The following is a 57,671-nucleotide window of genomic DNA, read 5'->3' as shown; positions in this document are numbered from 1 at the left end:
TTAAGGTGACAATGCGCTATTCTCACTTCGCACCAGATCACCTTTTTGAAGCGGTAAATCTCAATCCTCTTGAACGCTTATCAGGGGAAAAAATTGGCAGCAAAGTGGCAGCAGAGGATGTCACTACTTGATAACATATGTCACTATCTGCCACATGCAATATGATAAAAATCAGTAAGTTACTGTTTTATTTAAAATCATTTTCGGACTCATAATCGCTTGGTCGCTGGTTCAAACCCAGCAGGGGCCACCAAATTTAGACATGAAAATCATGCACTTAAACCGCTCTCTGAGGCGGTTTTTTATTGGTCACTTTCAGAGTGGCGATGAAATGGCGATGGGTTTTCACCGCCACATCTTCCAGCCTGACGATCGATAACAGGCAACCTCTGATTTATAAGGATTCTAAATGAAGCGTTTAAATCTAGTTTTGCTCAGTGCAGTCCAGCCTTAGTAGTTTCCTCTTCACCTGCAGCCAGTCTAACTTTCAGTGAATTAGTAAATCTCGATATAACGCCTGAATCAGTATTAGCAATAAAGTAAATGCTATCACCACTGTCCAGAATTGCCGGAACATGGAGAAGCATTGAGAATAATGCCGTCTTTTAACAGGGCATCATCATCTTCCATAAACAGCAGTAAATGAGCGCTATTTGCATGTTACGAATATAATCCACCTTCTTCGGAGATCTAACGTTCTGCCTTACTGCCGGATACTTAGTGAAGTTCTTCGGATACGTGCACCTCCCAAATCTTAACAATTTTCGTTCAACAAAGCTGGTATTACACTCCACGACTGGTTCAAACAAAAAGCTGGATGCGCTCATAGCCGAAACCGTTAAACGGATTAAAGCCAATAATATTGGTCCTTTTAACGGAAAAAAAGAGAACAAAGAGACATCAGGATAGGTACACAGCCAACGCTTTCTGGAGGCACAGCAAAAGTGGAAAGCCTACCGGGACCAGTTTTGTCTCTCGGTTGCTACTGAACTGGATGAGGATTCATATGATTATCAGTCATACATTGACCAGTGCACAATAAATCTAAATAATAATCATGCCAGTGAAATTAAGCATATAACTTATTATAATTATGTCCTTGCCAATATTCACATAGTGATAATTTTCCGATTTCATAATTTATATCAAAAATTCTAAAATTCCGAGTTTTGTTCTTTCCAGTACAATCGCATCAGACTGACACACCTGCCTGCAAACCAATCATCAAATTTATGATCCACCTCACATTCTTAATAACTGTACCAAGGTATAGTAAAATCATTGATTTCCTTGGTGTTGGCCTGATTTGGCATCCCCTCGTCCGAGGGGATTTTTTTAATTTCACACATCCTGAAAAGCAGATGCTTCAACCATATTCGCCCCTCTCTGCATATTTTTACCCAATTCAATTACCAATTCCGGCGTAAACCAGCCACTCTTTCCGATTTAATCCGAAAGTAATTTCCGATATAAACCGTTAATTTTTTACCGACAGTCGGAATCAGTGATTACAGCCATGGTAATGAGTGGTAACAATCAGAGCTTTATTGATGCTTTTGCTCATCTGCATGCATGCTTTGAAATTCTGCATCGCATAAAAACAAAAGGTGAATATGTTCTGGTTTTCATCGACCACCGGAAAATTCAGTTCTGGTTTATGAAACTAGCTCGTCAGAAATTTGGACTTGAACATATTGATCATATTAACAGTGATACATCTATCCAAAAACGGCAGGTTATTGTACGCCGATCCAGTGACGCCTTGAGCAAGATGTTGGCTTCCTGACCTGAAGGCGGCAGGCACAAGACTGAACACTAACTTCTGGCGTAATTATAGTACGAGTAAGAAAATAGCCCGGCATTATTCCAAAACAAACTAAAGTCTAGTAGACTAACTTTTATGCTGTTCATTTGGAACGTCATGGGTATAATGTTTAATTAGAGATATACACGATGAATACGCTCAGCACGCCTCACCCATCCCCGACTTCTGGTGCAATCACGCTAGTTCAAGTGTGTCACTGGAACCTTTGTTTCGGTCCCCCTCAACCTGATAATGACTATGATCTGATTGAAAAGTGAAACGCACTCGTTTTATTGAAAATACCTTCAGGTTATAAAAATTTATCTGTGTATGCACAGGTTTTCCGGAACATCATGTATAATATTTCGTATATACTGTAATATTTATTTTGTTCAGGGAAGTTATCATTCTGTAGCATTGAATTTAGAGATAATTTACCATGAAAAATTATTTTTCAGACACTGAGAAAAATAGTTATATAAAGCAGAGCTTAGAAAAACGGATAGGTGAATACCATAAGATTAACCACGCCTATGCTGTAATGGATAAAAGAAACACAGATAACATATTAATTGTTACTGATTTAACAGATGATTTCGCCAGTACATATCTTGAAAATAAATATCAAAATATTGATCCAGTCGTTGTCACTGGACTGAATCGTTTCACACCTTTTGTCTGGGATGATAATATTAAATTAAACTCACATTGGCCAATGGATAAGGTTTTCATTTTAAAAACTTATAGTTTTTTATGCGGGCATACTTTTGTTTTACATGATAACCACAATAACCTGGCAATGTTAACATTGTATTATGATAAATTCCTCATGGCTGATATTGGTAAAATTATAATAAAGCATAAAAATGATTTTCAGGGAATTCTACTTGATACTCATGAAATGCTTATTCAGATCTACAAACAATCGGAAGAAAAGAACGCAACTAATTCGGTCCTCTCTACCCGTGAGGCTGAAGTCCTCTACTGGAGCAGTATCGGTAAAACCTATGCTGAAGTGGCTGAGATCCTGCATCTCACCGTTAGCACGGTTAAATTCCACATGGGAAATACTGTCAGAAAGCTTGGTGTAAAGAATGCAAAACATGCTATTAGCTTAGCAAATGAACTCAACCTTATACCCCGACCCGGTAAATGATTCTGAGAGCTTGCATTTGTATTAAAGGTTAATGGTCAGACGGTAACCAATATATAAAACTACTGACCTCCAACCATCAATTTTGGATCAGCTCACTCAACGTACTTATTGATTATAACTCAGAAAATGCAACGGTTTGCTGTGGTTCACGCCAGACCGGATAGAATTCAGGGAAACCCTCTACCTTCCTGGAAGGTGCAGCAGCACGAAAACCCCATCGTCTGGTTATGATTTGTCCACCACGCCTTGTGCACTCGGAATAGCATGGAAAACCATTTTTATCAAGTATGGCACTCAGTTCTCCGAACAAAGTTGCCATTACTCTTGCCCCACCATGACCGCGATGTTCATGCTCTACAGCAGTGAGAAATAAATAATAATGAGGCTGAGTTCGGGGATGATAGTTGTCACATCCCCTCATCCACGCTGCAACAGCCGCATAGTCTGAGTCACATGCCCGGCGCAGTCGGTTATCGATATCAAGCTGTTCGTTGCTTATCGCCATAAATTCTGGTCGAAAATAGACCTGAACTCCCGCATAGTTTTCAATAAAGTGTATGCCGCCATATTCTCTGGCAAAATCAACGTAGACACGAAAAAAGCGCCACATTCGGTCAAACCGACCCACCCGATTGATAAATACAAATTTATATATCGGATCGTCAAAAAATTCGGCTGTCAGCAGATCGCAAATATTATCCAGATCTGAACCCCTGGCTTGCATACATTGCATTTTTATCTCCTTATTTTATACCTTTATTGAATAGCAGATAATCATGCTATTTCGCTAAAATATATTCATTCAACCTGACCTTTTTTAGCCAGTGAGTTGCGAAAATTTAATCTGAAATAGGGGATGCCCCTTTGCAGCGAAAAAATTAACCAGTAGAGCGAAAAGTTCAGGTTCGGCAGCCCCATGCTTATTCACTGGTCCCTACAACCAGTGGCTATCCGCTGTAAGGGGATATTGACCTGGATAATACTTATTCATACGTGCGCATTTTTATCCATAAAACACCCCTGACTTTAAGTGCAGTAAAGTACCATAAGGTATTGATAATTTTGCTGCATAAGTTCACACTTTCGGAAGAAATTATGAAAGAATGGTTGTGGTCATCAGATTTCAACCCAAATAAATAATAATATATTGATTTGTAATTTATTTTATGTCCGTATAATGAGAATTGTATTAAAAGAGGCTTTTTATTCAGATGCTGTAAACGCCGTTTTCTGTAACTGCACACAGCACTGCTATGCGTACTGCATTCGGGTTAATTTACTGATTTGCGTGTAGTGTGAAGGGTGAAGGGTGAGGATCAACCTGTATAAGCAGTTAGCATGCCTGATTATCTGTCATCCGTGATGGCAGCTATAATATCGCCCGAAGTGATGTCATGAGGTTATCCTCAATTAAAAATAATTTAATTTTTTGTTAAAAAAATAACTTTAGCCTGTATCTTACCATCCACACTACGGAAGACCGAAAAATAGATTGATTTGTAGAGTTAAATTATTGTAGCGTTCATTTCCAGTATTGTGGCTGAACGTATTACTACCCTTAATTAACTTGACTAAGGTGGCATATGTACACTTGTCTTACTGAATCACTATTTCAAACTAGCTTTCTTGCAAAAAAACTCAATAATCATAACCTGAGATGGATCGTAAGAAACTCTCGTGAACTCGATTGTGAAGAATTGAATGAAATGCATTCAATTCTTAGCAAAAAAGAATTCATAGGCAAAAAAGACTTAAACATTATCGAAAGATCTTATCGCGGACTGAGTGAAGCAGAAGAGTATTTAGCTTTAACATATGGAGTACCTAAATTACATCCATTAAAACTGGCTAACATTGTCACAACTATCGACTTTAATGATGATTTTCTATCTCATTGTACGAATGGTGTGAATGCGATTGATAATTCAGGTGCCATTGTATTTCTTAACGTCATCCTTAAAAATAAATGGATTGATTTTTTTGAGCAAAGAATAGTTAATGCTCATCCCGCTGTTTTACCTTACGCAAGAGGAATGTTCGCCATTGAGCAATTTCTCGTTTCTAACAATCAGTGTCAATTTGAACAAGCTGCTGGAGCAACAATCCATTATATCGATATGGGAATTGACACCGGGGCTATCATTGAGACGGCTCAATTGGAAAAAATATGGGATCTTGAATCAATCTGGGCCGTTAAAGGAGAATCTTACCTCTTAGCTTTCGAATTAATGAAATGTTATTTAACGCGTGAAAAAACATTTACTTTAACCGATTGTTATAGGGCCGACAAAACTGTACCAAGCCCTTTGTATTTTAGGCGTAACTTTTCACCAGAAATAAAAAAAACATCCGAAACCAAATTCATTACATTAAAAGGCAATAATACCTGATGTCAATTTCGGGTTATTTAAAATTACCAGCCAGTAATGTTAATCAGGGAGCAAGCATACTTTGTTAGTGGTTGCTGTTGTTTTCTGTTTATCAATTAAAAAATAAAAAACATCAGGTTATTTATCCTGTTAACCATTTTAATCTACATCCATATCGCAGAAAAGTTTAAATAATGATGGTGGTCAGATATAATCTTAAAACAAGCTTCCGAAAAAACTTAAAGATATTAAGTCCCTGGGCTACCCCCAATGGTGAGTGGGAAGTAAGGAAAAAAATGTAATAATCGCTAAATTCAAAACCAGTCAAGATATCAGGATTAATTACCGGGACACTTTTTCCAGTCTGCCGTCACTCATATTCAAAGCACGCATCATTTAGGAAATGCAATAACAATCTGTACTCTTAATATGAACACCAGGCGTATTGAAGAAATCAGCCTCATCAATCCAGAGATTACCGCCTGAACTTATGAAGTAGAAGGCCTCTATCCCCTTTACATTACCGTCTCTCTCCCTGGCAATCCCTAAACTTCACGATGCAAAAAACCTCACCTTTCTCAAATTTATGATCCACCTCACATTCCAATAAACTATACCAAGGTATAGTTTATTCAAGTATTTCCCTGGTGTTGGCCTTATTTGGCATCCCCTCGTCCGAGGGGATTTTTTTAACCTCTCCCTACTAAAGCCTGCAGCTACCCGCTATACCTGCGCCCCCCACCCCGTGTTATCTTACCCATTCGCTTTACCGCAATCGGACAAAAAACAATGGCAAAACAGTGCGTGGGAATCATTTTTGGTGGAAAGTCGGCCGAACATGAAGTGTCATTACAATCAGCAAAAAACATTCTTGAGTCTATCGATAAAAGCAAATTTGAGGTGGTGTTGCTGGGTATCGATAAGCAGGGTGAATGGCATCTGAACGATGCTTCCGGCTTTCTGCTTAACGCGGAGAATCCCGCACTGATAGCGCTTAACCGCTCCGGTGAGAATGTCGCGCTGGTGCCAGGTCAGGCATCGCAGCAGCTGATCACCCGTCACAACGCCCATCCCCTGTCGCAGGTTGATGTCATTTTCCCGATTGTGCATGGCACGCTGGGCGAAGATGGTTCGCTACAGGGTCTGCTGCGCATGGCGAACCTGCCATTTGTCGGTTCCGGTGTGCTGGGTTCTGCCGTCAGTATGGATAAAGATTTCACCAAACGTCTGCTGCGTGATGCCGGGCTGAATGTTGCCCCGTGGGTCAGCGTCACCCAGGCACAACGCGCCCAGCTTGATGTGCAGGCAGTGGTGGAGCGTTTTGGTCTGCCGCTGTTTATCAAACCAGCGAACCAGGGGTCCTCGGTTGGTGTCAGCAAAGTCAGCCATATTGAGGAATTAGCGGCTGCACTTGACCTTGCCTTTACCTTTGACCGCAAGGTACTGATTGAGCAAGGTATTAAAGGCCGCGAGATCGAATGCGCCGTGCTGGGCAATGACGACCCCGTCGCCAGTCCCTGTGGCGAAGTGGTGGTGCACGATGAGTTTTACTCGTATGACACCAAATACATCAGCGAGAACGGTGCTCAGGTCGTGGTGCCAGCCGCGATCGATGCTGAAGATAGCGAAGCGATCCGTGCCGTGGCGCTGAAAGCATTTCAGGCGCTGGAGTGCAGTGGTATGGCGCGTGTGGATGTGTTTCTCACGGAAGGCGGAGAGATCATCGTTAATGAAGTCAATACGTTGCCTGGCTTCACTAACATCAGCATGTATCCCAAGCTATGGCAGGCCGCAGGTCTGGATTACCGCGCGCTGATTACCCGTCTGATCGAGCTGGCGCTGGAACGCCATCAGCAAAGCAGCGCACTGAAAAGTAGCGTGTAACTATCAGGCAACGTCATTTACCATCGGGCGAGGCTCAACGGCTGGCGAAGTTTGATTGCGGCCGTTGCGCTTCGACAGATAAAGATTCTTATCTGCCGCCGAAATCAGGCGGTTAATCACACCCTGCCACTCACGCTCGTTTACCGCACTGCCATGTGCCAGCCCAAGGCTGCCGGTTACCGTCACGGTATTGCCCTGCAACCAGAACTTATCTTTAACCATCGACTGGCGAATCGCTTCGGCCAGTTGATACAACTGGATGTAGCTATAGTCAAAAACCACCACGACAAATTCTTCGCCACCAAAGCGGCAAACCAGCCCGCGATTATTCACCACATCCTGAATACGCCGGGCAATTTCTTCCAGCACGCCATCACCGGCATCATGACCAAAGTTGTCGTTAATAGCCTTGAAGTAGTCAACATCCAGCATCACCACCCCGGCGACACGGTGCAGAGAGAAAGGCTCCTGGCGCAGATTTTCATACAAACCCGAACGCGACAGCAGCTGGGTGAGGAAATCAAAATTGGCGCGCAACGATAGCCGCTGATTCAGCTGACGGATGGCGTCCATGCTGACGGCCACCAGCAACGGGCTGATGGTGATGGTCGCGACGCCAAGGCGTACTGAGGTGAGATGGCTGATCGGCAACAAAGCATCATCGCCCTGAATATTCATCACCCCGTGGGAAACCAGAATGATTTCGGTGATCCCGGTGAGCAACAGTACCAGGCTGGTGATGGGGATCGGCAACACAATCGCACACCAGATCAATGCCGGAACCGGGAAAGTCAGGCTACCCGCCCCGCCAATCATCGCGCCGATAGTCAGCGACAATACGACACCAACCAGCGGCAGCAACTTGCTGGCATGTAATAATGAACGCCAGGCGACCGAGCGCAGCGGGCGCGCCAGCAGTACTGGCAGCAGCATCAGCGATGTAGAAAATTGCTCACTGAACCAATCGCCCCAGGCGGTGACAAAACGCGCACTGAAGCCAACCTCCTGCACCCAGGCCCCCCAGGTCGCGCACGACATCGCTGCCAGCAGGCAAGCGGGGAAAATACGCATGGCGTTAATCACCCGGCTATTTGCCGATGGGGGCAACAGATGCTTAATCAGCATGCTGACCGCCACCAGGATAAACAGGATATTGGCCACGTTGAGGGTCACGGCGAGCATGGCCCAGCCGGAGAACACCGTATCGTTAAAGACCATCGCCACAAAACATACGACATAACTGGAGATACGATGCAGAAAAGGATTACGCACCATCAACCCGCTAATCAGCGCGTTGACCGGCCAGAACAGCGACAGCTCCTGCGGCACACGCAGATGGCTGCCAATAAAGCAGAAGAACAGCGTGATGAGGAACAGCGAGAGAGCATTCTTTTTAAAATTATTCTCTGCAAACAGCTTAACGCGCATACGTCGAACCCTGTAACCTGGAAAGTCGCTGCCATATGCCGGGGGCATCAGCAGGCATTAAACCTGAAAAAAGGACATTCTGATTCGTTAATTAAGCCCGTGTTCATCATTCAACTCTGCGCCTGGGGGCCTGAGAGAAGCCAGGCAATGATGGAGAAAAGCGCGACAATTATGCCCTGTAAATAAAAAAATCGGATATCCGAGATATCCGATTTTTAAGTAATAACACAAATTTCAGCTGCAGACGGATTGCTATTTTACCGCGACTGGCCACTGACTGAGGCGAATGCCGCGTTTATCCGCATTTTCGCCAAAATCCTGTAGCACCGCTTTGACATCCGGGTCGAGATACTCGGCATTATCGTGGTCCACAATCACCACGCTGTTTTCCGGGATCTCTGCCAGCAGGCCCTGCAATTTGGGGTTATGCATAAAGGTCAGATTCTGCTGGAAGCGCAGCACGTAATGGTCGTCATAACGGGTCAGTTGCAACGCATTGCGGTGGCTCTGATACAGGCTGAAAAGTATCTGAGTGGCGATACCGATACCAATTCCGGCCAGCATACCAAATACGATAATGCCGCCGATGGTGGCAAGGAAGGGCACATATTGCTGCGCCCCCATGCGCATTTGCTCAACGAGCAGACGTGGCGTTGCCAGCTTATACCCGGTGTACAGCAACACGGCCGCGAGACTGGCGAGCGGGATCGCATTCAACAACTCGCTAAACCACAGCCCGCAAATCAGCAACAACACGCCATGCAGCAGAATCGATACCTTACTTTGCGCCCCGACGCTGACGTTCACCGAACTGCGCACAATCACTGCGGTGATCGGCATCGCTCCCAGCAACCCGGCGGTGAGGTTCCCCACCCCCTGGGCAAACATCTCTTTGTTTGGCGAGGGAGCCGGATGCTGTGGACGCAGTTTTTTCAGCGCCTCCTGGCTGAGCAACGTTTCCAGGCTCGCCACCAGCGCCAGCGTCAGCGCCACCACCCATACCGCAGGGTTTTGCCATGCCAGCCAGTCCGGGGTTTCCAGCTCGGCTGCCAATGCCGCCATGCTGTCAAAGGCAGGCAGAGTGATGCGCGGCAAACCCGCCACCCCCGACACCGTCGCCAGACACCCCACCAGCACTGCCACCAACGGGCCGGGGATCCAGCTTAGCGCTTTGATCGATTTGATAAATGGCGTGGTCCAGAACCACAAAATCAGCAGCCCGACACCGGCCACCAGCATCGCCGAGGCCGAGAACGCGAATTCGCCATTTAACAGCGACATCAGCTCCGCATAGCCCGCCGCACCCAGCGCGACCGGAATCTGCTGGATAATCAGCAAAATACCGATCGCCGCCAACATCCCCTTGATGACACTCCCCGGAACCAGGGCAATAAAGCGTCCGGCACGCAGCACACCAAACAGGCACTGCAACAAACCGGCGAGCATCAAGGCGGTGAGAAAAGCGGAGAAGCTGCCCAGTGTCTCAATCGACGCCACCACGATGGTGACCAGGCCCGCCGCCGGTCCGCTCACGGCAAAGCGCGACGGACTGAGCGCCGTGACCAGCAATCCGCCAATCACGCCGGTGAGCAGACCGGCAAACGGTGGCAGACCGCTGGCCTGGGCAATCCCGAGACAAAGTGGCAGCGCCACCAGAAAAACCACCAGACCGGCCGGAATATCCTGGCGCAGGGTATTCAGATTCATGGTATCGATTCCTCTGCAGATTGCTGAATTAACTCTTTCAGATGGCCAGACTGCAGGTCATACACGCAGCCAAACACATCCAGTTGTTGTCCGGCCTGCCACGCCAGCCGTACCGGTTCGGTTACCACTAACTGCGAAAACTGGGTAATCACGTTGGCTTCCACCAGACGATTAAGCTTGCTGCCCTCTTCTTCCTGTACGCTGGCCGCACGATATTCCACCAACCCCTGCGCTAAACCGCTGCGCAGTGCGGCAATACGCCGCGCCAGCGCCGAATCTTCCTTTGCCAGCGGGCTTTCTGGCAGACCCAGCGCAGCCTGCACCCCGCCACAGCCGTAATGGCCGCACAACACCACACGCTCAACACCGAGATAGAAAATCGCGTACTGCAACACGCTCATCAGATTGTCGTCATCAGGCACCACCATGTTGGCGATGTTGCGATGGACAAACAGTTCGCCCGGATGTGCACCGGTCAATACCTCGGCCGGCACACGACTATCAGAACAGCCAATCCAGAGTGAATGCGGTTTTTGCTGATGAAGATATTTTTCGAAATAGTGCGGATTACGCTGGCGGCGCTGTAATGCCCAACTGCGATTTTTCGCTAATAAGGGTTTGAGTGTCGTCACAATTATCTTCTCTTAATGTCCGGGAATACCGTATCCAGGCGAATTACGCCGTGAATAAGACAGGGCTCAGGGGAAAAAGCAGAGCTTCCTCACAAAAAATGGTTATAGACGCTTAAGAGTAGTAATGCACCATGGTTATTTCCAGACCCTTCAATTTAAGGCTAAATGTAAATTTAGATTCAGTTTATGTCGGAAGAAAGTAAGGTTTTGCAAGGCAGCGGGGAAATGTTACGGAGGATGATACTCATTAATATCATACCGTTAAGTTAAAAATTAAATAATGCATACTCAATGCGATGACAAAAAAATACACGCAGTGATGTTGAGGTTAATTTTATTTAAACGATGCGGGCCATTTAATACCAGGAAATTTCTTAATTACAAAATTTATGATTGGATGATTTCACTACCCGTCTATTAAAAGCACCGAATATTACGCTATTTATAGCGCCCGGTTACGGTAAGAGATCACGAAAATAATGAGAAGAATAATAGTTGCGATGAAAAGTAAATATTTCCGGACCTGAAAGGGCTAAATAGCGCCCGACACAGCAGGCGCTTTTTTCCTGACGAATTATTTACCGTCCCACGCTCTCAGACGCGCTGCACGTACCTGCAACTGCTGTTCTGGCGTCAGCTTGTTGTAGTTTTCCGCCATCCCGCTTTCCCAGTCACCGTACAGCGGGTTGGGCAGCACGATAAATTGCGTACCAAAGCGTTGATGATTGCCGCTGACAAATGCCTGGCGCTGCGCATTGCCCTGGTGCCATGTCGCACCCCCGAAATCATTCAGGTTGTCACCCGCGTACAGCACCACGTTATAGCCTTCGGCCTTGATCGCATCGAAACGCGCCTGTTTGTTGGAGCTACCGGTGCTGAGTCGTACCGTTTTATCATTAACCCCGCTGAAACCCAGCTTCTTCAGGTTATCCACCGTCGCGGCGTAATCCTTTTGGTCGCGGTTGGAGACGTAAAACATAGTGCCGCCGTGGCTGTTAACGTAGTTGGCAAATTCCACCGCACCTGGCACCGCCAGAGCCTGACGCGCCTGTGTCCAGGCTGACCAGGTTTTACCGCTAAAAGGCTGACCATTTTTTGCCTGCCACGCACTGTAGGCGCTGTTATCGATCATGGTTTCATCGAGGTCAACAATCACGGCTTTGGGTTTACCGGCCAGCGAAGGTGCCTGATCAAACGCCATACGCGCGGTGTTGAACGCCTGCCAGCTCAGCGCCTGATACTCGCCCGATTGCTGGAACCAGTTTACCGCCAGTACCGACTGCTGGCCGAGCTGCGCCTGTGCCTGCTGTTTCGAAGGCTGCGCACAGCCGGTGAGCGCCAGCGCCATCAGGCCGATTGTTGCCAGCCAGGTGGTTTTTTTCATCATTTCATCCTTAAGTGATTACGGTCAGTTTGTGTAAAGCTGTCAAAATGTAGCAGTTAACGTAAGCTGTTGGCAGCAGAAAGCGATCGGCTCGATAAAGGAGATACTTATGGCTCACCCTGAACATCCGGCACCACGCTCAGCATTGCTCGATACGCTGGGCTGGCTGGAATATGCTTTTCAGCCAGCGGGCGTACCGGCACCCCTTGACGCCGCCTATGGACACCAGCGTCACAGTGCCAACGTGGTGATGGCGGGTGACAACCTGCCGCCCAAAAGCTGCGAATCCGATGGGGTGATTGGTGAGGATAACCGGCCGGTCGCGGTCTACACGGCCGACTGTCTGCCGGTGCTGTTCGCCGATACCCATAACCATCAGGTTGCCGCAGTACATGCCGGGCTGAAAGGAACCTTGTCCGGCGTGCTGAATAGCGCTATTGACCGCCTGCTGGCGTTAGGTGCTCAGCCCGCTACCCTGCATGTCGCCATCGGTCCGGCAATTGGGCCGTGCTGCTATGAACTGGGCGAGGATTTAGTGACGCAAATGCAGGCGCAGCCCGGTTTACCTACACTGAACTGGTCGGCCATCCAGCCGGAAAATCCGCAGGCCATCCGGCCTCAGGCACGCGCCCAGCAGCAGGGGATTTGGTTTGATCTGCCGCATCTGGCACGGGGATTATTACAGCAACGCGGCATTCCGGCAGAACAGATTGAAGTGGTGCCGCTATGCACCTATTGCATGGCCGAAGCCGGTTCCAGTTACCGCTACAACACCCATTTTGCCAGCGGCTATCAATCCCGCTTCTCATGGATTCGTTGTCGCGACTGAATGGTTTCGCCCATAAAGATCTGATAGTTGAGATCGATGCTGTCAGCATTGAAGGTCGGATCGGCAATTTTCTTCAGCAGCAGCTCCGCCGCCTGGACGCCAATGGCGTAGCGCGGCGTGATCACACTGGCGAGGCTGGGATACATCTCCCGGCTGATATCAAGGCCGTGAAAACCGGTAATGGCGATCTCATCCGGCACCGCTATCCCCTGGCGCTGGCACCAGAGCAGCGCACCCAGCGAAATATCGTCATTGGTACAAAAGACCGCGTCCAGCTCCGGATGCAGCCGTAACGCCTGCTCCAGCATGGTTGCCCCGAGCCGCTGGGAAGAAAGGGTGCGCGGATTCATCCGTGCCGCACGCAGCCCCCTTTCCTGCATCGCTTTGCGGAATCCCTGGAAGCGAAACTCATCCCGGCGATCATCCAGCGAACCGAGATAAACAATGCAGCGTCGCCCCTGCTCCAGCAGCGTGCGCGTCATATCATAACCCGCATTGAAGTTGTTAAAACCCACCTGCATATCGAGGCACGGCCCCTGGGTATCCATCACTTCAACGATGGGGATCTTTGCCGCTCGCAGGTGCTTTACCGTTCGCAGCGTATGCTGTTTTTCACACAGAATGATGCCGTCAATATTCCACGCCAGCAGATTGAGCACCTGCTCCTCTTCGCTGCGTGCATCGTAGTTGTAGTTGGCAATCAGGGTCTGGTAGCGACCGGCGCGCGTGGCATATTCAATGCCGCTCAGCAGATCGGCAAAGATCTGGTTTTTAAACGAAGGGATCAGTACGCCCAGCGTGTCGCTTTTCGTGGGTGACTGCACCCCGGCCACAGGCTGAGGCACATAGTTCAGTTCTTTGATGACCCGCGCAATACGTTCGCCGGTATGGCTGGCTACCTTATCCGGCGTACGCAGGTAGCGGCTGACGGTCATTTTGGTCACGCCCGCCAGCTCGGCAATGTCCTGAAGAGAGATTCGATGCTCAGTCATGATGGCTCACCTCCCTGTGCAGCCACATCGGTTAGTGGATCAGCGTATTAAGGATTAACACGCCAGCCAGACCCAGCACCGAGATCAGCGTTTCCATCACAGTCCAGGTTTTCAGCGTCTCCACCACGCTGAGGTTGAAATACCCTTTGAACAGCCAGAAGCCCGGATCGTTCACGTGCGAGGCGATCACGCTGCCCGATCCCACAGCCAGCACCATCAGCGCCGGATCGGCGTGGGTCGCCGCGATAATCGGCGTCACAATGCCGGCCGTAGTGATGGCGGCGACTGTCGCCGATCCCAGCGCAACACGCAACATCGCAGCCACGGTCCAGCACATCAGCAGCGGGGACAACGAAGATCCTTTCATCATATCGGCGATATAGTTGCCGACGCCGCTATCCACCAGCACCTGTTTGAAGGCACCACCACCAGCGATGATAAAGACGATCATGGCGATAGCGGCGATGGACTCTCCGCACATGTCCATCACTTCACCCATCTTACGACCGTTACGCAGGCCCAGCGTCAACACCGCAATCACCACGGCGATAAACAACGCCACCGCCGGGTTACCGATAAATTCAAAGAACTGGCGCAGCGGATTCTCTTTCGGTGTGGTCAGCTCAAACACCGCAGCAATCGCCATCAGCACCACCGGGATGACGGCGGCGAAGATACTGATACCAAAGCCCGGCATCTCTTCTTCGGTGAAGATTTTCGGGTTATACAGCCCTTCCGGCGGTGATTTTTCAAAGCTTTTGAGGAATTTTGAGAAGATCGGGCCTGCGACAATGACGGTTGGAATGGTGATGATCATGCCGTACAGCAGCGTGGTGCCAAGGTTCGCACCGAAGATGGTGGCGATAGCCGTTGGCCCCGGATGCGGCGGCAGAAAGCAGTGAGTCACCGACAGCGCAGCCACCATCGGCACACCGACATACAGCAGCGGTAAACCAGCAGCCGCCACGATGGTGAACACCAGCGGCAGCAGCAGCACAAATCCCACTTCATAGAACATCGCCAGGCCAACAATCAGGCCGGTGACCACCAGCGCCCATTGCAGCCGTTCCTTACCGAAGGCGGCAATCAGCGTAGTGGCAACACGTTGCGCGGCCCCGGTGTCAGACACCAGCCGCCCGAGCATGGCACCAAAGCCGAGGATCATTGCCAGTCCGCCCAGCGTCGAACCGATCCCTTTCTGGATCGACGCCATCACATTCAGCGGCGTCATCCCTTCGGCGATACCCACCACTGCGGAGACAAACACCAACGCGATAAAGCCGTTGACCTTAAAAACAATCATTAAAACCAGCAGGAGAACCACGCCCAGAACGATTATGGTTATTGGCATTTTTATTATCCATACAGATACAAAGAGGTGATTTAGGTTTAGGCGCACCCTGGTGAATGCGCCACTTTCATCAAACCGCTACGCGCATACCACCATCAACAAACAGCAGGTGACCATTAACAAAATCCGACGCTTTAGAGGACAGGAACACGGCTGCGCCGATCAGCTCCTCGGGTTTGCCCCAGCGCGCTGCCGGGGTGCGTTTGGTGAGCCAGCCGGTAAAGGCGGGATCGTCTGCCAGCGCCTGGGTCATTTCGGTCACGAAGTAGCCCGGTGCAATGGCGTTGACCTGGATATTGTGACGCGCCAGTTCTACGCACATACCACGCGTCAGCATGGTCACTGCCCCTTTGGATGCGGCGTAAGGCGTGATGGTGTCGCGCCCTAATTCGCTTTGCATCGAACCGATGTTGATGATTTTGCCCTGCTGACGATCCACCATCTTCTTCGCCACCGTTTGTGAGACGAGGAATACTGCGGTCTGGTTAACGGCGATAACGTCATTCCAGTCCTGCTCCGGGAATTCGAGGAACGGGCGACGGCGCTGAATCCCGGCGTTGTTCACCAGCACATCAATCGCACCCCACTCGGCTTCAATCTCGTCCACAGCCTGCTGTACCTGAGCTGACTGCGTCACATCAAACGCCTTCGCCTGGGCGCGCAGCCCCAAATCGCGCAGTTTGGCGGCTGCCTGTTCCGCACCCGCCGGGGTGGTGGCGTTAACAATCACTTCCGCACCGGCCTCGGCCAGGCCGCGTGCCAGCAAGAAACCAATGCCGCGTGCCGAACCGGTGATCAGAACACGTTTACCTTCGAGGGAAAAAAGCTGACTCATAACCATCTCCTTAAAATGTTAACTGGACTTTTGCGGCACGGGTTTTGTCACCCGCAAACTGCAGCGCAGCATCAATGTCCTGCCAGCCATACTCACCGCTGAACAACGGCAATGGGTTGACAATGCCCTGAGCCAGCCACTCGACGGCAGTGTTGAATTCGTGGGTAAAACGGAAGGAACCGACCAGGTTAATCTCTTTGGCAATCAACTGCATAATCGGGAACGAAGGGATGGCACCGCCCATGCCCACCTGCACCAGCGTGCCTTTGGCGCAGACCACATCCAGGCAACGTTGCAGCGATGACGGATGCCCGGAAGCTTCAAACGCCACGTCAAAATAGCCCTTATCAGCCAGATACGGCGTGAAGTCGCCAGTGGCGGCATGAATCACGTCAGTTGCCCCCATCTGCTGTGCCATTGCCAGCGAACGCTCGCTGATATCGCTGCACACCACCGACGCCGCACCGCGTGCTTTAGCCGCGGCGGCAATCAGGCAACCGATCGGGCCAACCCCGGAGATAAATACATGCTTGCCGGTGAGATCGCCAGCCTGATGGGTGGCGTGAATGCACACCGCCAGCGGCTCGGCAAATACCATCACACTTTCATCAGCATCCTGGGGAAAGGGGACGCACTGCGCGCTATCCACCACTTTGTACTGGGTGAAACCGCCGTCAACGTGCGGTACATACATGGCGCTGCCGAAGAAACGCATGGAGACGCATTGGTTCTCCTGCTCGCGCTGGCAATATTTGCACTCTCCGCAGGGCTTAGAAGGGTTAACCGCCACTTTCTGATCGGGCTTCAGTCGCGGGTCGTCGCTTTCAACCACATAGCCAATCACTTCATGGCCGAGAATCATTGGCATTTTGACTTCAAAGCTGCCGACTTTGCCTTCCTGATAATAATGCAGATCCGAACCGCAAATGCCGCCGCGCGTAATGCGCACCAGCGTCCCTTTGCCGTTCCACTCCACCTGCTGCTGTGCCACGCTGACTTGTTGTTTTCCGGTGATCACGCAGGATTGCGTTTCGATATTCATAACTTCCCCATTCAGTGGTGTTGCAATGGGGGCCATAAAACCGGGTTAGCGGGGTTAAAACTGTGACGAAGATCACTCAAAAACATGTTACGAAAAAGCTGTTACGCATAACGTGATACACGATCGTCCTACCCGAAACTCAGTGAGAGAAATTTCCTGGTTATCGCCAGACCGGTCCTGGTTACCTCCCATCCCGAACCTGTGAAGATACGCCCATCCTCAATGGGGATAGCTGGATTGAGTCTCAGTAATTAATAACTAAAGAGCTAAGTCGTTAGCCATGACCTTAATGCCATTTCAGGGTGAGTAAGTTCTTTCCCGTGCCTGGGTAAAAGATGTCCGATTCTTGCGCCCGTACTTACCACCCTGCTTTTTTTGATGTGACTCACAGGCTGAATACGTCCCACTTCCTTCCTGATAAATACTCATTAAAGTCAACTCATCCGACCACTTTATTAGTGAGTGATTATGACTGAGTACCCTGCGCTGTTCGCCCCACTGGATCTGGGTTTTACCCAACTTAAAAACCGTTTTCTGATGGGTTCCATGCACACCGGTCTGGAAGAACATCGCGATGGCGCTGAACGGCTGGCCGCCTTTTATGCCGAACGGGCGCGTGAAGGCGTGGCGCTGATTGTCACCGGTGGCATCGCCCCCAATCCACAAGGCGTGGTGGCACAGGGTGGCGCGATTCTCCATCAGGAAAGTCAGTGCGGCTGGCACCGTAACATCACCGATGCGGTCCATGCTGCGGGGGGGAAAATTGCCCTGCAAATACTGCACGCGGGGCGCTACAGCTATCAACGCAATCTGGTGGCCCCTTCGCCGTTACAGGCACCGATCAATCCCTTTATGCCGCATGCGCTGAGCGAAGCGGATATCCTGCAAACCATTGCCGACTTCGCCCATTGTGCCCGGCTGGCGCAGCAGGCGGGCTATGATGGCGTGGAGATCATGGGTTCGGAAGGTTATCTGATTAACCAATTTCTGGTGGCGCACACCAACCAGCGCGGGGATGACTGGGGCGGCGATATCGCGCGACGTCAGCGTTTTGCGCTGGCGGTCACGCGGGCAGTGCGCGCTGCGGTGGGCAACGACTTCATCATTATCTTCCGTATTTCCATGCTGGATCTGGTGCATAACGGCAGCACGCTGGCCGAAACGCTACAACTGGCGTCAGGGCTGGAGCAGTGCGGCGTCACCTTGTTTAACAGCGGCATCGGCTGGCATGAAGCGCGAATTCCCACCATCGCCACCTGCGTGCCACGCGCCGGATTTGCCTGGGTAACGAAGCACCTGCGTGACCATGTTTCCGTACCGGTGATTGCCACCAACCGCATCAATCACCCGGCGGTGGCCGACGAAATAGTGCGTGACGGCATCGCCGATATGGTGTCGATGGCGCGCCCTTTCCTCGCTGATGCCGCATTTGTCAGCAAAGCCCAGGCCGGTAATGCCGATGCCATTAACACCTGTATCGCCTGTAATCAGGCTTGTCTCGATCAGATTTTTGTCGGCAAGGTGACGTCCTGCCTGGTCAATCCCCGCGCCTGCCATGAAACGCTGATGCCCGTGACCGCTGCCGCAACACCAAAACGGCTGGCGGTGGTTGGCGCAGGCCCGGCGGGAATGGCGTTTGCGTTACAGGCGGCGCAGCGCGGCCATCAGGTCACGCTGTATGAAGCCGGGGCGCAGATCGGAGGGCAATTCAACATTGCCCGGCAAATTCCCGGCAAAGAGGAATTCAGCGAAACGCTGCGCTACTTCCGCCATCAGCTTGCGGCCGCTGGTGTGGCCCTCCATACCCAATGCCGCGTCACGGCTGCGCAACTGGATGACGCCGATGAAGTGATCGTCGCCACCGGCATTGCCCCACGCCAGCTCACGCTACCCGGCATCGATCATCCCAGCGTTTTAAGCTATCTCGACGTGCTGCGCGATAAAAAGCCGGTGGGGCAACGCGTAGCGATTATTGGCGCGGGCGGCATTGGTTTCGATACCGCAGAATTTCTGCTGCATCAGGCCACACATCAGGAAGATTTCTATCAAAGCTGGGGCATTGATCATTCGTTGCAGGCGCGGGGAGGCTTAATACCTGCTGCGCCAGTGCCTGCCGATCGCCAGATCTGGCTGTTGCAACGCAAATCCGGCAAACCCGGTGCCGGGCTGGCAAAAACCACCGGCTGGATCCATCGCGCCAGCCTGCAAGCGCACGGCGTGAAAATGTGGGGGGATGTGGAGTACCTGAAGATTGATGATGAGGGGCTGCACCTGCGCCATCTGGGTGAGGACATCACACTGGCAGTGGATAACGTGGTGATCTGCGCCGGTCAGGAACCTCTGCGCGAACTGGCCGATCAACTCAGGGCGCGCGGTAAACCGGTCCGGCTGATTGGCGGTGCGGACGTGGCACAGGAGCTGGATGCCCGCCGCGCCATTGCACAAGCGACTGAGCTGGCGCTCAGCCTGTAATCAACGCAGTTTGACGGAACGCAACACCACAAACTTGGCGGTTGACGCCACTAGCGTGCAGTTGCCGAACAGCTTTTTCATCTTGTGATGATAATCGAGGTGGCGGTTGCCCACGATGCGCAACTCGCCGCCATATTGCAGACAACGTTTGGCATCACGCAGCATTTGCCAGGCCAGGTGATCGGTTACGGCATGCTGCTGGTGGAACGGCGGATTACACAACACCGCGTGCAGACGATCGGAGGGGAATCCGCTCAGCGCGTTGTTCACGCGGAACTGGCAGCGCGCTAAATCCTGCGGGCGGTTCACTTCGACGTTAAGACGGCTCGACGCCACTGCCATGTAAGACTCATCAAAGAACAGCACTTCAGCCTGTGGATTCTGCTCCAGCGCCATCAGGCCAATCACCCCATTACCGCAGCCGAGGTCGAGGATCTCCCCCTCCACATCATGTGGCAGATGCTGCATAAAAAAGCGTGCGCCAATATCCAGCGAGCTACGGGAAAACACGTTGGCGTGGTTATGGATTTGATAGTCAGTGTCATCCAGCGGCCAGACGGTGGTTGGTGACTGTGCAGCCAGCTTTGGCGCGGTGTAATGGCTATAGACCAGACGCGCCTTTTTCCATGCCAGCGAGGTTTTGCTTTCACCAAGAATGCGCTCAAACAGTTGCAGGGTGGAGCTATGGATATCTTTGGCTTTCGCCCCGGCCAGAATCAGCGTCTCAGGCGTCACCACATCACGCAGCGCACGCAGCTGATGCTCCAGCAATGCCAGGGTTTTAGGGATTTTGATCATCACCACCGCCGGGGCGGCAGGCAGCGCCGCCAGGCTGTCGAGAAACTGCACCTGATCTTCATCCATATCATTGAGGCGCAGGTTTTGCCGTGCCGCTTGCTGACTGAGCCATGAATCGCTGACATGCCAGACCTGACGATTATGCAGTCCGCAGGTCAGCGCACCGAAGCTGTCATTAAATAACAGTACCGGGCCGTCCGGCAGCGCCTGCTGCAACAGATATTCATCTGCCGCATCCCACGCCTGCAAAGGGCTTTCTTCGCGCATCGGCGGAAAGCGGTGCAGCGTCAGGGTGCGATCGGTCAGTTCAAGTTGGCTCATGGAATCTCCGGCGTGGTACACTTTGCGCGATTTTCGCCCTAAAAAGGGGGCGCAGTATACTGTCTTTCGCCGGGAATCCCAATGTCATTAATCTATCTGCAGGGCTACCCTGAACATATCCTCAGCCAGGTACAGACGCTGATTGAGCAGCAACGTCTCGGCGCTTTTTTACAACAGCGCTATCCCGATATGCACGATCTGGTGAGCGATAAAGCACTGTACGATTACACCCAGGGACTGAAAAATCGCTACATGCGCAGCGCGCCGCCGGTGAGCAAAGTGATTTGGGATAATAAAATCAAGGTGATGAAGCACGCCCTTGGCCTGCACACCGCCATCTCTCGTGTGCAGGGTGGCAACCTGAAATCCAAAGCCGAAATCCGCATCTCCACCTTTTTCCGTCTCGCGCCGGAAGCCTTTCTGCGCATGATCGTGGTGCACGAACTGGCGCATCTGAAAGAGAAGGATCACAGCAAAGCCTTCTATCAACTCTGCTGTCATATGGAGCCGGATTATCATCAGCTGGAGTTCGATGCCCGGCTGTGGATGACCGAGCAGGCGCTGCGTGGTAACGCCGCCTGATACCTTTGCTTTTCCCGTCGTAGCACATATGCTCAGAGGCGTCTGATTTCCCTCACTTAATGGGTTGGTGCTATGACACTCCAGCAGCTGAACTATTTTCTTGCCGCCATTGATTTTGGCACCATCTCGAAAGCGGCTGAGGCACTACATATCTCTCAACCGTCACTGTCAGACCAGATCTTACGACTGGAAAGCGAGATGGGCACCCATCTGTTTATTCGTACCAATCGTCGTCTGATTCTGACTGAGGCCGGATCGCGGCTCGAACCGCATGCTCGCGCGACCACTCAAGCGGCACAACGCGGTTATGAAGCGGTGCAATCGGTGCGCCAGCTTAAGGATGGTCTCGCCTCGTTCGGCACTTTTAGCTCCGCCTATCAATATTTTCTCGCCGACCTGATTTGTGAGTTCCGCACACGCTATCCGGGGGTACGGATGCGGTTGATCGGCACCAATTCCTCAGAAGTGGCTCGTTCAGTGATTGATGGCGAAATTGAAGCGGGCCTGGTGATGCTGCCAGTAAACAACAAAAATCTGGTGATCAGTGAACCCGTGTGGTCAACGCAAATTGGTTATATCTCAGCCAGCGATGCACGACTGGCAGGCAGTAAAGATATGCAGGCATTGCTAAACGCCCCTCTCATACTGAGTGAAGCGACCTGGCATAACAGCGATCCGATTCGCCGTCTGCTTAACCAACGGGCGCAGGAGATTGGCGCCCGGCTGGAGCCAATTATTGAAGTAGAACACCAGGAAACCGCACTGGAACTGGCAGCGCGGGGATTGGGAGATCTTATCGCTACCCGTCCGATCCTCCACCATCTTGGTTATGGTGACAAACTCAAGTGGGTGCCGATCGAACCTCCGGCTTTTGAAGTGTTCGCCTTTATCCACCGCGCGGATACCGCGATCTCATCCGCCACTCGCGAAATGATGCAGCTAATGCGACGTTATTTGCAGGAGGTGCAGATGGCTTACAGCCATATCGAATGCTGATGGAAAACGGTGGGTATAGGGCAAACCTATATGAACCAAAATCATAACCCTATTCATCCCGCGCAAATAGCCGTTTAAAACTATGTCAATCACGTTACCCCAATGTTGCAATAACTTTGCAGGAGAGACGTATGACATCACAGGCGCGCTATTGTGTGATTGGTGCAGGCGCTGCTGGCCTGGCAGCGTTACGCACTTTGCAAGAACTGGGCATCCATGCCGATTGCTTCGAAAAAAGCGGCCAGGTCGGCGGCCACTGGCACCATGACTATGATGCCCTGCATCTGATTACCCCGAAGAAAAGTTCCGGTTTTGATGGCTTCCCAATGCCAGAGACATGGCCGGTCTACCCCAGCCGCGATCAGGTCCGGCAGTACATCGACAGCTACGCCGGGCACTTTGACCTGAGAGAGAAAATTCATTTTAACAGCACAGTTGAACGCATTGTGCCGCTGGGCACTGCGGGCGGCGAGGGCTGGCAGGTTACCGTAAATGGGCAGACACGTCACTACCAGGGCGTGCTGGTCGCCAATGGGCATCTGTGGGACTGCGCTTTTCCTGCGGAAGCGAACCACTTCAGCGGCATCTCACTGCATTCCGGCCAGTATCGCAACACCGATCAACTTCAGGGTAAGGTGCTGGTGGTGGGCTGTGGTAACTCCGGCTGCGACCTGGCGGTTGACGCCGCACAGCATCGCCTGACGACCGATATCGTGATTCGCCGGGGTCAGGTGTTCCAGCCAAAAGCGCTGCTCGGCGTGCCACGTGCCGAGATCCCTTTCCTTAACCAACTGCCGCCAGAATTACAAAACGCCTTTACTCAGGTAATGACGATGATTTCTGTCGGAAACTGGGAAAATTATCCCGGAATGCCGCAGCCGGAAAGCTGGGATTTGGAAAAACAACCACCGGTGGTCAACACCCTACTGATGTACTGGATCCAGCATGGCCGTATCGGCGTGCGTCCGGCTATTGAACATATCGACGGCAAAACGGTGCATTTCAGCGATGGCAGTGCCGCCGAGTACGACAGCATTCTCTGGGCTACCGGTTTTCATACTCGTTTACCGTTCCTCGATGAAACCCTGCTCGACTGGGAGGATGGTGTGCCGCTGCGCACCGCCGCCATGACCCTGCCAACCACGCTTGAGAACCTTTATTTTGTCGGTCTTTCCGCGCCGCGTGGCCCGCAGTGGCCGACCTACTGCCAGCAAACGCGTCTTATCGCCCGCATGATTCAGCTGCGCGAGCAAGGCGTGCCCAATATCGCCAGCCTGCTGGCGGCACAACAGCCGCATGAGGCACGCATCGATATTGTTCGCCGCCTGTGGCAAGCCAACCTCGACGAAACCTGGCGCACGCTGGACCTACTGGAAACCATGCATAGCAGCCTGCTGCGCAACGCTCCCCTCACCGCCTGACTGGAGAAATACCATGAACACACAACAACCTGTCGCCCTGGTCACCGGTGCTGCCTCCGGTATGGGCAAAGCCGTGATGGCGAAGTTTCAGCGCGAAGGCTGGGCGGTGGTCGCCATCGACCGTAGCGAAATGCCGACACAGCCCGGTATCACGCCGGTGGTCGCCGATATCACCTGCTACAGCGCATTACGTGAAGCGGTAGCCGGAGCGTTACAGGGCCGTCGCGTCAGTGCGCTGATCAACGCGGCGGGGATTTTCCCGGTCTCCACGCTGGAGAGCAGCAACGATGCGCTCTATCGCCAGATTTTCGACGTCAACGTGCTGGGCAGCGTCAATACCGCGAAAGTCGCCAGCGAATTTATCAGCGCCCAGGGCGGCGCGTTGCTGATGTTCGCTTCGGTCGATGCCTTTGCCGTCTCCCCCGGCCAGTTGCTGTATAGCGCTTCAAAAGCCGCCGTGGTGTCGCTGGTGAAATCGCTGGCGATTGAGTTGGTCGGGAAAAAGATCGTGGTAAACGCCATCGCCCCCGGCTGGGTCGAGACCGAAGGCACGCTGAAAAGCGGACGGATCCTTGAAGGTGTGAAAGCCGTGCCGATGCAGCGCGCGGCCAGTGTCGGAGAGATCGCCGACTGGGTGTGGGCCTTCAGTTCACAACCGGGGTATATCACCGGCGAAACCCTGGTCATCTCCGGGGGCAGTTATATGCGTTAAGCAGTTTATTCACAGGCGTCGTACTCCAATTCCAACAGACAGGGTAAGACAATGAAACAACAAACAATAAATCCAGCACTTCAGGGAGCAGTTCGCTATGTAAAGGAGCGACCAACATCACGTCAGATGGCACGGGACGGCAATTTAACCCGTGCAGTTACCGGCGTCACGCTGGGGAATATGGTGGAATGGTTCGATTTCGCCATCTACTCCTCCATGGCGATGACAATGGCAAAAGTGTTCTTCCCCACCACCAATAGCTACAACGAATTGATCGCTATTTATGCCGCGTTTGCCGCCGGGTTTCTTATTCGTCCATTAGGGGGTTTTCTGTTTGGCCCGATTGGCGATAAATATGGCCGCCGTACCGCACTGGTTGCCAGCATCAGCCTGATGTCGGTCGCCACGCTTTGCATCGCGCTGATCCCCGGCTACCACAGTATCGGCATTGCTGCGCCGATTCTGCTGGTACTGATGCGCATGTTGCAGGGCCTCTCAACCGGCGGTGAATATGGCGGATCCTGCATTTTTATCGCTGAGCATAGCCCGGATAAACGCCGTACTTTTTTCACCAGTTGGCTGGAGTTTGGCAACATTTCCGGCTTCCTCGTGGGCGGTATTATCGTCAATGTGATCAGCAATGCGCTGGGTGACGCCACCATGGTCGCCTGGGGCTGGCGGGTGCCTTTTGTCATTGCCGGGTTGCTGGGCATTGTGGCGCTGTTTATCCGCTTACGCGTCGATGAAACCCCGGTATTCCGTGCAATGCAGGCAGGTAAAGCCAGAGCAGAAGCCCATGCCCCGGCACGCTGGACATTATTCCTCAAAGAGTGGCCGCAGTTGCTGCGCTGCGCCGGTTTAGTCGCCACCTTCAATATCAATTACTACATCGTGCTGGGTTATATCCCCAGCTACCTGGTGAGTTTTATGGGGAAATCCGCTGAGTTCAGCGCCCGGTTGTCGCTGATTGCCACCCTGGCGCTACTCCTGTTTATCCCGCTGTTCGGCATGCTGGGGGACCGGGTTGGCAGAAAGCGCATGCTTATCACCGGCTGTGTACTCATCATCCTCTCTGCGGTTCCCGTTTTCTGGGCGATTCAAAGCCACGGTTTGAGCGCAATTGTCATGGGTATGGCGGTGTTGATTCTCGGCATGCTGTTTTTTGAAGGCACCATCCCCGCCACCCTAACCTCGCTATTCGGTACCACCGTACGCTACAGCTGCTTTGCCATTAGCTACAACCTGTCCGTTTCCGTGCTTGGCGGCACCGCGCCACTGGTGAATACCTGGCTGATTGAAAAAACCGGCATCACGCTGATCCCAGCGTATTACCTGATGGGTGGCGCGATCCTCGGTTTGCTGGCGCTGTGGAAAATGCAGGACCGCACCGGCCAGGCGCTGCCATCCTAATCCCTCTTTATCACCTGTGTATCTATGGAGCATAAAATGAGCCTGACCACTAAAGTAAAAATCTCTTCCGGCGGTGCCTATGAGTCCGTTTTTGGTTACTCACGTGCCGTCAAAGCTGACAATCAGCTACATATTTCGGGCACCTGCGCCACGCCGGATTTTGAAAAGGCGGATGCTTACGAGCAGACAAAATCGATCCTGAACACCATCGCCCGCGTGGTACAGCAGGCAGATATGGAGATGGAGGATGTGGTGCGCACCGTGGTATATGTGCGTGACATCAACGATGCGGAAAAGGTCGCAAAGGCGCATCTTGAGACTTTTGGCACCATCCGTCCGGCCAGCACCATTGTGCAGGTGGATTCGATGCTCAGGACCTGGCAGCGGGTAGAAATCGAAACTTACGCCATTCGTTAAACCGGCAGCAGCGCCCCATGCTGGGCGCTGCCATGGACAGGATTACAAAAACTCCTGTGCCTTCTGAATCAAACTGGTTTTCGTCAGCGCGCCAAGGAAAAGTCGCTCCTGTGGATTGTTCAGCACCGGCAGGCGCTCCAGCGTCACGCGGGCAAACGCTTCCCAGCCTTCGCGCATGCTTTGGTTCTGATAAATAAACGGAAAATTGCTGTCCATCACCGTACTCACCGGTGATTGCAGCGTGATCTCCTCCGCCAGCACTTTGCGCGCAATATCATGAATCGATACCACCCCCAGAAACTGGCCGCTGGCATTGATGACATAGACATAACGCTCGCGCTTGAGCGAACTCACCGCCAGCGCCTGACCAACCGATTCATCCGGTTGCAGCGCTGCGCCGGGGATGATCAGTTGGTCAACGCGCATGTTGTCGAAATCATATTTGGCTTCAGAACGGCTGAGATGCCCACTCACCACCGGATAGGTGCTGGCGGATTGCAGACGATAAACCAGCATTGACGCCAGCACCGACGCAATCATCAGCGGGAACAACAGGCTGCTGTTGAGCGTCATTTCCAGCACCATCAACATCGCCATCAGCGGGGCCTGGCTGACCGCCGCCAGCACCGCCGCCATGCCGATAGCGGCATACAGCAGCGTATCGCCCACCGGTAAATGCAACGTGGCACCGAAGGTGGCAAGCAACGCCCCCAGCAATGCACCCATTAATAAGGAAGGGGTGAACAATCCGCCAACCGCGTTTGATCCGACCGAAAGCGTGGTCGCCAGGGTTTTCAGGATCAACAAACCCAGCAAGCCCCCCAGCAGATAATGACCCTCGATGATTTTAATGATCACTTCATAGCCGTTACCCAGAATATCGGTGGAGATCAGCGCCAGAAAACCCACGGCCAGACCACCGGCACCGAGACGCAACGGCAGCGAACGGACGCGCCCAAATAGCGCTTTGCTGCGTGCAATCAGTTTGATCAGCAACCAACCCGCCAGCCCGGAGGCCAGCCCAATCAGCACCGTCATCAACAGGCTGGTCATATTCAGCTGGAAACTGACGTCAGACAAGGGATAGAGCGCGTTGCGGAAGCCCAGTGACCACATGGTCATCACCGCCACGGCAGAAGCGATAACCAGCGGAATCAGCCGCTGCAACGCGGAAATGCCAAAGGCAATTTCTGCGACAAAGATCGCCGAAGCCAGCGGCGCGTGATACACCGACGACAACCCGGCAGCGGCTGCCATCGCCACAATATCGCTATTACGCAGACCGAGTGATTTCGGCAACCAACGGCCAATTAAGCTGCCACACAGCGCCGAAAGCTGCACCATCGGCCCTTCTTTACCTATCGATGCGCCACTGCCGATACTGGCAATCGATGACAGGGCGCGAAACAGTGAAGTTTTGGTCGGCACCGCATCCAGCCGGGCGTTGATCACTTCGAGGTAATCTGTTTTCACCGTTTCCTGCTGCTCAATGCTGACGGCATAACGCAAAAACCACCCCGCCAGCAAGCCACCAGCGCCCACCAGCAGCGGCCAGAAAATCCACGGCCAGACATGCATCGCCACGGTGATTTCACTATCACTGTGAAATAACAGACGGTTAATCAGATCGATAACCCCGCGAAAAGCGAGCGTCACCAGTGAGGCCGCGCAACCGACCGGGATGGCAATCAGCAATGTGGTCCAGTTCAGTGCATGTTTACTTCCACTCACCCGCGCGTCCTCTTCTGTCCGGGATAAAAATCATAGCTGCATCATCATATTGGAATGCGGATCTCAGGATCAAATTTCGCCTGTGTTTGCTAATTACGTCACCGTGCCAGCATGCTACTCTGCCGTTTTATCCCTGCCGGAGAAACCGCACGTGATTCGCTTCGCTATTGTGGGAACCAACTGGATTACCCGCCAGTTTATCGACGCCGCACATGAAAGCGGCAAAATGAAACTGAGCGCCGTTTATTCACGCCAGCAGCAGCAGGCTGAAGCCTTCGCCAACGATTATCCCTGCAAGCACATCTTCACCTCGCTTGAGGCGATGGCCGCCAGCGACGCCATCGACGCGGTCTATATCGCCAGCCCGAACGCGCTGCACTGTGAACAGGCACTGCTGTTTATGTCGCACGGCAAGCATGTGATTTGCGAAAAACCGCTAGCCTCCAACCTGCGTGAAGCGGAAGCAATGATCGCCTGCGCGCGTGAAAACCAGGTGGTGCTGTTCGAAGCCTTCAAAACCGCCAGCCTGCCGACCTTTTTGCAGCTGCAAAAATCCCTGCCGCAGATTGGCAAAATGCGCAAGGCGCTGCTGAATTACTGCCAGTATTCCTCCCGCTATCAGCGTTATCTGGCAGGGGGAAACCCCAATACCTTTAACCCGCAATGGTCCAACGGTTCCATTATGGATATCGGATATTACTGCCTTGCGGCTGCGGTCACCTTATGGGGCGAACCCCAGCAGGTGACCGCCCAGGCTTCACTGCTGGAAAGTGGCGTGGATGCACATGGCGTGGCGGTGCTGGGCTATGGCGATTTCGATGTAACGATTCTGCATTCTAAGGTGAGTGATTCATTGATACCGAGCGAAATTCAGGGCGAGGCTGGCTCACTGGTGATTGAGAAAATCTCCGAGTGCCAGCAGTTGCGCTTTATCCCACGCGGCGGTGAGAGCCAGAATCTGACGCAGATGCAGCACATCAACACTATGCTGTATGAAGCCGAAACCTTTTCCCGGTTGGTGAATGGGGGTCAGGTGGAGCATCCCGGTCTGCAAACGTCGCGTATCACCGCTGCATTGCTGACAGAAATTCGTCGCCAGACGGGTGTCATTTTCCCGGCAGATAATCCGTAGCGGCACGTTTTTATCCGTCCGAACGGAATCTCCGTCCAGGTAAATATTTCAAAATATTTCCTGCACCCCATTGCTTCCCGGCGCAGTGGCAAGTATGTTAGCCAACGCAAAGGGGAGTAACTTATAAGCTGATTGATCGTCATTACGATGCATTAAGCATCCGGTCATCAGGCAACCCGGAATCCATTCTGAGTTGTAAGTGAGACCTTGCCGGAAGGCGAGGTTTGCTTATAACAAAAAAGCGGCTGACGTCTTCTGACTTCGGCCTTTTTTATTTTCAGGACAGGATACGTTTATGCAAACTGTAGGCACGCCACTGCTGTGGGGCAGTTTTGCCGTTGTAGTGTTGATCATGCTGGCGATTGATCTCTTGCTCCAGGGACGTCGCGGCGCACAAACCATGTCATTCAAACAGGCGGCAATCTGGTCGCTGATTTGGGTCTCAGTCTCCTTGCTGTTCAGCGCCGCGTTCTGGTGGTATCTCGACGGCAGTGCCGGGCGCGAAGTGGCAACGGCGCAAACCCTTGCCTTCCTTACCGGCTACATCCTGGAAAAAGCATTGGCAGTGGATAACGTCTTCGTCTGGCTGATGCTGTTTAGCTACTTTGCCATTCCGGCCCAGCTACAACGCCGTGTACTGATCTACGGTGTATTGGGCGCGATCGTGCTACGAACCATCATGATTTTCGGTGGCAGCTGGCTGGTCACACAATTCAGCTGGATTCTGTATATCTTCGGTGCCTTCCTGCTGTTCACCGGCCTGAAGATGGCGCTGGCGAAAGAGGACGATGACAACGCGGTGGGCGATAAGCCGCTGGTGCGCTGGCTGCGTAAACACCTGCGCATGACCGAGAGTCTGGAAGGAGAGAAATTCTTCACCCGCAAAAACGGTGTGCTGTTCGCCACCCCGCTGCTGCTGGTGTTGATCATGGTGGAACTGAGCGACGTCATCTTCGCCGTTGACAGTATCCCGGCTATCTTTGCCGTCACCACTGATCCCTTTATCGTTCTGACCTCAAACCTGTTCGCTATCCTCGGCCTGCGTGCCATGTACTTCCTGCTGGCCAACGTGGCGGAGCGCTTCTCGATGCTGAAATACGGCCTGGCCATTGTGCTGGTGTTTATCGGTATCAAGATGCTGATTGTTGAGTTCTACCATATCCCGGTAGCCATCTCGCTAACGGTGGTTGGGGTGATTCTGGGGGGGACACTGCTGATTAATGCCTGGGTTAACCGCAGAAACGACCAGAAGAAGATCTCATCATAATCTGCTGCGGGGGCGTTAATCGCCCCTGCTTTATTTTGCGACATAACACTCCATCCTGCCAATATTCTGCAACAATCGATATCATCAGTAGATCAAAAATCCACACTCACCACAAACCACAGAATTATCTCTTTCTTCACCGAATGTTTTCCTTATACTCCGCCAGCTACACTATCGCCGTGCGGTGATTCCGCGCAGCAAACTTATTACCGACAAATAAAAAGATCGTGATATGCAAACAAACATCATTGGACGACTCGGCGCGCTGTTCGCAGGCAGCCTGGTAAAACAAATTATGCTGGGACTGATTGCCGGTGTGGCACTGGCCTGGTTTTCGCGCGATGCGGCGCTGGCCGTTGGCCTGCTGGGTGAGCTGTTCGTTCGCGCCCTGAAAGCGGTGGCTCCGCTGCTGGTACTGGTACTGGTGATCTCGTCGATTGCCAATCACCAGCAAGGGCAAAAAACCAATATCCGCCCGATTATCATGCTGTATCTGCTGAGCACGTTTTTCGCGGCCATCGTTGCGGTGGTGTTCAGCCACCTGTTCCCACAGATGCTGTCGATGAACGTTGGCAAGACCGAAATCACCCCACCCTCTGGTATTGCTGAGGTGTTACATGGCCTGCTGATGAGCATGGTGTCGAACCCGATTGATGCTCTGATGAACGCCAATTACATCGGCATTCTAGTGTGGGCACTGGGCCTGGGTCTGGCGTTTCGTCATGCCAGCCCGAGCAGCAAAGCCTTTCTCAACGATGCCTCGAATGCCGCCACCTGGGTGGTACGCTGTGTGATCCGTTGCGCCCCGCTGGGGATTTTTGGCCTGGTGGCGTCGATTCTGGCTTCAACCGGTTTTGATGCGTTGTGGGAATATGCCAGCCTGCTGTCATTGTTGATCGGCTGTATGCTGCTGATGGCGCTGGTGGTTAACCCGCTGCTGGTGTTTAACAAAATCCGCCGTAATCCCTACCCGCTGGTCTTCACCTGCATACGTGAAAGTGGCGTCACTGCCTTCTTCACCCGCAGTTCGGCAGCCAATATTCCGGTGAATATGGCGCTGGCAAAACGTCTGGGTCTCGATGAAGACACCTATTCCGTCTCGATTCCGCTGGGTGCCACGATCAGTATGGCGGGGGCGTCAATCACCATCACCGTGCTGACGCTGGCTGCTGTGCATACACTGGGGATTTCTGTCGATGTGCCCACCGCGATTTTGCTTAGCCTGGTGGCCTCGCTGTGCGCCTGTGGAGCTTCTGGCGTCGCCGGTGGTTCGTTGCTGCTGATTCCGGTCGCCTGCAATATGTTTGGTATTCCCAATGACCTGGCAATGCAGGTAGTAGCGGTCGGTTTCATTATCGGTGTGCTGCAGGATTCTGCCGAAACCGCACTGAACTCCTCAACGGATATTCTGTTTACCGCAGCGGTGTGTCAGGCCGAAGCGGAGCGTTCAGCAGCATAAAAACCAGGAGCGCATTTATGCGCTCCTGATCCAATTTACAACGTGACGCCGCTTTTAAAAATCGCTAACTCACGGAAATCATTGGCTTCATTACGGCTGGGTTTACCGTTGGCAATGGCGACAATCATGTCGACAAAATCCGCCAGCATCGCCTCCATGCTCATGCCTTCAATCAGCCGTCCGGCATTAAAATCAATCCAGTGGGGCTTCTTCTCCGCCAGTTGCGTATTGGTGGCAATTTTCACCGTCGGGACAAAGCCGCCATAAGGCGTACCCCGCCCCGTCGTGAACAGCACCATATGGCAGCCCGCTCCCGCCAGTGCGCTGGTGGCGACCGCATCATTGCCCGGGGCGCTCAATAGATTCAGACCCGGCGTTTTCAGCCGTTCGCCATATTTCAGCACATCCACCACCTGGCTCTGCCCGGCTTTTTGCGTGCAGCCCAGCGATTTCTCCTCCAGCGTGGTGATGCCCCCGGCTTTATTGCCCGGTGAAGGGTTCTCGTAAATCGGCTGCTGATGATCGATAAAGTAGCGCTTGAAGTCGTTAATCATTGCCACGGTTTTATCAAAGGTGGACTCATCCCGGCAGCGGCTCATCAGAATGCGCTCGGCGCCAAACATCTCCGGTACTTCGGTCAGCACCGTGGTGCCACCATTGGCAATCATCTGATCGGAGAAACGCCCCAGCATCGGGTTGGCGGTGATGCCAGAAAAGCCATCGGACCCACCACACTCAAGCCCAAATTTTAATTCGCTCAGCTTGCCCGGCTGACGCTGGTCATACCGCATTACGTTATACAACGCATGCAGCCGCTCCAGCCCCGCTTCGACTTCATCATCCTGCTGCTGACACACCATAAACTGCACACGATCGCTGTCGAAGCCGCCCAGCGTGTCGCGGAACACATCAACCTGATTGTTCTCGCAACCGAGGCCAATCACCAGCACCGCACCTGCGTTGGGGTGTCGTACCATGTTCTGCAACATAGTACGGGTGTTTGCATGATCCTGGCCCAGCTGCGAGCAGCCAAACGGATGGCTGAACAGATGCACGCCGTCGATCCCTGCCGCATCATCCGTCTCTTTCAGGAAACGTTGCAGGATCTGCCGGGCAATACCGTTAACGCAGCCAACAGTCGGCAGGATCCACAGTTCATTGCGGATCCCCACTTCACCATTGGCGCGCCGATATATTTGTACCTCGCGATCCCCGGCCTGTGGCGGTAACGCAATAAAATCAGGCTGGTAATCATATTCATCCAGATCGCTCAGATTGGTACGGGCGTTCTGTGAATGGATAATTTCGCCTGCGGCGATCGGTGTCGTGGCATGGGCGATGGGTAATCCGTATTTGATCACCAGCGCATCGGTTGCCAGCGGTTGCAGGGCAAATTTATGCCCGCGTCCTACCGCCTGCTGCAACTCAACACGCACGTTATTGATTTCAACCTGGGTATGGGCTTCCAAATCGCGCAACGCCACGGCGACGTTATCGCGTGAATGTATTCTTATCGCATCTTGCATAGCGTTATCTCAGTTGTGTCAGCGCCGTTCGCATCCCATGAACGATGATGTTTTGCAGGTGATGGCTTACCGCAGCCACCAATCCTGGCTGCCGGGTTAAATCTTCACCCCAGTGGCTGGCGTCGCTCAGTACCGCACGCACCAGTTGCTCCGGGGTTTGCTGATCCGCTTCCAGCGCTGGCCACAGCTCAGCATAGCGTTGCAGCCAGTGGGCATCGTCCTGCAGCGGCCAGCTTTTATCGCCCTGTTTGCCACGATAAAACGCCAACAGTGCCGCAAAGGCAAAGGTCAGACGTGGAGGCCAGCTGCCCTGATTTTGCTGCGCCAGCAACAGCTGTGGCAGAATCCGGGTGCGGAATTTGGTCATGCCGTTCAGCGCAATCGACAGCAGCGCATGGCGAATAAAGGGATTGCGGAAGCGACGCTGTACCGCGTCGGCAAAGGCATGCAGCTCCGCAGGCGGCAGGTCGAGCGTCGGGATCACTTCTTTACGCAGCAATTCATCAACGAAGCTGGCGATCTGTGCATCATTCATCGCCTCGCCCACGCTCTCAAGCCCCGCCTGAAACGCCACCGGCACCATCGCCGTATGCGCGCCATTGAGGATCGCCACTTTCTGCGCTTTATAAGGCGTGATGTCGTCAACCAGTCGTACTTCCGGTGCCAGCGCCGCCAGCTTCAGCTCCCGCGCCAGCGCATCCGGCCCCTGAATCACGAACTGGTAATACACCTCGGCCGTATCAAGGAAGGTATCTTCGTAGCCCAGTTGGGCTGCAATTTGATCTGCGTCGCCACGGGAAACCGGTGACGATGCGGTCCACCAGAGTGTTATAAAACGCGCAATGCTGCTGGACCCAACGGGTAAACGCCTCGGGCAGTTGCCAGTGTTCGGCATAGCGCAGCACCAGCTCGCGCAGCGTATCGCCGTTGTAATCAATCAACTCACAGGGAACGATCAACCAGCCTTTATCGGCGGCACCGGAAAAATGCAGGTAACGCGCCCACAGCAGCTGGGTCAGTTTGCCGGGAAAAGAGGAGGCTGGCGCATCGTCCAGTTGGTCCTGCTCAGCAAACGCGATACCGGCTTCGGTGGTATTCGAAAAGACAAAACGCATCTGCGGATTGCGTGCCAGTGCGAGGAAATCGTCAAACTGCTGATAAGGCTGAATTTCACAGTTCAGGCTGCGAATCAGACGGGTTTCGCTGACCTGTTCACCCGCCGTATTCAGCCCGCGAATCAGCGTGGTATACAATCCATCCTGCTGATTCAGTGAATCCTGCACATCGGCCTGTTGCTGGGACGCACCACCACCACACCCGCATCGGTGCCCTGATGTTCATTCAGCCAGTCAAGCTGCCAGTCGATAAAGGCGCGCAGGAAATTACCTTCCCCGAACTGAATGACGCGATCGGTATAGTGAGCGCCGGGAAAATCGTGACGGTTAAGCCGCTGCATCATCAGGCTCCTAACTCTATGCCAAAATAGTCACGCGCATTGTTAAAGCAGATGTTTTGTACCATCTGTCCCAGCAGCGCTTCGTCTGCGGGTGCTTCACCGCGTTCTACCCAGTTGCCAATCATCTGGCACAGCAGACGGCGGAAATATTCGTGACGGGTATAGGACAGGAAGCTACGGCTGTCGGTCAGCATGCCGACAAAACGGCTTAACAGGCCCAGCTGCGCCAGCTGGGTCATCTGACGTTGCATACCGTCTTTCTGATCGTTAAACCACCACGCAGAACCAAACTGCATCTTGCCCGGCTCGCCTTCACCCTGGAAATTCCCGGCCATGGTCGCCAGCACTTCGTTATCGCGCGGGTTCAGGCCATACAGGATGGTTTTCGGCAACGCATTCTGGCGGTTCTGCGCATCCAGCAGGCGAGCCAGCGGGATCCGCCAGCGGCGGATCGTTGATGGAGTCAAAGCCCACGTCCGGCCCCAGCAGTTTGAACTGACGCAGGTTGTTATTACGCAGCGCGCCGATGTGGTACTGCTGTACCCATTCGCGACGGGCATATTCGCTGCCCAGCCACACCAGTACCGCCGTTCTGAACTGCGCAGTTTCCTCTGCCGACGGGGCACTACCCTGTAAACGACGCGCCAGAATGCTATCGAGCGTGGCCTCATCCGCTTCGGCATACACCACCACATCCAGCGCGTGGTCAGAAACCTTGCACCCGTGGGCGGCGAAGTGGTCGAGACGTTTGCTTAAGGCGCGGCGCAGAAGTCGCCGAAAGCGCTGATGCGGTGTCGGAAACTGCTTCCAGACGCTTCCAGGTAATCGTTAAAGGTCGCCAGCTCAATGTTGAAAGCTTTATCCGGGCGCCAGCTCGGCAGCACTTTGACGTTAAAACTTTTGTCCTGCGCCAGCGCGTGGTGATGGCGCAGGTCGTCGAGCGGATCGTCAGTGGTGCCGACCATTTTGACCTTCATCTGTTGCATGATGCCGCGGGCGCTGAACGCATCCTGTGCCAGCAATGCGTTGCAGCTGTCCCAGATTCGGTCTGCCGTCTGCTCAGACAGCAGAACATCGGTGATGCCGAACGGACGACGCAGTTCGAGATGCGTCCAGTGATAGAGCGGATTACCAATGGTGTGCGGCACGGTGCGCGCCCAGGCGTTAAATTTTTCGCGATCGCTGGCATTACCGGTGCACAGGGCTTCCGGTACGCCATTGGCACGCATCGCTCGCCACTTGTAGTGGTCGCCTTTCAACCAGATGTCATAGAGGTTAGTAAAGCGGTAGTTTTCGGCAATCTGCTGTGGCGGCAAATGGCAGTGATAATCGAAAATCGGCTGGTCTTTGGCGTAGTCATGATAGAGACGACGCGCAAATTCGCTATCCAGTAAAAAATCCTCACTCATAAAACGCGGCATACCTGCTTCCTCATTTTTGTAGCCTGTCGGCTAATGACACAAAGTTATCATACCAATTTTAGTAAACGGCAAAATTCTTTGCGATACACCTCACATTAATGACAGCTTTTTAGTGTGGATATGGACAAAAAAGCCGCACCAATGCCGCTAAATGGCTGTTATTACGTTGCATAACGGGACGATTGATCATCCCACAGCTTAATAAAAAATGGTTTTTGTGATGGCTCTCAACTTTTAAATCTGTATGACAAGTTAATCTCCGCTCCATCAATGCCAGACCGATGGCACAGGCAAGGAAATAAGGCGGCAGTTTGTGCGCCTGCGGGCGTGAAGAGAGCTGTATCACGTGCAGTCCCGCTCCAGATAACTACAGCGGCAAAGCCGCAACGACAAACTGGAAGAGGTTAATGATGCGTAAGATTAAAGGGCTACGCTGGTACATGATTGGGCTGGTGACGATGGGCACCGTGCTTGGTTACCTGACGCGTAATACCATTGCCGTAGCTGCACCCACACTGGCCACTCAGCTGCACATCACCACTCAGCAATATTCATATATCGTCGCTGCCTATTCAGCCTGCTATACGGTGATGCAGCCGGTCGCCGGGTATGTCCTGGACATGCTGGGTACCAAAGTGGGTTATGCCGTATTTGCCATACTCTGGGCCATCTTCTGCGCCGCCACAGCGTTTGCCGGTAGCTGGGGCGGTTTTGCCCTGGCACGAGGTGCCGTGGGTGCCGCCGAAGCGGCGATGATCCCGGCGGGATTAAAGGCCAGCAGCGAATGGTTCCCGGCCAAAGAACGCTCCGTGGCGGTGGGCTATTTCAACGTCGGCTCATCAATTGGTGCCATGCTGGCGCCGCCTCTGGTGGTATGGGCCATCGTGGCGCATAGCTGGGAGATGGCGTTTATCATCACCGGCGTGTTGAGCATGATCTGGGCACTGTGCTGGCTGGTGTTTTATAAGCATCCGAAGCAGCAGAACAAACTGAGTGAAGAAGAGCGCCACTACATTATTGCCGGCCAGGAAGTCCAGCATCAGACCAACAATGCAAAAAATGTCGGTGGGTCAGATTCTGCGTAACCGTCAGTTCTGGGGCATTGCCCTGCCGCGTTTTCTCGCCGAACCGGCCTGGGGCACCTTCAATGCCTGGATTCCCCTGTTTATGTTCAAGGTGTACGGCTTCAACCTGAAGGAAATTGCGCTGTTTGCCTGGATGCCAATGCTGTTTGCCGATTTTGGCTGCATTATCGGCGGTTATCTGCCGCCGTTTTTTCAGCGCGTGTTCGGCGTCAATCTGATCGTTTCACGTAAGCTGGTGGTGACCATGGGCGCGGTGCTGATGATCGGCCCCGGCACCATCGGCCTGTTTACCAGCCCGTACGTGGCGATTGGTTTGCTGTGTATCGGCGGCTTTGCCCATCAGGCACTGTCCGGTGCATTGATCACCCTGTCATCCGACGTATTTGGTCGAAATGAAGTGGCGACCGCCAACGGTCTGACAGGTATGGCCGCATGGACTGCCAGTACCTTGTTTGCTCTGGTGGTCGGTGCGCTGGCCGATACGCTGGGATTCAGCCCGCTGTTCGCCGCTCTGGCGGTATTTGACCTGATTGGCGCAGTGGTGATCTGGACCGTATTGAAAAATAAACCGGTTTCCGATTCCAAATGCTGGAAAGCACTATTCCGGCGCAAGCGGCAGCCGCTCGCAGTTAATCTCCCCGGGCTGGTGTGAGCCAGCCCATTTCTTCCGTCCGGCTGAAGTGGTATAACAACTCAACTTTTGTCGCAATACGGAACCGTGCCATGGACCTGACCGAATCCCGTCGCCTTTATCAGCAACTGGCCAGCGAGCTGAAACGCCGCATCGAAGCCGGTGAATACCCGGTGGGTGAAAAACTGCCAGCCGAGCGCTTGATCGCCGAAGAGATGCAGGTGAGTCGCACCGTGGTGCGTGAAGCCATCATCATGCTGGAAGTGGAAGGCTACGTGGAAGTGCGTAAGGGTTCCGGTATTCATGTCATTGCCAGCCAGCAGCAGAACCGGATTGTCACTTCCAGCCAGCTGGAATTTGCCAGTTTTGGCCCGTTTGAACTGCTCCAGGCCCGCCAGCTGATTGAAAGTAATGTGGCAGAATTTGCCGCCACCCAGGTGACACGCCAGGACATCATCGCACTGATGGCAATTCAGGAAAAAGCACGTCAGGAAGACCATTTCCGCGATTCCGAATGGGACATGCAGTTCCATGTCCGCATCGCCCAATCCACGCAAAACAGCGCCTTAGCCGCAATCGTCGAGAAAATGTGGCTGCATCGCCTGCATAACCCCTACTGGCTGAAGCTGCATGAGCATATTGATCAGCGCAACATCCTCAGTTGGTGCGACGATCACGACCAGATCCTGAAAGCACTAATCCGCAAAGATCCCGCCGCCAGCAAGCTGGCTATGTGGCAACATCTGGAAAATACTAAACAGATGCTGTTCAACGCTACCGCAGACGATTTTGAGTTCAATGTTGACCGTTATATGTTTGCTGAAAATCCGGTCATCCTGCCGGAAGGCACTGACAATTCCCGTTGATTCTGCTGGATTTCCAGGCGGTTAAGTCAGTTAATCTGCAATAGTGTCAGCTCATGTAAAGCTCCTTTTGACCAGCTGCGTCAAAAGGTAAAACTCCTGTGCAATGGGTACTTTCTACTGTCTCAGATTTATGATTTTTGTTACAGTTATCGCCCTTTTCTTACCCTTTGCGACAGGGCATTAAAAAGTTGCTGATTTAACAATCAATTCTGGAAGGATCCGGAAAATCCGGCTCAGCTGTGCTCCTAAAACGCATAACCAAATCGCCAGCTTGTGCTCCAGCCCGATGGGCACGTTTAACAATGATGTTCAGGACCGATTGATGGATATTTTGCAGGCATTACTGCATGCCTTATGGCAGCAGGATTATGAAACCCTCTCCGACCCGACGCTGGTGTGGGCCATTTATGGCGTGCTGTTCATGATTTTATTCCTTGAGAATGGCCTGCTGCCCGCTGCTTTTCTGCCTGGTGACAGTCTGCTGATTCTGGTTGGCGTACTGATATCGAAAGGCACCATGAGCTTCCCCCTAACCCTGCTGGTGTTGACCACCGGCGCCAGCCTCGGCTGCTGGGTCAGCTATATTCAGGGGCGCTGGCTCGGCAATACGCCCACGGTACAAAAATGGCTCTCACATCTGCCCGCGCAATATCATCAGCGTGCACATAGCCTGTTTCACCGTCATGGGCTTTCCGCTCTGCTGATTGGCCGCTTTATTGCGTTTGTGCGTACCCTGCTGCCCACCATCGCCGGGTTATCCGGTCTCAGCAATGCACGTTTTCAGTTCTTCAACTGGGTGAGTGGTCTGCTGTGGGTGCTGATTCTGACCGTGCTGGGGTTTGCGCTCGGCAAAACACCGATTTTCCGTCGTTACGAAGATGAACTGATGTTCTGCCTGATGATGCTGCCGCTGGTACTGCTGGTGATCGGTCTGGTGGGTTCACTGGTGGTGCTGTGGCGTAAACGTCAGTCTGATCAAAACGGGAAATCACAGTAATGAAAAATCTGATTCCCAAACGCCTGTTGCCGTGGCTGCTGGGTGGTGCACTGGCACTGCTGGCGTTAACCCTTGCTCCGGCATTACTCAACCATGAAACCGTGGTAAAAATCCGCGTCGCCCATAACGGCACGGCGCTGCCAGATGGCTTCTATCTCTATCAGCAACTTTCTGCCCAGGGCGTACGCATCAAAAGCATTACGCCCTCTGGCGATGCGCTGGTGATTCACTTCGAAAACGAAGAACAGAGTCTGGCAGCACAAAAAGTGTTACGTCGTCTGTTGCCACAAGGTTTTGTAGTGGCTGCGGGGCACCAGGCCTCACAACAGAATCAGGACGCCAACCGTCCGACTTATAGCTAAGCAATGTCGCCTGTTTACACCTCAGGCGCCCCCTTCACCCTCGCTATCCCCGCGTCTTCTTTGAATTTTTTCATCTGCTGTCTATTCTTAAAGGTAGCGTGAGCACAAGACAAGCTGGGATGCCTCTCCTGCCCGGTTTGCGGCAGGTCATTCACAATGGAAGGGATTTACCTGATGAAACGTCAATTACTCCTGGGTGCTGTTCTCTTCTCCCTCTCCGGCTCACTGTTGGCAGCAGAATCACTGTGTCAGCAAAAGGAGCAGGATATTCAGCACGAAATCGGTATGGCAAAGCAACATAATAACCAGCGCCGCGTGAACGGGCTGGAGCGTGCACTGACCGAAGTCCGCGCCAGCTGCACCGATGAGAAACTAAAGGCAGCGCATCATGAACGTATTGAAGCGCAAAAACATGATGTGGCGGAACGAGAGCATGAGCTGAAAGAAGAACGCCAGAAAGGTAATGACAAAGAGAAGATTGCAAAACGCGAGCGCAAGCTGGAAGAGGCACAGCACGAGCTGAAACAGCTCGAAGCTGAGCGCTACTAATCGGATATAACTTTATGATGTAAATGGAGATTATTATGGCTAAAGAAACAACATCAGAACATTTACGTGCGGAACTGAAAAACCTGGCAGATACGCTGGAAGAGGTTCTGAGCAACACCGGTGAAAAATCGAAAACGGAGCTGGATAAACTGCGTCAGAAAGCGCGTGAAGCGCTGGATAACTCGCGTGAACGCCTGGGTGAATCGGGTGAGCGCCTGGCGCAATCAACCCGTGAGGCGGCACATAAAGCGGATGATTACGTGCGCGAAAATCCGTGGCACGGCGTGGGTATCGGTGCAGCGGTGGGCGTGATCATCGGCATTCTGATTTCACGGCGTTAATGATGAGTGACAGTCAGCAAAGCCACGGCCCAGGCAAAGGGGTCATCAACATTGGCCAGCGTATTGTCACCACGCTGGTCAGCATCGTTGAGACACGCATCCGGCTTGCAGTGGTGGAACTGGAAGAGGAAAAAGCCAACCTGATTCAGATGCTGATGATGGTGGGTTTGACCATGTTGTTTACCGCCTTCGGCTTAATGAGCCTGATGGTGCTGATCATCTGGGCGGTAGATGCGCAATATCGACTGATGGCGATTGCCATTACCACTGCTGTGCTGTTCCTGCTGGCGCTGATTTTTGGTCTCTGGACGCTACGTAAATCACGCCAGTCCACGCTGCTGCGCCATACGCGTAAAGAGCTGGAAACCGATCGCCAACTGCTGGAGGAGCATCGCTCATGAGCCGCCGCGAGCGCGAAGCACGTATTCACGCCTTGCTTAACCAGGTGCAGCAGCAGCGCCTGGATCTGAGCGCTGCACGTCGTGACTGGCTGGAAGGTACTGCGCACTATGATCGTGGCTGGCTCACTTTCCTCAGCCTGCGACGTTATCTGGCGATTGGCAGCAGCGCACTGGCGATTTGGTCGATCCGCAGCCCTAATCGCCTGTTGCGTTGGGCAAAACGCGGATTTGGCCTGTGGAGCACCTGGCGGATGATCAAATCCGCCCTGCCGCCACGCTAAATTAACCTCTTCCCTCAACGGACCTTTTTTCAGGTCCGCTTCTTCCTTTTTCAGAATTCCTGAATAACATCGACAGTTTATCTCGCTTACAACCTTTCCAGACCGCGATTATCATCTTCAGCCATCAGCCCAATGAATTGCCACACGCTATTCGGCGGGAATAAGTCCCTGCAGGTCAACAACCTGCAACAAAATCCTTGTTGGAGTAGATGATGAAAAAATTCGAAGATTCAGGCCTGTTGCTGGCACGCGTTCTTATGACCATTCTGTTTATCACCGCAGGCTGGGGTAAACTCACCGGTTACGCAGGTACCGCACAGTACATGCAATCTATGGGCGTTCCGGGCTTCCTGCTGCCGCTGGTCATTCTGCTCGAACTGGGTGGTGGTCTGGCAATTCTGTTTGGTTTCCTGACCCGCTTCACCGCGTTGTTTACTGCGGGCTTCACCATCCTGACCGCGTTCCTGTTCCACAGCAACTTCGCGGAAGGTGTTAACCAGCTGATGTTTATGAAGAACCTGTCAATCGCAGGTGGCTTCCTGGTGCTGGGCCTGGTGGGTCCAGGTGCTTACAGCATCGACCGCGTGATTCGTCAGCGTTTGCAGCCGGCTACTGCACGCTAAGCGCGTAAGCTAAACGCAGCATATACTGAAAAGGGGCGAGGATATTCCTCGCCCCATTTTTTTATGGAGGGCTTATGGGACAACTGATTGACGGTGTCTGGCATGACACCTGGTATGATACGAAGTCAACCGGTGGCCGCTTCAAACGCACAGAAGCGGTATGGCGCAACTGGGTCACCGCCGATGGCAGCGCAGGCCCTACCGGCAACGCCGGTTTTGCCGCCGAACGTGATCGCTATCATTTATATGTTTCACTCGCCTGTCCGTGGGCGCATCGCACTCTGCTGATGCGTAAACTCAAGGGACTGGAAGAGATGATTTCCGTATCGGTAGTGCATCCACTGATGCTGGAAAACGGCTGGACCTTTGACGACGATTTCCCCGACGCCACGGGTGATTCGCTGTATCAGAACGAATATCTGTATCAACTCTATCTGCATGCCGATCCGCACTACAGCGGACGCGTCACCGTACCGGTGCTGTGGGATAAGCATCAGCACACCATTGTGAGCAACGAATCCGCCGATATCATCCGCATGCTAAATAGCGCCTTTGATGCACAGGGTGCGCGGGCCGGGGATTACTATCCAGCAGCGTTGCGGCCACAAATTGATGAGCTGAACGGCTGGATTTATGACACGGTAAACAATGGCGTGTATAAATCGGGTTTTGCCACCTCACAGGCGGCTTACGATGAGTCGGTCACTGCGCTGTTTCATTCCCTGGCGCGCCTGGAGCAGATTCTTGGTCAGCATCGCTATCTCACCGGCAACCAGTTAACTGAGGCTGACCTGCGACTGTGGACCACGCTGGTGCGTTTTGACCCGGTCTATGTGACCCACTTTAAATGCGACCGCCATCGTATTAGTGATTACCGCAACCTCAACGGCTTTCTGCGTGATATTTACCAGATGCCAGGCATCGCTGAGACGGTGAACCTGCCGCATATTCGCCATCATTATTATTGCAGCCATAAAACCATTAACCCGAGTGGCGTGATTTCACTGGGACCGGCGTTTGACTGGAACGAACCGCACGGCCGGGGCTAAAGGCAAAGCTTAAAACCCAAAAAGTAAAACGCCCACAGGCTTTCACCTGTGGGCGTCTTTTTTGAAGAGTCGAAACTGACCGATAAGCCGGGTTCTGTCTTGGACAGTCATTCATCTAGGCCAGCAATCGCTCACTGGCTCAAGCAGCCTACCCGGGTTCAGTACGGGCCGTACCTTGTGAACCCCTATTTGGCCTTGCTCCGGGTGGAGTTTACCGTGCCACGAACTGTTGCCAGCCGCGCGGTGCGCTCTTACCGCACCCTTTCACCCTTACCTGATCCCATTACTGGGCCATCGGCGGTTTGCTCTCTGTTGCACTGGTCGTAGGCTTGCGCCCCCCAGGCGTTACCTGGCACCCTGCCCTATGGAGCCCGGACTTTCCTCCCCTCTGCCCGTCTCCCTCCGAAGAAGGACGACGACAAAGCGGCGACTGTCTGGTCAGCTTCGGCGCGGGATAATAGGCGATCCGACGTCGTTTGTCACGCCTCTTGCTGATCGAGTGCGTAGCGATACAGTGCATTCTTCTTCACACCGTGGATTTCCGCCGTCAGCGCAGCCGCTTTCTTCAATGGCAGCTCCTGCTGCAGCAGCGCCAGGGTACGCAGCGCTTCGGCAGGCAATGCCTCTTCATCCGCCTTATGCCCTTCAACCACCAGCACCATCTCACCTTTACGGCGGTTTTCATCTTCCAGCACCCACGCCAGCAGCTCAGCCACCGGTGCGCCGTGCAGCGATTCCCAGGTTTTGGTGATTTCACGCGCCAGTACCACATAACGTTCCGGCCCCAGCTCGCTCACCATATCCTGTAAACTATCGATCAAGCGGTGGGTAGATTCGTAGAAAATCAGCGTGCGCGGCTCCTGGACCAACGCCCGCAGTGCATCGCAGCGTGCCTTGGTTTTGGCGGGCAGAAACCCTTCGTAACAGAAACGATCGGACGGTAATCCCGCTGCGCTTAATGCTGTAATCGCCGCGCAGGCACCCGGCAACGGCACTACGCGGACCCCAGCTTCACGACAGCGACGCACCAGATGGTAACCAGGATCGTTAATTAATGGCGTGCCCGCATCGGAAACCAGCGCAATGCTCTGGCCTTCCTGCAATTTAGCCAGCAGCACCTCAGCTTTCTGCTGCTCGTTGTGGTCGTGAAGTGCGAATAGTCGCGCATTGATGGCGAAATGTTGTAGCAACAGCCCGGTATGACGTGTATCTTCCGCAGCGACCAGATCGACGCTCGCAAGCACCGTTAACGCTCGCTGCGTAATATCACCCAGGTTACCGATCGGGGTAGGAACGATATAGAGCGTGCTGGCAGAAATGTCTGCCCGATCGAGTTGTTTCATTGTTTCATCCGAATTGCCGATTTAATATTGAGCATCTTGAAAAAAACATCACTGGATACAGTATGCTTCCTTCAAAAGTCGTACGTCATAAAGCAGGACGCCTGGTACCTGTTCTTCTTGCTGGATTGATTTTAGCCGCCTGTAGCGGCCAGGGACCGCAGCAAACATCTAACGTCAATATTCAGGGTCCGGCAACAGGCCGCTCTGACTATTATCTGCAGCAGGTGCAGCAAAGCAGCGATGATAGCAAGACCGACTGGCAATTACTTGCCATCCGTGCCCTGCTGAAGGAAGGAAAGTATCCACAGGCTGGCGATCAGATCAAACAATTGCCACAGCAACTGTCGGATGTGCAGCAACAGGAACTCCAGCTGCTGCGTGCGCAGATGCTGATTGGTCAGCAGGATTTCAATGGCGCACAGCAGCTACTGGGCCAGCTGAAAACCACAGGCATGTCACAAGATCAGCAGGCACGCTTCTACGGTCTGCAAATCGCAGCCGCCCAGAATCGCCCATCGCTGGCACTGCTACGCGCCTATATTGCTCAGGAACCGCTGCTGCAAGGGGCCGACCACCAGAGCAATATCGACGCCACCTGGCAGGCGATGACGCAAATGACCAAAGATCAGATTAGCAACCTGGTGATCAACGCCGACGAAAATACCTTGCAGGGCTGGCTGGATCTGCTGAACACCTGGCATACCAACAGCCAGGACCCGGAGATGCTGAAAGCCGCGATTAAAGACTGGCAGACACGTTATCCCGTGAACCCGGCGGCAAAAACGCTGCCGACCGCGTTAAGCCAGGTGCAGAACTTCAGCAAAGCCTCGACCAGCACCATTGCACTGCTGCTGCCGCTGAATGGTCAGGCGCAGATCTTCGCCAACGCCATTCAGAAAGGCTTTAACGATGCGAAAAACGGCGTGCTAACCGCCGCACCCGCACCGCAGCCGCAACCCACAGCCACACCGGCCACTGGCGATGCCAGCGTCCAGCAACAGCCCGCAGCGACACCTGCGGCTCCAGCCGATAATAATGCCGTGGTCAGTCCGGCCGCCGCTGCCGTCACGCCAGATCAAAACGCGCAGCAGCCAGCCCCTGCCCCTGCAACACCGGCCCCGGCTGCCAGTGCAGCCGACAGCAACGCCCAGGTTAAGGTGTACGACACCAGCAGCCAGCCGATTCAGCAGGTGATGCAGCAGGCACAGCAGGATGGTGCGACCATCGTGGTCGGTCCGCTGCTGAAAAGCGACGTGGAAACCGTGGCCAACAGCAATTCGCCGCTTAATGTGTTGGCGCTGAACGAGCCGGAACAGATCCAGAACCATCCGAATATTTGTTACTTTGCGCTTTCTCCTGAAGACGAAGCGCGTGATGCCGCTCACCATATGTGGGACCAGGGTAAACGCCAGCCATTATTGCTGCTGCCACGTAACAGCTACGGCGATCGCGTCGGCAAAGCTTTTGCGCAGGAATGGCAGACGCTGGGCGGCTCCACCGTGCTGCAACAGCGCTTTGGTTCAGTGGGCGAGCTGAAGCAGGGCATCAACAGCGGTGCCGGTATTAACCTGAGTGGTACGCCGCTTATCGTTGAACCGGCCCAGCCGCAGGGGGTGTCGATTGCCGGGCTAACCATTCCGGCTCCACAGACCAGCACCCCTGCAACCGATACCAGCGGTGGTAGCCTTGATTCGGTCTATATCGTTGCCAGCCAGGATGAACTGCAGCTGATCAAACCGATGATTGCGATGCGTACCAGCAGCCGCAGCAATATCGCGCTGTATGCCAGCTCGCGCAGCTTCCAGGCCGGTGCCGGTCCGGACTTCCGTCTGGAGATGGATGGCCTGCAATTCAGCGATATTCCGCTGCTGTCAGGTAGCAACCCGGCGCTGATGCAGCAGGCGGCGAAGTCGTTTAACAACGATTACTCGCTGGTACGCCTGTACGCGATGGGCATTGATGCCTGGACGCTGGCTAACCACTTTAACCAGATGCGTCAGGTACCGGGTTTCGCCATTGATGGCAAGACCGGTAAGCTGAGCGCCACCCCGGATTGCGTGATCAACAGGAAGTTGGCATGGAACCAGTATCGTCAGGGACAGATCGTTCCGGTACAGTAAACCGCCAGCGCATTGGCGCTGAGCAGGAGCAGCAGGCGCGTCGCTATCTGGAGCGCGCCGGGCTGCGCTGGGTTGCCAGCAACGTCCGTTACCGTATCGGTGAGCTTGATCTCATCATGCAGGATGGCGATTGCTGGGTATTTGTCGAAGTGCGCTATCGGCGCAATGCGCGTTTTGGCGGTGCTGCCGCCAGCGTGACGCGTCAGAAACAACAAAAGCTACTCCGTGCAGCCGCACTATGGTTGCTGGGACGTAACGGCAGTTTTGCTACGGTGAATTGCCGTTTTGACATCATTGCCATCACCGGCCACGAGCTGGAGTGGCTGCCCGATGCCTTTCATGCGGATGTGTAGAACCAGGTGGTCTTGTGCAGGACAGAATTAAAGCGTGTTTTACCGAAAGTATTCAGACTCAAATCGCTGCCGCCGAGGCGCTGCCGGATGCTATTTCCCGTGCGGCGATGGCGCTGGTGCAGTCGCTGCTGAGTGGTAACAAAATCCTGAGCTGTGGCAATGGCGCGTCAGCGGCCAATGCCCAGCATTTTGCTGCCAGCATGATTAACCGATTTGAGACCGAACGCCCCAGCCTACCCGCGCTGGCGCTGAGTGCCGACAACGTGATGTTGACGGCGATTGGCAACGATCGGTTGCACGATGAAATTTACGCCAAGCAGGTGCGAGCGCTTGGCCAGGCCGGTGATGTACTGCTGGCCATTTCCACCCGTGGCAACACCCGCGACATTATTAAAGCGGTGGAAGCTGCGGTTACACGCGATATGACCATCGTGGCGCTGACCGGCTACGACGGCGGTGAGCTGGCCGGGCTGCTCGGCCCGCACGATGTGGAAATTCGCATTCCGTCTCATCGCAGTGCGCGCATTCAGGAAATGCATATGCTGACGCTGAATTGCCTGTGCGATTTGATCGATAACACCTTGTTCCCCCACCAGGAATGACTGAAGGAGCTAAGATGAAAGCATTGAATGCTGTCGCCATTCTTTTAACCGCCATGATGTTGCAGGGCTGCATTGCCGTGGTCGCTGGCGGTGCTGCGGTTGGCACCAAAACCGCCACTGACCCCCGTACCGTGGGCACTCAGGTTGATGACGGGACGCTGGAACTGCGCGTCAGCAATGCGCTGGCAAAAGATGCGCAAATCAAAAACCAGGCTCGCGTGGTGGTCACTGTCTACCAGGGCAAAGTGCTGCTGACTGGCCAGTCGCCGTCGGCAGATCTGTCGAACCGCGCTAAACAGATCGCCATGGGCGTTGATGGCGCAACGGAGGTTTACAACGAAATCCGTACCGGCCAGAAAGTCAGCCTGGGGACGTCCTCAAGCGACACCTGGATCACCACCAAAATCCGTTCTCAGCTGCTGGGCAGCGATCAGGTGAAATCCTCGAACGTGAAAGTCACCACCGAAAACGGCGAAGTGTTTTTGTTAGGGTTAGTGACACAGCAGGAAGCGACAGCGGCGGCCGATCTTGCCAGCCGGGTGAGCGGCGTGAAGCACGTCACCACCGCGTTTACCATTCTGAAATAACCTTTCAAGGGCGGCATCAGCCGCCCTTTTTTCACACCGGAATATCAATCACCAGCGCACGCAACGGCGTTTTAGCCTGTAGCGTAATCTGCTGTTCTTCCGCCAGAAACGCACCATCACCGCAGCTCAGTTTTTCCTGATGATTGCTGCTGGCCAGCACATCAAGCGAACCGTGGATCGATTGCAGATAAGCGCGTGGCCCATGCAGCTTTACGCTGTGCTGCTCACCGGGTGCCAGCGTCACCTGATGTACCCACACCTGCTGACGCAGTTGCAGGCTACCTTCTGCGCCATCTGGCGAGGCCAGCAGGAAAGCCGTTTGCTCTGGCAACACCATTTTCTGCAACAGCGGATTCTCACGCTCCGGACAGGCTGACAGCCACAGCTGCATCCTGGTCAGCGGTTGATCTTTGCTGAGGTTGATTTCGCTATAGCTCACGCCCTGGCGCGCCGACAGCAGCAGCGCTTCGCCGGCACGGGCGATGATATGGTTACCGTCACTGTCGCGGTACTCAGCCTCCCCCTGTAGCACCAGGTTGAGCACATCAACCTGCGGATAGGTGCGTGGCTGGAAGGCTGCACCGGGTGCCAGCACTTCCTGATTGAGCACACGCAACGAGGCATAGCCCATCAGTTTCGGGTCAAAATAGTGGCCAAATGAGAAGCTGTATCGCGCCTGCAACCAACCGAAATCGGCCTGGCCACATGCTGACGCGCAGCGGGTTGTCATCATGATTTACCTCCGACGCTCTGCGGGATGATACGCCGCAGATTTATAGGATTATGGTAAAAGGCTGGACGCCGGATTGTTAGCCAGTTAATCTGCCCGGCATGTTCAAATTTCCTGACAGAGAATCGGCATGGCAAAAGAGCGCGCGTTAACCCTTGAAGCTTTACGTGTGATGGATGCTATTGACCGGCGTGGCAGCTTTGCCGCAGCGGCCGACGAGCTGGGACGCGTACCTTCTGCCCTGAGTTACACCATGCAGAAGCTGGAAGAGGAACTGGATGTGGTGTTGTTTGACCGCTCCGGCCACCGCACCAAATTCACCAATGTCGGCCGCATGTTGCTGGAACGTGGCCGGGTGTTGCTCGAAGCTGCCGATAAACTTACCACCGATGCCGAAGCGCTGGCACGTGGCTGGGAAACCCACCTCACCATCGTCACCGAGGCGCTAGTGCCGACTGAACACCTGTTCCCGCTGGTAACCAAACTGGCGGACAAAGCCAACACGCAGATTTCACTGGTCACCGAAGTGCTGGCCGGTGCCTGGGAGCGGCTGGAGCAGGGCCGGGCCGATATCGTGATTGCGCCGGATATGCATTTCCGTGCCTCAACTGAAATCAACACCCGTAAGTTGTACAGCATGATGAGCGTGTATGTGGCCAGCCCGGATCATCCGATCCATCAGGAAGCCGAACCACAGTCTGAAGTCACGCGCGTCAAATATCGCGGCATTGCCGTCGCCGACACAGCCCGTGAACGCCCGGTGCTGACTGTGCAGCTGCTGGATAAACAACAACGTCTGACGGTAAGCAGCATGGACGATAAACGTCGGGCGCTGCTGGCCGGACTGGGTGTGGCGACTATGCCTTATTCGCTGGTGGAGCAGGATATTGCCGAAGGACGTTTGCGCGTGGTGAGTGCGGAATATACCCGTGAAGTGGATATCATCATGGCATGGCGACGCGACAGCATGGGCGAAGCCAAAGCCTGGTGCCTGCGCGAAATCCCGCGCCTGCTGGCGAAAAAGGGATAATTAACAACCGTAGGGTGCGGATTCATCCGCACCTGAGATTTTACAGACGACTGAGGCAATCCATCGCCACCGCCTTAAAGCTGGCGAAATCGCCACAGTCGCGCAGCCGCGTCATTGCCCGTTCGCGCAGGAAGGTGACGAACAAATCGTAAATCGCCATCGCCTCTTCATATTCGCTTTTGCTGATCGCCAGCAGGAAAATCACCGAGGCAGTTTCATCGCCCCAGCTAATTCCCTGCGGAGCCAGCACGGTGTAGACCACGGTTTTTTTCGCCAGCAACCCCAGCGAGTGTGGTAACGCTATCCCCTCACCCAGCATGGTGCTGACAATCGCTTCGCGCTCCTCAACTGACGGATAAAAATCGTCGTCGACATAGCCTTCCCGTTGCAGCTGGTCACACAGCTGGCGAAACAATGCCGATTGCGTCATCGGCTGATCCACCACCAGAAAATGTTGCGCGTCGAAGTATTTCTCCAGCATGTAAGGACGGGTGCGGTCCACCAGCACCAGTTTGCCCAGTTGCTCCAGCTGGAATTCGGTGGGAAACGGCGACATCACCGCCACCGGGCTGTTTTTCTCTTTAAGCCGCGCGGTGGAGATAACAAAATCTTCTTCAATAAAATCGAGCGCCTCATATTCACGCTGTGACAGGCGCGCCGTCACCTGTAATTGCGGATACTTACGCAGCAGCAGCGCCTCAATCATCCGCAGCGTGGAGTTACCGCTATCGCATACCAGCAGCACCTGCGGATGGCGCTGATAGCCCACGTCATAATGGCGCTCCAGCCCCACGCCGATGTGTAGCACCAGAAAACCGATTTCGTTTTCGCTGATGGTGTACGGCGTATATTTGCCCCAACTGGTAACCGCCGCCAGCGTCATGTCGTAGGCCATCGGATAATGCTGCTTGATGTTGTTCAGCAACGGGTTAGGGATGTGGATCTGGTAACGCACCCGGGTGATCATGGTTTTAATATGGGTGAGCAAATCGGCGCGCAGCTGCTCGTCCTGTTGCAGGCGGTAGTTGTAGTGGGTGTTGATATAACTCAGCAGGTAATCCACCAGCGCATCGGCATCGTCAGCGTTAATGGTGCTGGGTGCCAGCGCCTGAATCTGGCGGGCGGCGATATTGACGCGCAGCCAGTTCTCTTCCGCCTGTGAAATCGGTTTGCCGACCAGCGGCAGCATCAGCTCAACCAGCTGGTGTGCCGCTTCACGCACCTCTTCTCCCACATCTTCGGCTCCGGGGTCGTTTAGCGGAAAGCCTTCGCTGATACGCCGCACCGCCACCGCGCAATAGATTTGCAGATAGCGCTCACCTTCATCGCTCAGACGAATTGCGTGATGGGCAAAGCATTGCTGCAACAGTGGTTGCAGCTGCTCCAGCATCCCGCTGTGCAGTGCTTCCACCGTCAACAGCGGGCTATCCGGCGTGTCCTGATCGATCTGCCACAGCAGGTCGGTCAGGCAGGTACGAATCGCCGCCTCGCTACCAAACAGTTTCATGCCGTAGCGTGGCTTGGTTTCGATATTCAGGTGATAGCGCCCCAGCCATTCACGTACTTCAGCCATATCGCTTTGCAGCGTGGCGCGGCTGACAAACCACTCTTCCGACAGATCTTCCAGCTTGAGCGAATACGCCGCCGTCAGGAAGCGGCTGAGCAGATAACGCACGCGGTCCGGCGAGGTACGTGGCACGCGCAGCGGCGCGGCGGTTTGTGCCTGCAACTGACCAAAACGCCGTGCATCATCCACTTTCAGCTGATACCCCGCGCCACGCGCCAGCACAAACTGCGCGCCGTGCTGCGCCAGCAGCGCATTCAGTGCCGTGATGTCGGTACGCACCGTGCGCGTCGAGACGGAGAAACGGCGCGCCAGCTCATCCTGCGGCAAGGTTTCATTTTGCAGAGCAGCGAAAAGCTGGGCCAGACGCTGGTTAGGGAATCTCAAGGGGCTTCACCTGTTACTTATTTGTTACAACAGCTTTTTGCACGTTGCCAGAAGCTGACGGACATCGTCAATGCGCGTGTCGCCAGTCGCGCTGTCGATAATGGAACTATAGACATGCGGAATCACTTTACTGACGCCCGCCTCCAGCGCAATACGCACGATCTCCTCAAAGTTGCTGAGATCGATACCGCCGGTCGGTTCCAGCCAGAAGTCATGACGCGCGCAGGCTTCCGCCACGGCACGGTATTCATCCACCGCTTTCAGTCCCCCCATCGGGAAATACTTCACCGAGCTACCACCCATATCCTGAAGCAGCGCGATGGCACTAGCGATCGGTATGATGGCATCTGGCCCCTGGGCACTGCGCGGTCCGGTAGAGATTTTTACCAGACCCGGCGTGCCAGTGGGCGAAATCAGCCCGTTGACCACGGTTTCGTTCTGCCCGAGCAGCGCACGGCTGGTGGCGACGCCGGTAAACACCTGGTTAACGTGCTGCGGTTGAATCGCTGCCGCAATCGCGCTCACCATCGCCGACTGATTGGGATCTCCGGCACCCAGCCCGACGGAAATGGCGTTATCAATCAGCGCAGCATACTCGCGCATATCGTCAATGGCCGCTTCGGTGGTGGCGTAGTTTTTGGATAATACGCCCACCAGCACATGGCCTTCCGCCGCCTGCCAGATGTCGCGCGCATTCTGCTTTGAACCCGCCAGCACATTGAGGCACAAACGGCCCTGATAAAAATTCGGTGTCAGAGTCATGCCTGTTTCTCTCCATTGAGCAATGCCTGAATGGCGGTAAAAATGGTATGCAGCTGATCGGCGCTGACGCTGCGCACATCGGCTTCAATAATGCCTTCGTTGGCTTTGTAGCCGCGGAAGTAGATGGCGATAACGCCGGTTTTCAGCGCCTGTACCAGCTCGCCGGTGCCCCAGCCGGTCTGGGCTTCGTCAAACTTAATCTCGGCGCGTGCGATGTCACGTCCGGCGGCATCCCATACCACCCGTGCACTCACGCCCTTCAGGGTGTTGAGGTTGGCGATAAACGGCGTCATTTTTTCCACCATTTGCGCGCCCGTGGTTTTTTCCTGCACCAGATAGTTTTCAATCGCCTGGGTCAGACCGAGGATGCCCTCTTTGCCCACCTTCATGGCGCGACCAATACCGTTACTCTGACGTTTCACCCATTCAACGTATTGCGTGCGGCCAATTACCAGCCCGCTGGTCGGCCCTTCAATCGCTTTCGCGCCGCTGTAGATCACCAGGTCAGCACCCATCTGGTAATAGCACTGCAAATCTTCTTCAGCTGCGGCATCGACAATCAACGGAATGCCGTGTTTACGTGCCACCACTGCCGCCTGTTCGACGCTGAGATGGCTTTTCTGCACGCAATGGTGTGATTTGATGTACAGCAGTGCGGCTGTGGTCGGCGTAATCGCGGCTGCCAGCTGTTCTGGCGAGCATTCGTTGCTGTAGCCTGCTTCCACCAGCCGTCCGCCCCCCAGCGCGACCATGGTGCCCACAGGGGCGCCAAAATTGACGTTATGCCCCTTCGGTACCACGATATCGTGCGGCACGCTCAACGGTGCGGCATGCAGATTCTCCAGCAGCCAGGCGTTATCTTTGACGATCACCGCCGCCACGCTCTGCGCAATCCCCGCCGAGGCGCAGGACACCACCACCGCATTCTCCACCTGCAACAGCTGCGCAATATACGCGCCGGTCTTATCAACCAGATCTTTCATCTCAAAGTAGTGGTTGAGGCCGTATTTCACGGTATCCACCACATCCGCTGCCGGTGTTGATACGCCGAGAATGGTCATGCGGCCGGAGGCATTAATGACCTGTTTCAGGCCATATTTTTCATAAATCGAAGACATGATTGGTTTTCCCTTCATCAGTCAGATACCACTGGCCCGCCACCACGGCGGCCAGTGGTAACACATGTTGTTCACCCAGTACCTGTTCGCCTTCCGCATCGACGAACGGGCGGGCTTCTTCTTTGACGGTAAAAATGGTCAGGTCGGCGTCATAGCCCACAGCCAGCCGCCCTTTGTGCGCCAGACGCAGCCCTTCAGCGGCTTTCCAGGTCACGCAGTCGATTACCTGCGCCAGCGTCATACCGATGCTGAAAAATTTCGACATCACGTGTGCCAGGCTGTGCACCGGCCCGTTGATGCGGTTGCGGCAGTAAATATCCGAGCTGATGGTGTCGGGCAGAATGCCCCGGGCAATCGCCTGGCGGGCCACCTCAAAGCTGAAGCTGGCGCTGCCGTGGCCGATATCCAGCCGCACACCGCGCGCGATGGCGTTTTTCACTGCCGCCTTCAGTTCGCCCTGCGGCGTGAGGATACGGTTGGGTTTACCGTTGTAGCAGTGGGTGATGATGTCGCCGGAAGTCAGCAGGTCGGCGATTTCTTCCAGCACCGGCGGGTTATTACCGATATGCACCATCAGCGGCAGATGACCAGCAGCCTGCTGAATGGCTTTGGCGCGGATTAACGGCTGGATGCCGTTTTCGCCTACCACGCTGCTGCTCATGCGCGCCTTCAGGCCAACAATAAAATCCGGGCGACGCTGCACCGCCTGCACCACCGCTTCGCCGTCAATCTGCGCCATATCGGCCAGTTCGTTCTGCGTGACAATGCCGGTGCGGGCGATGTTGATCAGCGCACGCACGTCGGTGGTGACCTGGCGTGTCAGCTGATAAAAATCGTCGATATCATCGGCACCGGTGCTGCCTGCATCGACCACCGTGGTGACGCCCTGCGTCACACCGATGGCATCCGCATCGTCATGATAAATTGGTGATTTCGGATAGCAGTGCACATGGCTGTCGATCCAGCCTGCGCTAACGTAATAACGCCCGGCCAGATCGCGCTCCTGCAAGGCCGCGCCCGCTACCACGCCCACTGCGGCGATTTTGCCGTCCTGCAACGCGATATCGACCAGTTGTTCGTCGCACAAACGCGCACCGCGCAAAATCAAATCAAACATACCTACTCCTTAGCGCGGCCCACTCCGGGGCCGCCCATCACATCAGAGAGACACCGGGAAGATCGCACCCAGCGCCATGGCACCGAGGATCGCGCCACCGGTAATCGGTTTGTTCCACAGATAGAACAGCAGGGAACCCACCAGCGCGCCGAGACCGATTGGAATCGAGGCGGTCATCGCCGACAGGATGATCAACGGACCCAGGAAGCGACCAGAGGCGTTGCCGGCCCCCATCATCACATCGGCTCCGTAGGTGGAGTCGCTCTGATTAATGGTGAACTTACGCGCCAGGATGATGATGTAGCCCACCGCCAGACCCAGCACCAGGCCGGTTGCCAGCGAAGCAGCAAAGTTCGCTACCGGAAAGACAATCCCTGCGCCCAGCAGCAGTGCCGGAACACCGAGGCCGATACCGGTCTGGATCGCGCCACCGATGTCGAGAATCCCCACCAGCGAACCTTCAATGATGCGGGCAAACAGGAAGCTGGCACCGAAAGCCGCGACCGCACCGTAGACGCCAGTTTCCATGCCGGAACGCAGCATCGAGACAAACGCCACCTCGTTAAAGGCACCAATGCCGTACAGGTAGTACATATGCGTACCGGCAAACACCCCGGCGGATAGCAGGCCGACAAAAATCGGGAAAGACCAGTCGGCGTACCAGAACCCTTTGTTTTCGTTCATGCTGATGGCTCCTTATTTGCCGCTGAGACTGTTATGGATCATGTCCAGCCAGCCAGGAATGCCAAGCTGGAAGGATTGCAGCAGTTTCATGTCGAAGCCGCGGAAGAAGCCGCTCAGCACGAATAGCAGCACGATGGCGGTCATCATCACTTTAGTGACTTTGTTCCATCCGCTCTCCTCTACCCCTTTACCGATCAGGATGCCCAGTACCAGACCCGGTACGGCGTTACCCATGATCAACTGCGCCAGACCGCCAAAAATGGTGGCCCAGAAGCCCGATTTCTTACCGGCATCAATCGCCGCCAGCCAGAAAATCACCGGCATCACGGTGTTCACCAGCAAATTGGCTGCGGGAACCAGGACTTTAACGGCGGTGACCTGCAAAGCCGCCGGGACAGCAGAGGCGGTGCTGTTGAGGAAGGCCACCACGATCATGCCGATGATGCCGCAGGCAATGGCCATCTTTTTCGGGTCGTGGAGCGTTTCTGCCACGTTGCGGTTTTTCACCATCAGTGCCGCCGCGCCCCAGTTGGGCAGGATGCGATGGTCAACATCTTGTGTGAAGGACCCTGCCGCCACGGATGAAGCCCAGGCGTTAAAGAAAAAGCCGAGACCAAAGGAGAAGTGCGATGCTGGATCACCTTCACAGGAGTTAAGTTCGCCCAACGTGCGGAACGCGCCCATGCCCTGTGTGGTCGGTGCGTGAAACATGCGCGCGGCACCTGCTCCGACGCCAACACCAACCAACCCGCCAATGATTAACGACTTAAACAAAATAATTAAAAACATGCGCTTACCTTTGTTTTTCGTCTATTGTTAAGGTGCCGCCGTGAATTCAACCTGCTCGGTATCGATCACGGTGACGCTGACGGTAATCTCCAGCTCGACGCTGTAGTTCCGTCGCTCACGCGCAAGGAAAAAGAACAAAAATTTCTCCGTCTTGACGCGCTCCTGCGCGCGCAGCACCCGAACATCCTGGGGTTCAATGCGCAACAGAATTTTTTGTGTAGTGCGCAGCACCTGCTGCTGCACCCGGCTCAGGGCATCGGCAAAGGCTTTGGCTTTTGTGTCACCGGTTCCCTTTACCGTCACCTGAGTCACGTATTGTTGTTTCATGCTTAGCTGCCGTGTTTTTTCGTCCAGGCCTGCACCAGCCGTTCACCCAGCTCTTCTTTGTCCATAAAGCCGAAGCCAAGCACCGTGGCACCTTCGTTGATCGCCGTAACGCCTTCATCAATCGAACGCATGCCATGTTTTGCTTTGTAGCCATATTTGTTCTGTGCGGTGATGGCACCTGCGCCGCCACTGCCGCAAAAGGAGATGCCAAAGTCGGCGTTTTCCGCTTTCATCACGTCGCCCAGCTTCATATCCGCCGCCACACCCGGCACCACTACCGCACGGCCACCGGCTTTCTCGACACCTGCCGCCACTTTTTGTCCTTTACCCAGACGATCGCCAATCACTACTGTTACCATGTTCAATTCCTCTTAAAATTTCTGACTAATTCGACCTTGCAACTTCAATGTGTACCGACAATAACCACGCCTCTTCGCGT

General features: G+C 53.9%; 53 protein-coding genes, 1 other RNA gene and 3 pseudogenes (2 of these 57 cut by a window edge). 31 read left to right on the top strand and 26 right to left on the bottom strand.

Annotated elements, in window-relative coordinates; all coding sequences use genetic code 11:
* The 3 genes from PW844_RS27275 to PW844_RS27265 all read left to right on the top strand — a co-directional run.
* Window positions 1–131, top strand: partial view of a tyrosine-type recombinase/integrase gene (locus tag PW844_RS27275; protein ID WP_299458956.1) — the end only. 931 nt of this gene lie to the left of the window's left edge; the window shows 131 of its 1,062 coding nt (coding positions 932–1,062); the start codon falls outside the window, past its left edge; it ends in the stop codon at window positions 129–131.
* Between the two features lie 1,373 nt (window positions 132–1,504).
* A complete protein-coding gene (locus PW844_RS27270) occupies window positions 1,505–1,786 on the top strand; it encodes a hypothetical protein (protein ID WP_299458954.1) in 282 nt (93 codons plus the stop codon).
* Window positions 1,787–2,243: 457 nt separating this feature from the next.
* A complete protein-coding gene (locus PW844_RS27265; RefSeq protein WP_299458952.1) occupies window positions 2,244–2,960 on the top strand; it encodes a LuxR family transcriptional regulator in 717 nt (238 codons plus the stop codon).
* Window positions 2,961–3,072: 112 nt separating this feature from the next.
* On the opposite strand, the gene PW844_RS27260 is transcribed toward PW844_RS27265, so the two are convergent.
* Complete coding sequence (locus tag PW844_RS27260) at window positions 3,073–3,693, bottom strand: N-acetyltransferase (RefSeq protein ID WP_299458950.1); 621 nt, start codon at window positions 3,691–3,693, stop codon at window positions 3,073–3,075.
* A gap of 973 nt (window positions 3,694–4,666) precedes the next feature.
* On the opposite strand from PW844_RS27260, the gene PW844_RS27255 reads away from it, so the two are divergent.
* On the top strand, window positions 4,667–5,350 hold the full coding sequence (locus PW844_RS27255; RefSeq protein WP_299458948.1) for a formyltransferase family protein: 684 nt from the start codon (window positions 4,667–4,669) through the stop codon (window positions 5,348–5,350).
* Between the two features lie 768 nt (window positions 5,351–6,118).
* Window positions 6,119–7,213, top strand: coding sequence for a D-alanine--D-alanine ligase (gene ddlA, locus PW844_RS27250; protein WP_299458946.1), 1,095 nt, complete (start codon window positions 6,119–6,121; stop codon window positions 7,211–7,213).
* 3 nt (window positions 7,214–7,216) lie between these two features.
* On the opposite strand, the gene PW844_RS27245 is transcribed toward ddlA, so the two are convergent.
* From PW844_RS27245 to PW844_RS27230, 4 genes are all read right to left on the bottom strand, one after another.
* A complete protein-coding gene (locus tag PW844_RS27245) occupies window positions 7,217–8,641 on the bottom strand; it encodes a sensor domain-containing diguanylate cyclase (RefSeq protein ID WP_299458944.1) in 1,425 nt (474 codons plus the stop codon).
* Window positions 8,642–8,893: 252 nt separating this feature from the next.
* Window positions 8,894–10,342 carry a SulP family inorganic anion transporter gene (locus PW844_RS27240; protein WP_299460461.1) on the bottom strand — a complete coding sequence of 483 codons (1,449 nt, stop codon included), beginning with the start codon at window positions 10,340–10,342 and terminating at the stop codon, window positions 8,894–8,896.
* Between the two features lie 2 nt (window positions 10,343–10,344).
* Window positions 10,345–10,986: a carbonic anhydrase gene (locus tag PW844_RS27235; RefSeq protein ID WP_299460458.1), complete on the bottom strand. Its 642-nt coding sequence runs from the start codon at window positions 10,984–10,986 to the stop codon at window positions 10,345–10,347.
* A gap of 568 nt (window positions 10,987–11,554) precedes the next feature.
* A complete protein-coding gene (locus tag PW844_RS27230) occupies window positions 11,555–12,364 on the bottom strand; it encodes a 5'-nucleotidase, lipoprotein e(P4) family (protein WP_299460455.1) in 810 nt (269 codons plus the stop codon).
* Between the two features lie 109 nt (window positions 12,365–12,473).
* Between PW844_RS27230 and PW844_RS27225 the strand changes: the two genes are divergently transcribed.
* Window positions 12,474–13,193 (top strand): polyphenol oxidase family protein, encoded by a 720-nt coding sequence (locus PW844_RS27225; protein ID WP_299458942.1) that lies wholly within the window; start codon window positions 12,474–12,476, stop codon window positions 13,191–13,193.
* Here the strand turns inward: PW844_RS27225 and PW844_RS27220 are convergent.
* The 4 genes from PW844_RS27220 to idnD all read right to left on the bottom strand — a co-directional run bounded on the left by PW844_RS27220 (window position 13,157) and on the right by idnD (window position 17,413).
* Entirely contained in the window at window positions 13,157–14,185 is a 1,029-nt protein-coding gene (locus tag PW844_RS27220; protein ID WP_299458940.1) for a LacI family DNA-binding transcriptional regulator, read from the bottom strand. The genes PW844_RS27225 and PW844_RS27220 overlap by 37 nt on opposite strands.
* Window positions 14,186–14,216: 31 nt before the next feature.
* Window positions 14,217–15,536 (bottom strand): gluconate:H+ symporter, encoded by a 1,320-nt coding sequence (locus tag PW844_RS27215; protein ID WP_299458938.1) that lies wholly within the window; start codon window positions 15,534–15,536, stop codon window positions 14,217–14,219.
* A gap of 70 nt (window positions 15,537–15,606) precedes the next feature.
* Complete coding sequence (gene idnO, locus PW844_RS27210) at window positions 15,607–16,371, bottom strand: gluconate 5-dehydrogenase (RefSeq protein WP_299458937.1); 765 nt, start codon at window positions 16,369–16,371, stop codon at window positions 15,607–15,609.
* A gap of 10 nt (window positions 16,372–16,381) precedes the next feature.
* Complete coding sequence (idnD, locus tag PW844_RS27205; RefSeq protein WP_299458936.1) at window positions 16,382–17,413, bottom strand: L-idonate 5-dehydrogenase; 1,032 nt, start codon at window positions 17,411–17,413, stop codon at window positions 16,382–16,384.
* Between the two features lie 468 nt (window positions 17,414–17,881).
* Between idnD and PW844_RS27200 the strand changes: the two genes are divergently transcribed.
* Entirely contained in the window at window positions 17,882–19,885 is a 2,004-nt protein-coding gene (locus PW844_RS27200; protein WP_299458934.1) for an NADPH-dependent 2,4-dienoyl-CoA reductase, read from the top strand.
* Here PW844_RS27200 and rlmG read toward each other — a convergent pair whose 3' ends face one another.
* Window positions 19,886–21,004 carry a 23S rRNA (guanine(1835)-N(2))-methyltransferase RlmG gene (gene rlmG / locus PW844_RS27195; RefSeq protein ID WP_299458932.1) on the bottom strand — a complete coding sequence of 373 codons (1,119 nt, stop codon included), beginning with the start codon at window positions 21,002–21,004 and terminating at the stop codon, window positions 19,886–19,888.
* A gap of 81 nt (window positions 21,005–21,085) precedes the next feature.
* On the opposite strand from rlmG, the gene PW844_RS27190 reads away from it, so the two are divergent.
* The 6 genes from PW844_RS27190 (at window position 21,086) to PW844_RS27165 (ending at window position 26,542) form a co-directional block, all read left to right on the top strand.
* Window positions 21,086–21,586 carry a M48 family metallopeptidase gene (locus tag PW844_RS27190; RefSeq protein ID WP_299458930.1) on the top strand — a complete coding sequence of 167 codons (501 nt, stop codon included), beginning with the start codon at window positions 21,086–21,088 and terminating at the stop codon, window positions 21,584–21,586.
* A 72-nt stretch (window positions 21,587–21,658) separates the two neighbouring features.
* Window positions 21,659–22,582 carry a LysR family transcriptional regulator gene (locus PW844_RS27185; RefSeq protein ID WP_299458929.1) on the top strand — a complete coding sequence of 308 codons (924 nt, stop codon included), beginning with the start codon at window positions 21,659–21,661 and terminating at the stop codon, window positions 22,580–22,582.
* Window positions 22,583–22,713: 131 nt separating this feature from the next.
* Entirely contained in the window at window positions 22,714–24,003 is a 1,290-nt protein-coding gene (locus PW844_RS27180) for an NAD(P)-binding domain-containing protein (protein ID WP_299458926.1), read from the top strand.
* Window positions 24,004–24,016: 13 nt separating this feature from the next.
* Window positions 24,017–24,715 (top strand): SDR family NAD(P)-dependent oxidoreductase, encoded by a 699-nt coding sequence (locus PW844_RS27175; protein ID WP_299458924.1) that lies wholly within the window; start codon window positions 24,017–24,019, stop codon window positions 24,713–24,715.
* 51 nt (window positions 24,716–24,766) lie between these two features.
* The gene (locus PW844_RS27170) at window positions 24,767–26,125 is read left to right on the top strand and encodes an MFS transporter (RefSeq protein WP_299458922.1); all 1,359 of its coding nucleotides are present in this window, start codon (window positions 24,767–24,769) and stop codon (window positions 26,123–26,125) included.
* Between the two features lie 36 nt (window positions 26,126–26,161).
* Window positions 26,162–26,542 carry a Rid family hydrolase gene (locus PW844_RS27165; RefSeq protein WP_299458920.1) on the top strand — a complete coding sequence of 127 codons (381 nt, stop codon included), beginning with the start codon at window positions 26,162–26,164 and terminating at the stop codon, window positions 26,540–26,542.
* A gap of 42 nt (window positions 26,543–26,584) precedes the next feature.
* Here the strand turns inward: PW844_RS27165 and PW844_RS27160 are convergent, their stop codons facing one another.
* Window positions 26,585–28,273 (bottom strand): chloride channel protein, encoded by a 1,689-nt coding sequence (locus PW844_RS27160; RefSeq protein ID WP_299458918.1) that lies wholly within the window; start codon window positions 28,271–28,273, stop codon window positions 26,585–26,587.
* 151 nt (window positions 28,274–28,424) lie between these two features.
* On the opposite strand from PW844_RS27160, the gene PW844_RS27155 reads away from it, so the two are divergent.
* The 3 genes from PW844_RS27155 (at window position 28,425) to sstT (ending at window position 32,131) form a co-directional block, all read left to right on the top strand.
* Window positions 28,425–29,405 (top strand): Gfo/Idh/MocA family oxidoreductase, encoded by a 981-nt coding sequence (locus PW844_RS27155; RefSeq protein ID WP_299460452.1) that lies wholly within the window; start codon window positions 28,425–28,427, stop codon window positions 29,403–29,405.
* A 295-nt stretch (window positions 29,406–29,700) separates the two neighbouring features.
* Window positions 29,701–30,672: a TerC family protein gene (locus PW844_RS27150; protein ID WP_299458916.1), complete on the top strand. Its 972-nt coding sequence runs from the start codon at window positions 29,701–29,703 to the stop codon at window positions 30,670–30,672.
* Window positions 30,673–30,904: 232 nt separating this feature from the next.
* The gene (sstT, locus tag PW844_RS27145; RefSeq protein WP_299458914.1) at window positions 30,905–32,131 is read left to right on the top strand and encodes a serine/threonine transporter SstT; all 1,227 of its coding nucleotides are present in this window, start codon (window positions 30,905–30,907) and stop codon (window positions 32,129–32,131) included.
* A 35-nt stretch (window positions 32,132–32,166) separates the two neighbouring features.
* Here the strand turns inward: sstT and PW844_RS27140 are convergent, their stop codons facing one another.
* The 3 genes and pseudogenes from PW844_RS27140 to uxaC all read right to left on the bottom strand — a co-directional run bounded on the left by PW844_RS27140 (window position 32,167) and on the right by uxaC (window position 36,534).
* Window positions 32,167–33,657, bottom strand: coding sequence for a UxaA family hydrolase (locus PW844_RS27140; RefSeq protein ID WP_299458912.1), 1,491 nt, complete (start codon window positions 33,655–33,657; stop codon window positions 32,167–32,169).
* 4 nt (window positions 33,658–33,661) lie between these two features.
* Window positions 33,662–35,113, bottom strand: a pseudogene (locus PW844_RS27135) (tagaturonate reductase).
* 2 nt (window positions 35,114–35,115) lie between these two features.
* Window positions 35,116–36,534: pseudogene (uxaC, locus tag PW844_RS27130) on the bottom strand (glucuronate isomerase).
* Between the two features lie 410 nt (window positions 36,535–36,944).
* Between uxaC and PW844_RS27125 the strand changes: the two are divergent.
* The 10 genes and pseudogenes from PW844_RS27125 to PW844_RS27080 all read left to right on the top strand — a co-directional run bounded on the left by PW844_RS27125 (window position 36,945) and on the right by PW844_RS27080 (window position 43,719).
* Window positions 36,945–38,271: pseudogene (locus tag PW844_RS27125) on the top strand (MFS transporter).
* A gap of 71 nt (window positions 38,272–38,342) precedes the next feature.
* Entirely contained in the window at window positions 38,343–39,116 is a 774-nt protein-coding gene (gene exuR / locus PW844_RS27120) for a transcriptional regulator ExuR (protein ID WP_208716562.1), read from the top strand.
* A 322-nt stretch (window positions 39,117–39,438) separates the two neighbouring features.
* A complete protein-coding gene (locus tag PW844_RS27115; protein WP_299458908.1) occupies window positions 39,439–40,113 on the top strand; it encodes a DedA family protein in 675 nt (224 codons plus the stop codon).
* The gene (gene mzrA / locus PW844_RS27110) at window positions 40,113–40,475 is read left to right on the top strand and encodes an EnvZ/OmpR regulon moderator MzrA (RefSeq protein WP_299458906.1); all 363 of its coding nucleotides are present in this window, start codon (window positions 40,113–40,115) and stop codon (window positions 40,473–40,475) included. The genes PW844_RS27115 and mzrA overlap by 1 nt, the downstream gene beginning before the upstream one ends.
* Window positions 40,476–40,649: 174 nt before the next feature.
* Window positions 40,650–41,024 carry a DUF1090 domain-containing protein gene (locus tag PW844_RS27105; RefSeq protein ID WP_299458904.1) on the top strand — a complete coding sequence of 125 codons (375 nt, stop codon included), beginning with the start codon at window positions 40,650–40,652 and terminating at the stop codon, window positions 41,022–41,024.
* Between the two features lie 35 nt (window positions 41,025–41,059).
* A complete protein-coding gene (locus PW844_RS27100) occupies window positions 41,060–41,365 on the top strand; it encodes a YqjD family protein (protein WP_299458902.1) in 306 nt (101 codons plus the stop codon).
* Between the two features lie 2 nt (window positions 41,366–41,367).
* Complete coding sequence (locus tag PW844_RS27095; RefSeq protein ID WP_208617298.1) at window positions 41,368–41,766, top strand: phage holin family protein; 399 nt, start codon at window positions 41,368–41,370, stop codon at window positions 41,764–41,766.
* Entirely contained in the window at window positions 41,763–42,047 is a 285-nt protein-coding gene (locus tag PW844_RS27090; protein WP_084877023.1) for a YqjK-like family protein, read from the top strand. Before PW844_RS27095 ends, PW844_RS27090 begins: the two co-directional genes overlap by 4 nt.
* 212 nt (window positions 42,048–42,259) lie before the next feature.
* Entirely contained in the window at window positions 42,260–42,670 is a 411-nt protein-coding gene (locus PW844_RS27085; protein ID WP_299460444.1) for a DoxX family protein, read from the top strand.
* A gap of 74 nt (window positions 42,671–42,744) precedes the next feature.
* Window positions 42,745–43,719 carry a glutathione S-transferase family protein gene (locus PW844_RS27080; protein WP_299458897.1) on the top strand — a complete coding sequence of 325 codons (975 nt, stop codon included), beginning with the start codon at window positions 42,745–42,747 and terminating at the stop codon, window positions 43,717–43,719.
* 67 nt (window positions 43,720–43,786) lie between these two features.
* Here the strand turns inward: PW844_RS27080 and rnpB are convergent.
* Window positions 43,787–44,165, bottom strand: an RNA gene (rnpB, locus tag PW844_RS27075) — RNase P RNA component class A.
* 33 nt (window positions 44,166–44,198) lie between these two features.
* Window positions 44,199–45,062 carry a 16S rRNA (cytidine(1402)-2'-O)-methyltransferase gene (gene rsmI / locus PW844_RS27070; RefSeq protein ID WP_299458895.1) on the bottom strand — a complete coding sequence of 288 codons (864 nt, stop codon included), beginning with the start codon at window positions 45,060–45,062 and terminating at the stop codon, window positions 44,199–44,201.
* Between the two features lie 62 nt (window positions 45,063–45,124).
* Between rsmI and PW844_RS27065 the strand changes: the two genes are divergently transcribed.
* The 4 genes from PW844_RS27065 to dolP are packed head-to-tail and all read left to right on the top strand — an operon-like array spanning window position 45,125 to window position 48,724.
* Window positions 45,125–47,182: a penicillin-binding protein activator gene (locus PW844_RS27065; RefSeq protein ID WP_299458893.1), complete on the top strand. Its 2,058-nt coding sequence runs from the start codon at window positions 45,125–45,127 to the stop codon at window positions 47,180–47,182.
* Window positions 47,140–47,535, top strand: a complete 396-nt coding sequence (locus PW844_RS27060; RefSeq protein WP_299458891.1) for a YraN family protein — start codon at window positions 47,140–47,142, stop codon at window positions 47,533–47,535. Before PW844_RS27065 ends, PW844_RS27060 begins: the two co-directional genes overlap by 43 nt.
* A gap of 14 nt (window positions 47,536–47,549) precedes the next feature.
* Window positions 47,550–48,137 carry a DnaA initiator-associating protein DiaA gene (gene diaA / locus PW844_RS27055; RefSeq protein ID WP_084877038.1) on the top strand — a complete coding sequence of 196 codons (588 nt, stop codon included), beginning with the start codon at window positions 47,550–47,552 and terminating at the stop codon, window positions 48,135–48,137.
* A 14-nt stretch (window positions 48,138–48,151) separates the two neighbouring features.
* Window positions 48,152–48,724 carry a division/outer membrane stress-associated lipid-binding lipoprotein gene (dolP, locus tag PW844_RS27050; protein WP_299458887.1) on the top strand — a complete coding sequence of 191 codons (573 nt, stop codon included), beginning with the start codon at window positions 48,152–48,154 and terminating at the stop codon, window positions 48,722–48,724.
* Between the two features lie 31 nt (window positions 48,725–48,755).
* On the opposite strand, the gene PW844_RS27045 is transcribed toward dolP, so the two are convergent.
* Window positions 48,756–49,457 carry a pirin family protein gene (locus tag PW844_RS27045; RefSeq protein ID WP_299458885.1) on the bottom strand — a complete coding sequence of 234 codons (702 nt, stop codon included), beginning with the start codon at window positions 49,455–49,457 and terminating at the stop codon, window positions 48,756–48,758.
* A 127-nt stretch (window positions 49,458–49,584) separates the two neighbouring features.
* Here PW844_RS27045 and PW844_RS27040 point away from each other — a divergent pair, with 127 nt between their 5' ends.
* Entirely contained in the window at window positions 49,585–50,484 is a 900-nt protein-coding gene (locus PW844_RS27040; protein ID WP_084877047.1) for a LysR family transcriptional regulator, read from the top strand.
* A 40-nt stretch (window positions 50,485–50,524) separates the two neighbouring features.
* On the opposite strand, the gene PW844_RS27035 is transcribed toward PW844_RS27040, so the two are convergent.
* The 9 genes in view from PW844_RS27035 to PW844_RS26995 are tightly spaced (at most 42 nt apart) and all read right to left on the bottom strand, a layout consistent with a single transcriptional unit that may run on beyond the window.
* A complete protein-coding gene (locus PW844_RS27035; protein WP_299458883.1) occupies window positions 50,525–52,435 on the bottom strand; it encodes a transcription antiterminator in 1,911 nt (636 codons plus the stop codon).
* Window positions 52,436–52,459: 24 nt separating this feature from the next.
* On the bottom strand, window positions 52,460–53,197 hold the full coding sequence (locus PW844_RS27030) for a KDGP aldolase family protein (protein WP_299458881.1): 738 nt from the start codon (window positions 53,195–53,197) through the stop codon (window positions 52,460–52,462).
* Entirely contained in the window at window positions 53,194–54,315 is a 1,122-nt protein-coding gene (locus PW844_RS27025) for a DgaE family pyridoxal phosphate-dependent ammonia lyase (RefSeq protein WP_299458879.1), read from the bottom strand. Before PW844_RS27025 ends, PW844_RS27030 begins: the two co-directional genes overlap by 4 nt.
* A complete protein-coding gene (locus PW844_RS27020; RefSeq protein WP_299458877.1) occupies window positions 54,299–55,432 on the bottom strand; it encodes an amidohydrolase/deacetylase family metallohydrolase in 1,134 nt (377 codons plus the stop codon). Before PW844_RS27020 ends, PW844_RS27025 begins: the two co-directional genes overlap by 17 nt.
* 42 nt (window positions 55,433–55,474) lie before the next feature.
* A complete protein-coding gene (locus tag PW844_RS27015; protein ID WP_299458875.1) occupies window positions 55,475–56,116 on the bottom strand; it encodes a DUF4310 family protein in 642 nt (213 codons plus the stop codon).
* 12 nt (window positions 56,117–56,128) lie between these two features.
* Window positions 56,129–56,905, bottom strand: coding sequence for a DUF4311 domain-containing protein (locus PW844_RS27010; protein WP_299458873.1), 777 nt, complete (start codon window positions 56,903–56,905; stop codon window positions 56,129–56,131).
* A gap of 27 nt (window positions 56,906–56,932) precedes the next feature.
* Window positions 56,933–57,232, bottom strand: coding sequence for a DUF4312 family protein (locus PW844_RS27005; protein WP_299458871.1), 300 nt, complete (start codon window positions 57,230–57,232; stop codon window positions 56,933–56,935).
* A gap of 2 nt (window positions 57,233–57,234) precedes the next feature.
* A complete protein-coding gene (locus PW844_RS27000) occupies window positions 57,235–57,591 on the bottom strand; it encodes an SFCGS family glycine-rich protein (protein ID WP_084877066.1) in 357 nt (118 codons plus the stop codon).
* Window positions 57,592–57,616: 25 nt separating this feature from the next.
* Window positions 57,617–57,671, bottom strand: the end of a protein-coding gene (locus PW844_RS26995; RefSeq protein WP_084877068.1) for a glycine dehydrogenase. The gene runs 278 nt beyond the window's last position; the window shows 55 of its 333 coding nt (coding positions 279–333); its start codon lies beyond the right edge, outside the window; the stop codon is at window positions 57,617–57,619.

Source organism: Pantoea sp. (assembly GCF_028283705.1).
GTDB lineage: Bacteria > Pseudomonadota > Gammaproteobacteria > Enterobacterales > Enterobacteriaceae > Pantoea.
Note: the sequence above shows the minus strand (reverse complement) of the source record. Positions and strands in the feature narration are given on the sequence as shown.

Coding starts and splice junctions, on each gene's coding strand:
- PW844_RS27190 (WP_299458930.1), top strand. CDS start 21,086: ATGTCATTAATCTATCTGCAGGGCTACCCTGAACATATCCTCAGCCAG.
- rsmI (WP_299458895.1), bottom strand. CDS start 45,062: ATGAAACAACTCGATCGGGCAGACATTTCTGCCAGCACGCTCTATATC.
- PW844_RS27010 (WP_299458873.1), bottom strand. CDS start 56,905: ATGTTTTTAATTATTTTGTTTAAGTCGTTAATCATTGGCGGGTTGGTT.
- PW844_RS27230 (WP_299460455.1), bottom strand. CDS start 12,364: ATGAAAAAAACCACCTGGCTGGCAACAATCGGCCTGATGGCGCTGGCG.
- PW844_RS27265 (WP_299458952.1), top strand. CDS start 2,244: ATGAAAAATTATTTTTCAGACACTGAGAAAAATAGTTATATAAAGCAG.
- PW844_RS27095 (WP_208617298.1), top strand. CDS start 41,368: ATGAGTGACAGTCAGCAAAGCCACGGCCCAGGCAAAGGGGTCATCAAC.
- PW844_RS27030 (WP_299458881.1), bottom strand. CDS start 53,197: ATGACTCTGACACCGAATTTTTATCAGGGCCGTTTGTGCCTCAATGTG.
- PW844_RS27025 (WP_299458879.1), bottom strand. CDS start 54,315: ATGTCTTCGATTTATGAAAAATATGGCCTGAAACAGGTCATTAATGCC.
- PW844_RS27140 (WP_299458912.1), bottom strand. CDS start 33,657: ATGCAAGATGCGATAAGAATACATTCACGCGATAACGTCGCCGTGGCG.
- idnO (WP_299458937.1), bottom strand. CDS start 16,371: ATGAGTCAGCTTTTTTCCCTCGAAGGTAAACGTGTTCTGATCACCGGT.
- exuR (WP_208716562.1), top strand. CDS start 38,343: ATGGACCTGACCGAATCCCGTCGCCTTTATCAGCAACTGGCCAGCGAG.
- PW844_RS27000 (WP_084877066.1), bottom strand. CDS start 57,591: ATGGTAACAGTAGTGATTGGCGATCGTCTGGGTAAAGGACAAAAAGTG.
- PW844_RS27170 (WP_299458922.1), top strand. CDS start 24,767: ATGAAACAACAAACAATAAATCCAGCACTTCAGGGAGCAGTTCGCTAT.
- PW844_RS27255 (WP_299458948.1), top strand. CDS start 4,667: ATGCATTCAATTCTTAGCAAAAAAGAATTCATAGGCAAAAAAGACTTA.
- PW844_RS27020 (WP_299458877.1), bottom strand. CDS start 55,432: ATGTTTGATTTGATTTTGCGCGGTGCGCGTTTGTGCGACGAACAACTG.
- sstT (WP_299458914.1), top strand. CDS start 30,905: ATGCAAACAAACATCATTGGACGACTCGGCGCGCTGTTCGCAGGCAGC.
- PW844_RS27220 (WP_299458940.1), bottom strand. CDS start 14,185: ATGACTGAGCATCGAATCTCTCTTCAGGACATTGCCGAGCTGGCGGGC.
- PW844_RS27175 (WP_299458924.1), top strand. CDS start 24,017: ATGAACACACAACAACCTGTCGCCCTGGTCACCGGTGCTGCCTCCGGT.
- PW844_RS27225 (WP_299458942.1), top strand. CDS start 12,474: ATGGCTCACCCTGAACATCCGGCACCACGCTCAGCATTGCTCGATACG.
- mzrA (WP_299458906.1), top strand. CDS start 40,113: ATGAAAAATCTGATTCCCAAACGCCTGTTGCCGTGGCTGCTGGGTGGT.
- ddlA (WP_299458946.1), top strand. CDS start 6,119: ATGGCAAAACAGTGCGTGGGAATCATTTTTGGTGGAAAGTCGGCCGAA.
- PW844_RS27260 (WP_299458950.1), bottom strand. CDS start 3,693: ATGCAATGTATGCAAGCCAGGGGTTCAGATCTGGATAATATTTGCGAT.
- PW844_RS27015 (WP_299458875.1), bottom strand. CDS start 56,116: ATGAACGAAAACAAAGGGTTCTGGTACGCCGACTGGTCTTTCCCGATT.
- PW844_RS27085 (WP_299460444.1), top strand. CDS start 42,260: ATGAAAAAATTCGAAGATTCAGGCCTGTTGCTGGCACGCGTTCTTATG.
- PW844_RS27105 (WP_299458904.1), top strand. CDS start 40,650: ATGAAACGTCAATTACTCCTGGGTGCTGTTCTCTTCTCCCTCTCCGGC.
- PW844_RS27180 (WP_299458926.1), top strand. CDS start 22,714: ATGACATCACAGGCGCGCTATTGTGTGATTGGTGCAGGCGCTGCTGGC.
- PW844_RS27165 (WP_299458920.1), top strand. CDS start 26,162: ATGAGCCTGACCACTAAAGTAAAAATCTCTTCCGGCGGTGCCTATGAG.
- PW844_RS27090 (WP_084877023.1), top strand. CDS start 41,763: ATGAGCCGCCGCGAGCGCGAAGCACGTATTCACGCCTTGCTTAACCAG.
- idnD (WP_299458936.1), bottom strand. CDS start 17,413: ATGAATATCGAAACGCAATCCTGCGTGATCACCGGAAAACAACAAGTC.
- PW844_RS27245 (WP_299458944.1), bottom strand. CDS start 8,641: ATGCGCGTTAAGCTGTTTGCAGAGAATAATTTTAAAAAGAATGCTCTC.
- dolP (WP_299458887.1), top strand. CDS start 48,152: ATGAAAGCATTGAATGCTGTCGCCATTCTTTTAACCGCCATGATGTTG.
- PW844_RS27040 (WP_084877047.1), top strand. CDS start 49,585: ATGGCAAAAGAGCGCGCGTTAACCCTTGAAGCTTTACGTGTGATGGAT.
- PW844_RS27080 (WP_299458897.1), top strand. CDS start 42,745: ATGGGACAACTGATTGACGGTGTCTGGCATGACACCTGGTATGATACG.
- PW844_RS27200 (WP_299458934.1), top strand. CDS start 17,882: ATGACTGAGTACCCTGCGCTGTTCGCCCCACTGGATCTGGGTTTTACC.
- PW844_RS27045 (WP_299458885.1), bottom strand. CDS start 49,457: ATGATGACAACCCGCTGCGCGTCAGCATGTGGCCAGGCCGATTTCGGT.
- PW844_RS27185 (WP_299458929.1), top strand. CDS start 21,659: ATGACACTCCAGCAGCTGAACTATTTTCTTGCCGCCATTGATTTTGGC.
- PW844_RS27005 (WP_299458871.1), bottom strand. CDS start 57,232: ATGAAACAACAATACGTGACTCAGGTGACGGTAAAGGGAACCGGTGAC.
- PW844_RS27115 (WP_299458908.1), top strand. CDS start 39,439: ATGGATATTTTGCAGGCATTACTGCATGCCTTATGGCAGCAGGATTAT.
- PW844_RS27100 (WP_299458902.1), top strand. CDS start 41,060: ATGGCTAAAGAAACAACATCAGAACATTTACGTGCGGAACTGAAAAAC.
- PW844_RS27060 (WP_299458891.1), top strand. CDS start 47,140: ATGGAACCAGTATCGTCAGGGACAGATCGTTCCGGTACAGTAAACCGC.
- PW844_RS27150 (WP_299458916.1), top strand. CDS start 29,701: ATGCAAACTGTAGGCACGCCACTGCTGTGGGGCAGTTTTGCCGTTGTA.
- PW844_RS27065 (WP_299458893.1), top strand. CDS start 45,125: ATGCTTCCTTCAAAAGTCGTACGTCATAAAGCAGGACGCCTGGTACCT.
- PW844_RS27215 (WP_299458938.1), bottom strand. CDS start 15,536: ATGCCAATAACCATAATCGTTCTGGGCGTGGTTCTCCTGCTGGTTTTA.
- rlmG (WP_299458932.1), bottom strand. CDS start 21,004: ATGAGCCAACTTGAACTGACCGATCGCACCCTGACGCTGCACCGCTTT.